The 57671-nt window shown below is 43.7% G+C and carries 47 protein-coding genes and 2 pseudogenes (1 of these 49 running past the window's edge); 31 read left to right on the top strand and 18 right to left on the bottom strand.

The genetic code is table 11. The features are described from left to right. The 5 genes from D469_RS0106905 to D469_RS0106885 all read left to right on the top strand — a co-directional run. A protein-coding gene (locus D469_RS0106905; protein WP_018922654.1) for a DUF2178 domain-containing protein crosses the window boundary here: on the top strand, nucleotides 1–276 show its 3' portion. It extends 33 nt beyond the left edge of the window; the window shows 276 of its 309 coding nt (coding positions 34–309); the start codon falls outside the window, past its left edge; its stop codon occupies nucleotides 274–276. A 9-nt stretch (nucleotides 277–285) separates the two neighbouring features. Beyond that, nucleotides 286–495 (top strand): helix-turn-helix transcriptional regulator, encoded by a 210-nt coding sequence (locus tag D469_RS0106900; protein ID WP_156816926.1) that lies wholly within the window; start codon nucleotides 286–288, stop codon nucleotides 493–495. Nucleotides 496–780: 285 nt separating this feature from the next. Continuing rightward, complete coding sequence (locus D469_RS22000) at nucleotides 781–1314, top strand: hypothetical protein (protein WP_018922652.1); 534 nt, start codon at nucleotides 781–783, stop codon at nucleotides 1312–1314. A 755-nt stretch (nucleotides 1315–2069) separates the two neighbouring features. After that, nucleotides 2070–2270 (top strand): hypothetical protein, encoded by a 201-nt coding sequence (locus D469_RS0106890; RefSeq protein WP_018922651.1) that lies wholly within the window; start codon nucleotides 2070–2072, stop codon nucleotides 2268–2270. A gap of 359 nt (nucleotides 2271–2629) precedes the next feature. Beyond that, nucleotides 2630–3076, top strand: coding sequence for a CHRD domain-containing protein (locus D469_RS0106885; protein WP_018922650.1), 447 nt, complete (start codon nucleotides 2630–2632; stop codon nucleotides 3074–3076). Nucleotides 3077–3278: 202 nt separating this feature from the next. Here the strand turns inward: D469_RS0106885 and D469_RS0106880 are convergent, their stop codons facing one another. After that, a complete protein-coding gene (locus D469_RS0106880; RefSeq protein WP_018922649.1) occupies nucleotides 3279–4160 on the bottom strand; it encodes a pirin family protein in 882 nt (293 codons plus the stop codon). Nucleotides 4161–4553: 393 nt separating this feature from the next. Between D469_RS0106880 and D469_RS0106875 the strand changes: the two genes are divergently transcribed. Continuing rightward, complete coding sequence (locus D469_RS0106875; RefSeq protein ID WP_026286138.1) at nucleotides 4554–5564, top strand: ZinT family metal-binding protein; 1011 nt, start codon at nucleotides 4554–4556, stop codon at nucleotides 5562–5564. Between the two features lie 431 nt (nucleotides 5565–5995). On the opposite strand, the gene D469_RS19810 is transcribed toward D469_RS0106875, so the two are convergent. Then, the gene (locus tag D469_RS19810; protein WP_018922648.1) at nucleotides 5996–7534 is read right to left on the bottom strand and encodes a flotillin family protein; all 1539 of its coding nucleotides are present in this window, start codon (nucleotides 7532–7534) and stop codon (nucleotides 5996–5998) included. Nucleotides 7535–7917: 383 nt separating this feature from the next. Here D469_RS19810 and D469_RS0106865 point away from each other — a divergent pair, with 383 nt between their 5' ends. After that, nucleotides 7918–8538, top strand: a complete 621-nt coding sequence (locus tag D469_RS0106865) for a nucleotidyltransferase domain-containing protein (protein WP_040606651.1) — start codon at nucleotides 7918–7920, stop codon at nucleotides 8536–8538. A gap of 120 nt (nucleotides 8539–8658) precedes the next feature. Further along, entirely contained in the window at nucleotides 8659–9165 is a 507-nt protein-coding gene (locus tag D469_RS0106860) for an NUDIX hydrolase (protein WP_018922646.1), read from the top strand. A gap of 65 nt (nucleotides 9166–9230) precedes the next feature. Here the strand turns inward: D469_RS0106860 and D469_RS0106855 are convergent, their stop codons facing one another. From D469_RS0106855 to gnd, 7 genes are all read right to left on the bottom strand, one after another. Then, entirely contained in the window at nucleotides 9231–9437 is a 207-nt protein-coding gene (locus D469_RS0106855; protein ID WP_018922645.1) for a zinc ribbon domain-containing protein, read from the bottom strand. Nucleotides 9438–9881: 444 nt separating this feature from the next. Next, nucleotides 9882–12017 carry a catalase gene (locus D469_RS0106850; RefSeq protein WP_018922644.1) on the bottom strand — a complete coding sequence of 712 codons (2136 nt, stop codon included), beginning with the start codon at nucleotides 12015–12017 and terminating at the stop codon, nucleotides 9882–9884. 381 nt (nucleotides 12018–12398) lie between these two features. Then, complete coding sequence (locus D469_RS0106845; RefSeq protein WP_018922643.1) at nucleotides 12399–14219, bottom strand: UbiD family decarboxylase; 1821 nt, start codon at nucleotides 14217–14219, stop codon at nucleotides 12399–12401. A gap of 303 nt (nucleotides 14220–14522) precedes the next feature. After that, complete coding sequence (locus D469_RS0106840; RefSeq protein WP_018922642.1) at nucleotides 14523–16004, bottom strand: tripartite tricarboxylate transporter permease; 1482 nt, start codon at nucleotides 16002–16004, stop codon at nucleotides 14523–14525. Between the two features lie 75 nt (nucleotides 16005–16079). Then, nucleotides 16080–17144 (bottom strand): Bug family tripartite tricarboxylate transporter substrate binding protein, encoded by a 1065-nt coding sequence (locus D469_RS0106835; RefSeq protein ID WP_018922641.1) that lies wholly within the window; start codon nucleotides 17142–17144, stop codon nucleotides 16080–16082. A 172-nt stretch (nucleotides 17145–17316) separates the two neighbouring features. Next, nucleotides 17317–17811: a tripartite tricarboxylate transporter TctB family protein gene (locus D469_RS0106830; RefSeq protein ID WP_018922640.1), complete on the bottom strand. Its 495-nt coding sequence runs from the start codon at nucleotides 17809–17811 to the stop codon at nucleotides 17317–17319. A gap of 91 nt (nucleotides 17812–17902) precedes the next feature. Next, nucleotides 17903–18799, bottom strand: a complete 897-nt coding sequence (gene gnd / locus D469_RS0106825; RefSeq protein ID WP_018922639.1) for a phosphogluconate dehydrogenase (NAD(+)-dependent, decarboxylating) — start codon at nucleotides 18797–18799, stop codon at nucleotides 17903–17905. A gap of 259 nt (nucleotides 18800–19058) precedes the next feature. On the opposite strand from gnd, the gene D469_RS0106820 reads away from it, so the two are divergent. From D469_RS0106820 to D469_RS19805, 5 genes are all read left to right on the top strand, one after another. After that, on the top strand, nucleotides 19059–19919 hold the full coding sequence (locus D469_RS0106820) for a MurR/RpiR family transcriptional regulator (protein WP_018922638.1): 861 nt from the start codon (nucleotides 19059–19061) through the stop codon (nucleotides 19917–19919). A 33-nt stretch (nucleotides 19920–19952) separates the two neighbouring features. Beyond that, nucleotides 19953–21464 (top strand): gluconokinase, encoded by a 1512-nt coding sequence (locus D469_RS0106815; protein WP_018922637.1) that lies wholly within the window; start codon nucleotides 19953–19955, stop codon nucleotides 21462–21464. A 631-nt stretch (nucleotides 21465–22095) separates the two neighbouring features. Further along, nucleotides 22096–23058, top strand: a complete 963-nt coding sequence (locus tag D469_RS22430; protein WP_026286136.1) for an Rpn family recombination-promoting nuclease/putative transposase — start codon at nucleotides 22096–22098, stop codon at nucleotides 23056–23058. A gap of 537 nt (nucleotides 23059–23595) precedes the next feature. Beyond that, nucleotides 23596–24072 carry an NUDIX hydrolase gene (locus tag D469_RS0106795; RefSeq protein WP_018922633.1) on the top strand — a complete coding sequence of 159 codons (477 nt, stop codon included), beginning with the start codon at nucleotides 23596–23598 and terminating at the stop codon, nucleotides 24070–24072. Between the two features lie 52 nt (nucleotides 24073–24124). Further along, nucleotides 24125–24508, top strand: coding sequence for a DinB family protein (locus tag D469_RS19805; RefSeq protein WP_018922632.1), 384 nt, complete (start codon nucleotides 24125–24127; stop codon nucleotides 24506–24508). Nucleotides 24509–24637: 129 nt separating this feature from the next. Here the strand turns inward: D469_RS19805 and D469_RS19800 are convergent. Further along, nucleotides 24638–25517 (bottom strand): annotated as a pseudogene (locus D469_RS19800) (AraC family transcriptional regulator). 658 nt (nucleotides 25518–26175) lie between these two features. On the opposite strand from D469_RS19800, the gene D469_RS0106775 reads away from it, so the two are divergent. From D469_RS0106775 to D469_RS0106740, 6 genes and pseudogenes are all read left to right on the top strand, one after another. Continuing rightward, nucleotides 26176–28083 carry a BglG family transcription antiterminator gene (locus D469_RS0106775; protein ID WP_018922628.1) on the top strand — a complete coding sequence of 636 codons (1908 nt, stop codon included), beginning with the start codon at nucleotides 26176–26178 and terminating at the stop codon, nucleotides 28081–28083. Between the two features lie 584 nt (nucleotides 28084–28667). Next, complete coding sequence (locus D469_RS21515) at nucleotides 28668–29294, top strand: peroxiredoxin (protein ID WP_083910744.1); 627 nt, start codon at nucleotides 28668–28670, stop codon at nucleotides 29292–29294. 121 nt (nucleotides 29295–29415) lie between these two features. Continuing rightward, nucleotides 29416–29832: a VOC family protein gene (locus D469_RS0106760; RefSeq protein WP_026286134.1), complete on the top strand. Its 417-nt coding sequence runs from the start codon at nucleotides 29416–29418 to the stop codon at nucleotides 29830–29832. 954 nt (nucleotides 29833–30786) lie between these two features. After that, entirely contained in the window at nucleotides 30787–32784 is a 1998-nt protein-coding gene (locus D469_RS0106755) for a methyl-accepting chemotaxis protein (RefSeq protein WP_018922624.1), read from the top strand. Nucleotides 32785–34292: 1508 nt separating this feature from the next. Then, nucleotides 34293–36173, top strand: a pseudogene (locus tag D469_RS0106750) (fructose-specific PTS transporter subunit EIIC). Nucleotides 36174–36372: 199 nt separating this feature from the next. Continuing rightward, nucleotides 36373–37359, top strand: coding sequence for an acrylyl-CoA reductase family protein (locus D469_RS0106740; protein ID WP_018922621.1), 987 nt, complete (start codon nucleotides 36373–36375; stop codon nucleotides 37357–37359). Nucleotides 37360–37469: 110 nt separating this feature from the next. On the opposite strand, the gene D469_RS0106735 is transcribed toward D469_RS0106740, so the two are convergent. Beyond that, nucleotides 37470–38318, bottom strand: a complete 849-nt coding sequence (locus D469_RS0106735; RefSeq protein ID WP_018922620.1) for an STAS domain-containing protein — start codon at nucleotides 38316–38318, stop codon at nucleotides 37470–37472. Nucleotides 38319–38676: 358 nt separating this feature from the next. On the opposite strand from D469_RS0106735, the gene pepF reads away from it, so the two are divergent. Next, nucleotides 38677–40485 carry an oligoendopeptidase F gene (gene pepF, locus D469_RS0106730; RefSeq protein ID WP_018922619.1) on the top strand — a complete coding sequence of 603 codons (1809 nt, stop codon included), beginning with the start codon at nucleotides 38677–38679 and terminating at the stop codon, nucleotides 40483–40485. Between the two features lie 195 nt (nucleotides 40486–40680). On the opposite strand, the gene D469_RS21995 is transcribed toward pepF, so the two are convergent. Beyond that, complete coding sequence (locus tag D469_RS21995) at nucleotides 40681–40833, bottom strand: hypothetical protein (RefSeq protein WP_018922618.1); 153 nt, start codon at nucleotides 40831–40833, stop codon at nucleotides 40681–40683. A 79-nt stretch (nucleotides 40834–40912) separates the two neighbouring features. On the opposite strand from D469_RS21995, the gene D469_RS0106720 reads away from it, so the two are divergent. The 5 genes from D469_RS0106720 (at nucleotide 40913) to D469_RS0106700 (ending at nucleotide 45732) form a co-directional block, all read left to right on the top strand. After that, nucleotides 40913–41278: a SpoIIAA family protein gene (locus D469_RS0106720; RefSeq protein ID WP_018922617.1), complete on the top strand. Its 366-nt coding sequence runs from the start codon at nucleotides 40913–40915 to the stop codon at nucleotides 41276–41278. Between the two features lie 380 nt (nucleotides 41279–41658). Beyond that, nucleotides 41659–42051, top strand: a complete 393-nt coding sequence (locus D469_RS0106715; protein ID WP_018922616.1) for a VOC family protein — start codon at nucleotides 41659–41661, stop codon at nucleotides 42049–42051. 168 nt (nucleotides 42052–42219) lie between these two features. Then, nucleotides 42220–43959, top strand: coding sequence for a nitrilase-related carbon-nitrogen hydrolase (locus D469_RS0106710; RefSeq protein WP_018922615.1), 1740 nt, complete (start codon nucleotides 42220–42222; stop codon nucleotides 43957–43959). A gap of 118 nt (nucleotides 43960–44077) precedes the next feature. Continuing rightward, entirely contained in the window at nucleotides 44078–44416 is a 339-nt protein-coding gene (locus tag D469_RS0106705) for an avidin-fold protein (RefSeq protein WP_018922614.1), read from the top strand. A 32-nt stretch (nucleotides 44417–44448) separates the two neighbouring features. Continuing rightward, nucleotides 44449–45732, top strand: a complete 1284-nt coding sequence (locus tag D469_RS0106700; RefSeq protein WP_018922613.1) for a phosphotransferase — start codon at nucleotides 44449–44451, stop codon at nucleotides 45730–45732. A 607-nt stretch (nucleotides 45733–46339) separates the two neighbouring features. Here the strand turns inward: D469_RS0106700 and D469_RS0106690 are convergent. Together D469_RS0106690 and D469_RS0106685 are read right to left on the bottom strand one after the other, a co-directional pair. Beyond that, nucleotides 46340–46831, bottom strand: a complete 492-nt coding sequence (locus D469_RS0106690) for a spore coat protein (protein WP_026286133.1) — start codon at nucleotides 46829–46831, stop codon at nucleotides 46340–46342. A 191-nt stretch (nucleotides 46832–47022) separates the two neighbouring features. After that, a complete protein-coding gene (locus D469_RS0106685; protein WP_018922610.1) occupies nucleotides 47023–47520 on the bottom strand; it encodes a hypothetical protein in 498 nt (165 codons plus the stop codon). Between the two features lie 567 nt (nucleotides 47521–48087). On the opposite strand from D469_RS0106685, the gene D469_RS0106680 reads away from it, so the two are divergent. Together D469_RS0106680 and D469_RS0106675 are read left to right on the top strand one after the other, a co-directional pair. Beyond that, entirely contained in the window at nucleotides 48088–48600 is a 513-nt protein-coding gene (locus tag D469_RS0106680) for a DUF3231 family protein (protein ID WP_018922609.1), read from the top strand. A 224-nt stretch (nucleotides 48601–48824) separates the two neighbouring features. Further along, entirely contained in the window at nucleotides 48825–49328 is a 504-nt protein-coding gene (locus D469_RS0106675; RefSeq protein ID WP_018922608.1) for a ferritin, read from the top strand. 269 nt (nucleotides 49329–49597) lie between these two features. Here the strand turns inward: D469_RS0106675 and D469_RS0106670 are convergent, their stop codons facing one another. Then, complete coding sequence (locus D469_RS0106670) at nucleotides 49598–50791, bottom strand: CynX/NimT family MFS transporter (RefSeq protein ID WP_018922607.1); 1194 nt, start codon at nucleotides 50789–50791, stop codon at nucleotides 49598–49600. 301 nt (nucleotides 50792–51092) lie between these two features. Between D469_RS0106670 and D469_RS0106665 the strand changes: the two genes are divergently transcribed. The 4 genes from D469_RS0106665 to D469_RS0106650 are packed head-to-tail and all read left to right on the top strand — an operon-like array spanning nucleotide 51093 to nucleotide 56246. Next, complete coding sequence (locus D469_RS0106665; protein WP_018922606.1) at nucleotides 51093–52541, top strand: PTS mannitol transporter subunit IIBC; 1449 nt, start codon at nucleotides 51093–51095, stop codon at nucleotides 52539–52541. A 23-nt stretch (nucleotides 52542–52564) separates the two neighbouring features. Then, complete coding sequence (locus D469_RS0106660) at nucleotides 52565–54640, top strand: BglG family transcription antiterminator (RefSeq protein ID WP_018922605.1); 2076 nt, start codon at nucleotides 52565–52567, stop codon at nucleotides 54638–54640. An 11-nt stretch (nucleotides 54641–54651) separates the two neighbouring features. Further along, nucleotides 54652–55089, top strand: a complete 438-nt coding sequence (locus D469_RS0106655; protein ID WP_018922604.1) for a PTS mannitol transporter subunit IIA — start codon at nucleotides 54652–54654, stop codon at nucleotides 55087–55089. Then, on the top strand, nucleotides 55089–56246 hold the full coding sequence (locus D469_RS0106650) for a mannitol-1-phosphate 5-dehydrogenase (protein ID WP_018922603.1): 1158 nt from the start codon (nucleotides 55089–55091) through the stop codon (nucleotides 56244–56246). The genes D469_RS0106655 and D469_RS0106650 overlap by 1 nt, the downstream gene beginning before the upstream one ends. 66 nt (nucleotides 56247–56312) lie before the next feature. Here D469_RS0106650 and D469_RS0106645 read toward each other — a convergent pair whose 3' ends face one another. The 3 genes from D469_RS0106645 to D469_RS0106630 all read right to left on the bottom strand — a co-directional run. Next, a complete protein-coding gene (locus D469_RS0106645) occupies nucleotides 56313–56684 on the bottom strand; it encodes a hypothetical protein (RefSeq protein WP_018922602.1) in 372 nt (123 codons plus the stop codon). 12 nt (nucleotides 56685–56696) lie between these two features. After that, nucleotides 56697–56906 (bottom strand): helix-turn-helix transcriptional regulator, encoded by a 210-nt coding sequence (locus tag D469_RS0106640; protein ID WP_018922601.1) that lies wholly within the window; start codon nucleotides 56904–56906, stop codon nucleotides 56697–56699. Between the two features lie 515 nt (nucleotides 56907–57421). Further along, nucleotides 57422–57671: IS3 family transposase (locus tag D469_RS0106630; protein WP_018922599.1), on the bottom strand; the 250-nt coding region annotated here is incomplete at its 5' end.

The raw sequence follows: 57671 nt of genomic DNA, 5'->3' as shown, positions 1-57671 counted from the left end.
AACAGCTATTTGGTTTTTATTTCGTTAGTGGCAGGAGTGTATTGGGCGTATTTTATTGGAAAACACCGGGACGAGAGAGGATATCAGATCATTGGTAAGGCATCCATTTTTTCTTTTATTATAGTGATAGGTTTTGTTAGTTTTTCTATGCTTTTTAATTTAAGCGGGCAAATCCCGAATGAGGCCCTCACCGAATACTTAATATTTACATACACAATGGCTATGATTGTGTTCGCTTTGTGTTTATTTATCTATAACCACAAATCTATTAGCTAAGGACGTGCCATGATGAATAATGAAGTAAAAGTATTTCGCGCTAAACGGGATATGTCCCAGGATGAATTGTCCAAGTTGATCGGTGTTTCCAGGCAGACGATTATTGCCATTGAAAAGAAAAAGTACAATCCCTCCTTAAAGCTGGCCTATAAAATCGCGAAAGTATTTGCAGTCAATGTCGAAGAGGTATTTCCAAATGAGGTTTCACTTCAGGATTAATGGAGGCCAATAGGCTGGTTGTGCAGAAGGGGAGAGTCAGTAAACTGCCGGCGCTTGTTCCACTTCCCACATGTATTTGTTGGTTCTTTAATAACAATTCTAAAAATGATACCATTTATTTCAATATAATCAGGAGTGGAGCTAATCCATCAACCTGGAATCTAGAGGGCTAAGCTATGTCTTATTGGATGATAAAGAAGGAGGGGCCAACATGCGAAAAGTAGTTCTTCTCGTTCAGCTCTCACCTTAGCAGCTTGTGGGCAGGAAGGCAGTCAGGCAGAGACAGTGGCTGAGAAACAATTAATGCCAACTGAAACGGAGATTGAAGAGATCAAATATGTGCATGCGCAAAAAGTGGATGCTGCAGGTAAATCTTCTGATGAAGTACAGGAGGAAATCACCGATCAGGAGCCAATCGAACAACTCGTACATATAGTAGCCGATTTGCAAGTTAAAGAAATCAGCCATGAAGAAGTGATGGAACAGCGTAATGATCAAGAGCAGTATATGATTAGTTTTTTTGAGCAAACAGAAGAAGAGGTACTAGCTGAATCAGGAGGAGTCCCTGCCTCTTATAATGTTAGTGTAGTAGACGAGGGGTCATTTATCTTTCTTACCGATGATGAGAGTAATTATGTGGCTGAACCTGAGGAGGAAAAGAGAGCAGACGTATTAAGCCTGTTCGGTTATGATTCGTTAGATAGTCTTATTTGGTTCTTCTGGTATTATAAGAACCGCTTTCTTTCTTCTAGGGAAGGTAGCATACAACGCTCTTTTGTGCCGAACAATTTATATCTATTTTTAGCGATGAGACCATAAAAGAAGTCCCTAAAAGGTTTTGGGACAACGAATAGGAGGTAAGGTAATTTCCATGCTCCTTTTAAGTTTTTACAAACGCGAAGGGCTGCTGTGGGTTTAAAATATCACTTTTTAGCTTCTGTAAGTACAAAACAATTTATTTCTTTTGGAGCGTTATATAAATCCAATAATTCTTTTCCACTAACACTTATAGAACCCTTTTGGGTCTCTTTGGATGATGAATTGAACGCTTTGGGCGCAAAAAATAAACTCTCCATCGTATAAAACAACTCGTTTCATACTAGCCCTCGCCTTACTCTTAAAACATTTTATTATTACTATAGTGAAATTATAACAGAGCTTAAAAAACAACCAAGTATTCAAAAGCTGCAAAGTGAGATGAACCACTCATACTAGTCATGCATTCTTCATCGTGTGAAACGAAAGTTAGTACGAATGAAATAGTAATAGCAAAAAGCTGGGCTTATGCCTAGCTCTTTTTAGTAGGTTATTCTAAAAGGTAGTTGCAGGACCCTTTTCTCATTTATTCAGGCAGAGGTGGGAAAGCAAGTTCAACTTCACTACGTGTGAGTGCGCCGTATCGTATTACCGCAGAAAATTGTAGAAAGTAATAATCTCAAAGGTTTGTGGAAAGACATCCATCCATCCATTCATTCATTCATTTCTTTACAGCTCCCCCTCCCTTTGTTTTAAATTTCAAATATGTGGAATAAAATGTAAAGTTAGCGCATACAATAAAAGGGGGAGGTGACGGCATGCTTCTAAATGGTTTATGGGTGCTCGCTTTGGCGGTTTTTTTGTGGGGGGTACGCACGATAGATAACAAGCTGCAAGCAAAATACCGGCCGCCGCATGAGCTTTCCGTAGGGGAAAAAGCGTTAGAGATTCAATTAAATGAACAGCGGGCAGAACAAAAGCCAGGGGTTTCACAAAGTGTTGGCAACTTAGGCTTATAAGAGAAGGGTCCATAGAAGGCAGTTGACTATTCGTGTATACAACAAAAAAGAAAACCAAGTTCTCATGGAGTGGGGGATAGCTTTGCTATTTTTCGCTCTATTTTTTGTTGACGAAGGGAAATAAAAATAAAAAATAAAATTAGTTCATGGTTTCGGTCTTATAGTTGTCCGTCTTTTCTAAGATTACAAAGCCTGCGAAAAAAGCAATGAATAAGCATGCTGCTAGGTTTCTATCCGTTATGCGTCTCTATGTTTTCTATTCATTTTTTAAGCTCATGATATTTTAGATTTCTTAACCTATACAAGCCATACCTTCCTTACATAGAGTGTAGTAATCTCCTGTAAAGGAGGTGATTACTATGAGCCATTTGTTTAAGGCAAAATTAGTCGGTGAGGAGGAAGTTCCTCCGGTAAAGACAGATGCGGTTGGGTTTGCCACCTTTGAAGTGAATAAAGCGAGAACAAAGATAAGGTTTGACCTAGAGGTGCTAAACATTGAGAATTTTGTCCAAGCACACATTCATTATGGTCCGCGTGGTGTTAACGGACCTGTGCTTGCCTTCCTATTTGGTGCCGATTTAGACACACTTGAAGACCAACATGGTATTACTACGAGAAAAGGTATGATTAGAGGCATCATTACAGACGATGATATTGTAAAAAATGACGTTGGAATCAGGACAGTGGCCGATTTAGTGAAATATATGGAACAAGAGTTAACCTATGCGAATGCTCACACAGAACAGAATCCATTTCCAGGTGAAATTAGAGGTCAAATTATCCCCGTACGCTCACCCTTCTGGTAATTAGATAAGTAAAGAGGATGACGAAGGGGACGGGATCGCCCCGTCTTCGATGTCGTCCTCTTTATCAATAAGTTGGGTTGGGATTTTGTGGCACGAGGGTAGAATGATCTCGGCGATAGGAACATTTTAACGTGTTACTTTAAAAGGCGGCTTTGCTTCAATGTAAGTAGAAGCCGAGGAGCTTAGCTTAAGTTTTCCTCGTTTAGATGGCAGGGGGACCGAATTTACCGTTGCGAAAGTCAAGGAATGCTTGTTTAATCTCTTCCATGCTGTTCATTACAAACGGGCCGTGGGGTACAATTTCTTCTCTGATCGGGGTGCCGGAATAAACAAGCACTTTGGAGCGACGATGATTAGAAGTGATAACAAGCTCACTTGTGTTCGTTTTATCGCCTTCTTCTTCAAAAGTTAAAGTGCCTACCCCGTGTTTTTTCAAGTTAACTGGATGCTCGCCAACATCGATATCACCTGAAAGTACATAACAGAAGGCATTGTGGGACTCAGGAATCTCCAGGGTGTATGTTGCGCCTTCGGTTAACGCTATTTCTGACATTGTGATGGGGACGGCGGATTGCAAAGGACCTGTTACTCCAGCAATATCTCCGGAAAACACTTTAATAGAGCCACCGTCAAAAGAAACAACAGGCGCGTCTTCTGAATAGACATTTTGATAGCTGGTTTTTGAATCTTTTAGTTGCCTGGGTAAGTTAAGCCAGAGCTGGAGTGTGTGGGCAACGTCGTCTTCTACGCCTTCCTCGGCATGACGAGCGGACCAGCCTGCGTTCATGTACTGCATGTCTCCAGGTTCTAAAATATCACGGCCTCCACCATTATCAATATGCTCTAGCCGGCCGTCTATTACATACGTAATCGTTTGAAAGCCACGGTGCGGGTGATCTGAAAAGGCCCCGCGTTTAAACCAGTCTTCAGCCATTAAGATAAACGGGTCAAAATCTTTCCATCTTTCCACCGGCAGCACCCAGCCTTTTTGGATAAACGGAAAGCCAGCTTCTTCATAGCTTACATACCAATGGTCTTTTACTTGGCGTTTGAGGGTACGAGGGCTGCTGTTTTCATTGGACATAGGATCGCTCCTTTAATTAAGAGGGTTATATAAGGTTGTTGTAGCAACTATTTGATGGTAAGTGTTCATATCTTTATTTGAACATAGGAGAAAAGGAATGGCAAACGTTCTGCTTTTGTAAAAAGACTAATTCTTTCTTTAAGCAGCCTCGCCCAAGCAAATAGCAACATAAAATGCATCTTCATCACCAGAATTGATGTTAGCCAACAGAATGGGCCCAATTTTTATAGACACCAATATTTAAAGTTACAGCCGTGAGCATACTTCAATAAACGACTTTGCCCATATTTAATGACTACCTGCAATTTATTGTTAAATGTTGACTTTACAAATGAATATATATAAAATACAGGTTAAATCGTAATCATTACTATTTGAAGAGGGGGAGTTATAATGAGTCATGTATTGGCTAAATGGGGTAGTATCATTGCTCTAAGTGTTGGGGTGACAGCATGTCAAACTTCTGATTCAGAGGTAGAGCCAGAAGAATCGCAAGAGAAAACTGTGGAGAGTACCGAGATTGAAGGTGAGCAGGGAGAAGAATTGATTAGCGAGTTGGATGTTCCGGAAAAGGTGGCTGTTCAGAGGTTAGCTACCGAAGAGACCATTAACATAGAAGCTATACATACTGAAGAAACAGACTATGACAAATGGCGCTGGTACATCAGGGATGATGAAGAAGGCGAGTGGGAGCCAGTGCCTGATCAAGAGGATCGTACATTTACAGGAGAAGCCACAGATGATGGGAAAGAACTTAAAGTGGTTTTGTTTGATGATGATGATGAAGCATACGCCCAATCAGGGGTTTTAGACATTGTAATAGAGGATCACAACCATGCACATAGCCATGCCCATGATGAAGAGAGTCAACGAATTTACGACGGCTATTTTGAAGACCATGAAGTAGAAGACCGTGAACTAAGCGATTGGGAAGGAGATTGGCAATCGGTCTATCCATATTTAAAAGAGGGGAGTTTGGATCCGGTTTTTGAGCACAAGGCAGAAGAGGAAGGAGATATGACAGAAGAGGAGTATAAAGAGTACTATAACGAAGGATATGAGACAGAAGTTGACCGAATCGTAATCGAAGATAATACGGTAACGTTCTTTGAAAATGGTGTGGAATATACAGGTGATTATGAATATGATGGATATGAAATCTTAACGTATGAAGCTGGCAACAGAGGCGTCAGATACGTGTTTGCATTGACTGGTAAAGATGATGACATGCCTGATTATATTCAGTTCAGTGACCATAACATTTTCTCAACGGATAGTCACCATTTTCACTTGTATTGGGGTGATGACCGTGAAGAATTGTTGGATGAAGTAACCAATTGGCCGACTTATTATCCATCCAACATGGATAGAGATGAAATCGTTCATGAAATGATTGTCCATTAGTTAAAAATTTTGTCTCGGTTTTAATTCTCTCTTGAACGGTGAGTCCAAAATATGATTTAAAGAAGATGATAATCGCATATTTTTATGTAGGTAACCCACCAGTATTAAAAGAAATAGCTAAAAGAAAATGAAGTGGATGGAAGATTGTTTAAATTACTATATGGCGAATATCCCTTGGTATTTGCGTAGTTGAGATTTAAACCCTTCCAGTTACAGACCTACAATTATATGAAGAAAAGAAAACGGGCTACTCATTGTTCCAGGCTATCCATTTTATAAACGCTTTGAAGAAATTAATGAGTAATACAATTTGAAAGCTTCTCCTCTGAAATCATCAAACGGGGCGTAGATCAATTGAGAAAAACCCGCTCGGATCACTTGATGCTCCGAGCGGGTTTGTTTGTTGACTTAACGCCTTCTTTAACTTTAGGTTATTTGTCATCTTCTGTAGTATGGTCGGAAATTTCTTGTGCTTCGCCATCCTCTGTCTGCGCCGCTTCATTGGGGGCTTGGTCTTGTTGGCTATCCTGGGCAGCATGGTGGGTGTATTTGTCATATACCTTTTGCGCTGCGTCTTCCACATTTTCTTTGCCGTTTGCAAGAGATTGAAGCATGTCGCCTAAGTCAACGCCGGCTATTTCTTTAAGCGGTTCTTGCAGGTCAAGCATCGTGTTGGTGACACTTTTGCCGAAGGAAGAGACGCCTTGGCCGTTGCCGCTGTCAATGATTTTCACGGACTCAATGTTGTTAAGCGGCTGAGCGATTTTCTCCGCGAATTCCGGAAGAATCTCGATCAGTTTTTCCTTGATGATGATTTCGCCGTGACGTTCCATTGCTTCAGCCAGGAGTTCTCTGGCATGTGCTTCAGCTTTACCGCGCTCAGCAATAACGTGAGCTTCGGCTTCCCCGTCAATACGCGCCTTTTCAGCATTGGCTTCCGCCTGTTTCGTTGTTTCGTAGTGTTCGGCATCGGCCTTTGTTTTCCGTACTTTGGATTCTTCTTCTTCCAGACGAACTGCTTGCTCTCGTTCTAAGTGTTGGAGGCGAAGGTCTTCTTCACGTTTTTGTCTCTCAAGCGCAAGCTCTTGTTCTGCGACATCTTTAGCCAGTCTTGCTTTTTCTAAATCATAGGCCTGTTCCGAAGCAGCTCGTGCCTGCTCGGTTTCGCGTTTATTTTCCGCTTCGCGTATGTCTTTGTTCTTTCTTGATTCTGAAACCGCAATTTCTCGTTCGTATTCCTCTTCTTTTGCTTCCTGGTCGTTTTTAGCTTTGTTGATGCGTGTTTCCCGCTGGCTTTCCGCTTCAGAGATTTCTGCTTCTTTTCTTACTTTGGCAATTTGCGGACGGCCCAAGTTTTCTAAGTATCCATTTTCTTCATCCGCATCGCGCAGGTCGGTTAAACCTAACGATGTAATCCTAAAGCCCATTTCGTCTAATTGTCTCTGCGCTACTTGCGTCACCTGAGCATTGAAATCTTCTCTGTCAGCATTAATACCTTCCACCGTCATTTTTGAAAGAATGGCGCGGAGATTACTTTCGAGCACCTCTGTGATTTCTTTTTCAATAGTGTCCTGGTCTTTTCCCAAAAACTGCTCGGCATAATTTGCAATTCCTTCCAATCCATCTGACACTTTAACCATTGCCACCGCATCAGCCATGATCGGTACACCACCATGCGTATAAATGCGTGGGGTAGTTAATGGTAATTGAAACGATGTTAAATCAACCGGGGTGGACGTCTGGAACCGACGCAAGCGATAACCGCCGCCGCGAATAATTTTCATAGATCGTCCTTCCTGGTCGGAAAAAACGTTTGTATCATCGCCTAATTTGGGCCCGGTGATAATCAAGGCCTCATTCGAACGGGCCGTACGGTATCTAAATTTCATAAAGATGTAGTACCCGACCCCGCCTAACGCTGCCAAAACCAATACGATAAATAGAAAAATAAACAACAAACCTAATTCCATAATAACCTCCAATAAATGAATAAGGATAAAAGCCGCTTCCGGTTATCTTTATGTCACACCTCCCAAGCTTAAGTACTAGGAACAAGCAGTACCTGGAAAAGTTCGAATATATGGAATATATCAAATGGGATTTTCATCCGTCAATATAAGAGTTACATAATTTGACTTCAACTTAAAATGCAGGTCACGAACTGAACATGAGACGCTCTAGAAAAAATGGAGTAGGAGTTTAAGTATAATGAAAGAAGAGTAGCAAAGCGATTGGTTGAAGGCACAAAAGGATTGAGTATAGGTGATTATTTTGAAATAATTAGTAATTATAGTTGATAATGTGACCTCTACGAAGTCCATAGGTTGGTTACAAAATGGGGAAGGGGAAGCGGATGAGAACAGACATACATAATTGGAAACCAGTAAATGTAGGAGAAATACAGCATATATTTAGCAATCTACCAGTTATGTGGTGGGTTGGTGGAGGGTGGGCGCTAGATTTACACATAGGTAGACAAACGAGGGCACATCATGACACAGATGTAGTTGTTAAGCGTAGCGATCTTTATAAGACTTTATCTGTTTTAAACAAGAATTGGACTATCTACATCGCTGAACATGGAGTGCTTAAGAGGTGGGAAGGCGGGGCAGATATAGCTTCAGTTAATAACATTTGGGTGGCAAAGACTGAAAACTCCGCCTGGGCTTTTCAGGTTATGGTCATAGATCATGAAGAAAAGGAGTGGTTCTATAGAAGAGAGCCATCTATAAGAAGGCCTATTGCCGAAATAAGTGAATGTACAAACGAAGGGCCCCCTTATTTGAAGCCTGAAATTCAGCTACTATACAAGGGAGGATCTTCCAACCTTCGAGCTAAAGATCATGGGGATTTCCATACGATCCTACCTTATTTAAAGACGGAAGAAAAAACATGGCTTGGTTTAGCCTTATCTCGACAATTTCCGGAGGGTCATAGGTGGATTCATAATCTACTAGGAATTTTTCCAGTGTGATCAGTAGTGAAACATCACGTATTCGCCCTAGTGTTTTATGGATTAGAAGAGGGTGAATATCGAATATTCCTTGTTATAAAAGAGAAGTTACGTATATAAAAAAAGGTGGAGAGTGTATATATGAAACGGCAAGGTTGTACTGATATGCAGAAACAAGAAGGTGTCAAGGATCGCCCTTTTTTTCATTTAAATGAAAACGAAGCGGTGGTCGTGTTGGCGAAGGACAAGAACTGTTATATTCTCATTAATCAGTATCGTAAACCGGTAGATTCTCATGTCGTTCAGCTGCCTGGTGGAGGGGTGGAGAAGGGTGAATCACTAGAAGAGGCAGCTAAACGGGAATTTTTAGAAGAGACAGGGTATGAATGCAAGGAACTAACTTATCTAGGCAACATGCTGCCGGCCTCCTGGAGAACGAATGAAATCACCCATGTATGTTATACAGAAAAAGTTGAAAAAAGAAGTCATCAACAACTTGAGAGTCACGAAACCATAGAAGTTCATCGGGTGAGTGTGGAGGAGACTGTTACTAACATACAACGAAACGTGTGGACCGACTCCGAGCTTTGTTTTGCTCTGCTTCAAGCTCATGTTAAAGGTTATGTTTCGTTAGGTAGTGAAACATAGCTAAAGTAGGTCTCTTTTTCAGTTATATAAGAACTGCCGTTACTCATCTTTAATATGTAGCTCGTTTATCCCCCGAAGAAAAAGTCAATAACGTTGGAAGCGGTAGTAGTCTCTCTATTATAAAACTCGGAATAGCCACAGTTTTTGCAAAATACGACAATGAATCGATTGTGCTGCACATCAAACATTTTTGATAGCCCTGTGCCTGTGGTGGCGATTTCTTTCGTTTCTGCTTCTGTCCCTCCGCATTTTATACATCCTCTCTTTTCCATGTTTATTTCCTCCTCTATCTAGGTATCTGATATTAACTATGTAACATTCCATATTTTACTATGAAACTATCTATGTGGGTCAATAGCTTTGCGTAGTCTTTTTCTGATCGAAGTTTAAATTGGTGGTTATGACTAATGAAGGAAGCAAAGGTTTAAAGGCAGATGAATGGGTCGAAGTCCTCGCAAAGTACTAGTTAAGCCGGCCAAGAGCTTCGCTTACGGAAAGGGGGGGGGGAGGAGAAGGCCGCCAATCCACGGCCAAGATGCACAGTATGCCGGTTTGTGAATACCATTATCTATGATACCGGATATTACTTCAGGCGAACCGGTAGTGCTTATAGGAGAGGGCTGCCCCCCCCAAAAAAAGACTAGCAGAACCGACTTTTCTGCTAGTCAGATTACATATGTTTTAACCGTTGGGATTTTCGAGAGTGTATTCTCTCTTTATCCACTTCGTTTACCGTCTTGATTTTCCCGGACCCAGTGACGGTGTTCGCTGAGAGCCCCGATAAATTCCTGGGTGAAAGCAGTGAAGGTGTCAGGTTTGCGAACTGTGATAACTCCGAGATCGGTGTAGACTTTACCTTGTTCCTCAGTGCCGGCTGTAGTAACGCCTTGAATGTCCGAAGAAGCGAGCAGGTCAATACCTTCATTGGTAGCCCCAATTGTTTTCGCATGGATAAAGGAATCATTCACGAAATTTTTAGCGTCCGTATGGGTGGTCAACAAGGAAACGCTATCCTTGCCCCCGGCCACGTAAAGGCCGTCATACATGATGGCGCCGCTCGTCGCGTAGCTTTTATTCGCTTCCAATTGATCGCCTTCCTCACTAGTCAGCATCCCCAATTTTTCGCTGATTATATCCGCATGTATCCCGGCGCTTTGCAGGGCGGCTTGCATTTCCAGCACTTCTTTATATTTAAAGCCGTTCTCAAGAAGAATAGCCACTTTGCGTGTTTTCGGCGTTTTTATCGTATTGGCCTGGCTTACAGCCGGTGAAGAACCGGTCACGCCGCTGTTTTCTGGCGGTGCAGGCGGGGTGGCACCGATCCCTGAGGCAATCTGGGTGGCCAAATCATGATTAACGTTGTTAAACATATCGACAACTTGTTGCTTGAGCTTTTTGTCTTTCACGCTGCCCACTTCGAAATGGAATGCTTTAATAATATGTTTTTGCTCCGGTATGGACAAACTGTTCCAGAAAAGCGTCGCCTGGCTGAAGTGATCGTTGAAGCTGGCGCTGCGCTTGCGAATTTTTTGCCCTTCCACTTTTTCGGCGTGATGGACGTAGCCGCCTTCTTCGCTTGAAGCAGGGGCTGGATTGTTTTGGCGCAGCGAATTGGGTGAATAGCTGACATTTCCTTTATCAATGGTCATGCGGTGAAAGCCATCGCGTTGATTGTTGTGAACAGAAGCTGTCGGTCGGTTAATCGGGATTTCGTGGAAGTTCGGCCCGTTTAAGCGCAAAAGCTGCGTGTCATGGTAGGAAAAAAGCCGGCCCTGGAGCAGCGGGTCGTTGCTGAAATCAATACCTGGCACGACATGACCGGTGTGGAAAGCCACCTGCTCCGTTTCGGCAAAGAAATTGTCCTGATTGCGGTTCAAGGTCATTTTACCGATTTTTTTAACAGGAACTACTTCTTCAGGCCAGAACTTCGTTGGGTCCAATATGTCGAAGTCAAAATTAAATTCCTCTTCTTCCTCCAAGACTTGAACGCCAAGCTCGAATTCCGGATATTCGCCCATATATATGGCTTCCCACAAGTCCTTTCGGTGGAAATCCGGGTCTTTACCTGCCAACTTTTGCGCTTCATCCCAAACCAGGGAGTGTACCCCCAAGAGCGGCTTCCAGTGGAATTTAACAAAACGGGCTTTGCCCTGGTCATTCACGAACCTGAAGGTGTTCACCCCAAACCCTTCCATCATGCGAAAACTCCGCGGGATCGCCCGGTCGGACAATAGCCACATGATCATATGCGCGGTTTCGGTGTTATTGACAACAAAATCCCAAAACGTGTCGTGAGCGGCCGAAGCCTGCGGGATCTCGTTGTTCGGCTCTGGCTTTAACGCGTGAACGACATCCGGGAACTTAATCGCATCCTGGATAAAGAAAATGGGGATGTTATTGGCCACCAAATCATAATTTCCGTCCTCGGTATAGAACTTGGTCGCAAAGCCCCGTACGTCACGCACCGTATCGGCAGAGCCGCGGGACCCCACCACCGTCGAAAAACGCACAAATACAGGGGTTTTAACCGTCGGGTCCTGCAGAAATTTAGCGCTCGTTAATTCTGTCAGCGGCTCATAGACTTGAAAGTAACCGTGCGCTCCAAAACCCCGAGCGTGAACGACACGCTCTGGAATGCGCTCATGGTCGAAGTGCGTCATTTTCTCGCGGAAATGAAAATCTTCCATCAACGTAGGGCCGCGGTCGCCGGCTTTAAGCGAATCATCGGTGTCAGAAACCCTGACGCCTTGATTCGTCGTTAATTTTGTGTCTTTGTGGTCGGAGCGGTACTGTTCCAACTGTTCATCTTTCTCATTTTCGAGGTTTCTGTCTTGGCTCTGCTCTCTGTCCATCGTATTATCCTCCTCTGAATCGAATCACCTTGGCGGGGAAATGTTTTATAATGAGGTCCGCCACATGGAAAAAAATAACTTCACTAATCCATTCTTCCTTTAATTGGAGGTTTTATTCTTGTGAAGGAAAACAGAGGTCCTATGTAGTAATAAACATAAAAAAACAATAGCAAACCCTCCCCCGATAATGATTTATAGAGAGGGGAGGGTTTAGTTCAAAGTGCCTTAAGCTGAGCCTTCACTACGGACACTGGTTCTGTTAGTTTGGTAAAACGGATAACATGCAATAGTCTGTTCTCTGTTTAGAAGGTAGCTCACGAGATGACAATGAAAATGAAGTCAAGAGATCGTCAGCTTTCGTATGAGGTCAATCGCTTACTTTCATATCCTCAAGTTTCCTTCTTCGTCAAAAAACCGTTCGATTTTCTTTTCCACATCCGCATCCGGCATGAGCGGCGGGGCGTGATGAGGCTTAATGCGGGCATCAATAATCATGTTGTCGCAACCCCAGTGCTTGAATTCGGTAAAGCTGTCGACACCGTGAATGTCATGGGACGGGTTGCTGCGGGTAAACGTCGCCCAGAAAAAGTTTTGCATCGATTCGCTCACAAACGAGCTGTCGTCACAGACAATAATCATCGGGCAGCTGTCGATCTCGCCTTGCTGCTCAATTTGGGTCGCAAGCTTGTTCATTTCCGCGACCGCGCTGTCGTAATCTTTGAACTCAGGTGCTTCAATGGCGACTATGCCTGGCATGACGAGAGCAGGGTTTTTGAAGGCGCTTAATCCTTCCAGCTCTGCTGGTACTTCGTGGCATAATTCTCGCTTCTTGTCACCATACGCGGCCACAACCACTTTGCTGCCGCGGTTCAACCCTTCGCCGGAATAATCTAGCGTATCAATCGTCGTTTTGGTTTGAAAATGCAGATCACGGTGCAAATCGATTCGCTCTAAAATGTGCGTTAAAAAGTCGACTTCCTGGTGGGTATCAAGTTCTTTCTCAGGGTCGGCTGAAATAAACAAATATTTGGCCAGGCTCAATTGGCCAAATCCTAAAATACGGTTGGCGATCGTTAACAGCTCGGTCGGCTGCTGCACATCTTCAAACGGGAGGTAACGCTCGCTGCCCACCGCAAACAAAAGAGGATGAACGCCGGCCGGGTCGACGGCATGGACTTCTTTAACCCCCGGAAGCTCTTGTTCGACCGAGCTTCCTGTGATTTCATGAATGATTTCCCCGAAAGAAGTGTCTTCCTGGGGCGGGCGTCCCACGACGGTAAACGGCAGGATCGCATTTTCCTTGGCATAGACTTTATGAATCTTCATCACGGGAAACTCGTGCGTTAAGCTGTAATAGCCGAGATGGTCCCCGAATGGGCCTTCCGGCTTGGTGTCGCCGGGATAAATGTCACCAGTAATGACAAAGTCGGCATCATGGCTGATGCAGTAGCCGTCTTCATAGCTGTAGCGGAAGCGATTGCCGGCGAGCATGCCTGCGAAAGTCATTTCGCTCAACCCTTCTGGCAGCGGCATCACCGCAGAAAGCGTATGGGCAGGTGGGCCGCCGACAAAGATGCTTACTTTAAGGGGTTCCCCTATTTCGGTCGCTTTTGTCTGGTGCACGCCAATTCCGCGATGGATTTGATAGTGGAGGCCGACTTCTTTGTCTAACTCATACTCATTGCCGTTCAATTGAATCCGGTACATGCCGACGTTTGAGTTCATGATCCCGGGTTTCTCCGGGTCTTCGGAATACACTTGCGGCAGGGTAATAAAAGCGCCCCCGTCATTTGGCCAGTGGTGAATAAAGGGCAGGTCGGAGACGTTTACTTCTTCAAACGAAGAAGGGACGCCTTTTTTCTTGGTTGGCAAAGCTTTCATGCCAGCGAAGCCGTTGCCGACATTATTAAACGGCTGCTTTAACGCTTTTATCGGATCATTGCGCAGTTCAATCACATTCTGCACGCGGTCCCACGTATTGCGAAAAATGAACTTGCTGCGCTCAACGGTGCCGAAAAGGTTCGATACTGCGCGGTAGCTTGTGCCTTTCACATTTTCAAACAACAGGGCAGGGCCTTCTTGTTCATACACTCGCAAATGAATAGCCGCCATTTCAAGGTAAGGATCCACTTCTTCGCTGATGCGGACGAGATGTCCGTGTTTTTCCAGGTCATTTACGCATTCTTCCATGTTCCGATACATCGTGTTATGCTCCTATCTATGCAAAATTTCAGCTATCTATATAAAGGGTGAGCTTAGCCGTTTTTATCTATATTCTATTTTAATTGAAGTGAGTAAAGAAAAAAATGCAGGAATTGTGACTTTTGCAAAGAGGAGGAAGACAGGGCTGTGTGTACGAGCATCCTCTTTAAAAAACCCTCCGCCAAAATGGGGAGGGTCATCACTATATAGGTGGGGGAGTCAAAGTTTAAACTAAATTGCTCATTGATTCTTAAGGGCCGCCCATGGGTGCTGCGAAGGCTGCAGGATTCAGACGTGTCTCGTTTAACCTGTGCGTCGACGCAGTCTTACGACAACGATAAGCATAAGAATTAAAAGAATTAACAAGATAATTGCAAGCGGGTTCGTCAGCATGTACTGAAGAAGCGGTACTTGCTGCGCTTCTGCGATTGTCATCGAGCGAACGAGGTTCGTTTCGATAAGCGGGCCAAGAACAAGGCCGATAATGATCGGTGCAAGTGGTACATCAATCTTTTTAAAGACTGCCCCGATAATACCGAGTACAATGGCTACCATCACATCGAACATACTGTTACGCAAGCTGTATGCGCCAAAGAGGGCAAACACGAGAACGACGGGAACGATGTACATGATATTAATTTTCAAAACGTATGAGAAGTACTTAATCCCGACCGCTCCGATAATAGCCATCGCTACAACGGTTAACAGCATCCCGAACAAGAACGTGTATGCTACGTCAGGACGAGTGGCAAACAAGTCTGGACCGAGAATGATGCCATGGATGATTAAGGCTCCGGCGATAATTGCGGTTGTCGGGCTTCCTGGAACACCGAGTGCGAGAAGCGGTACCATCGAGCTTCCTACCGTGGCATTGTTGGCTGCTTCACTTGCCATGATGCCTTCTGGGTTTCCTTTTTCAAATTTCTCCGGTTCTTTCGAGGTGCGTTTCGCTTCCCCGTAAGACATAAACACGGCAAGCGTTGTTCCTACACCGGGCAGAAGGCCGATACAAGTCCCAATAACACCTGATTTAAAAACGAGAAACTTACGCTTTAAAATTTGGCTGACAACGGTCATGCGCTTAATGCTTTGATCTTCATATTGAACGGTTTCGGTTGCTTTTTTGCCGATATTAAGGAACATTTCGGCTAAACAGAAGAGACCAAGCACGACAGGTACCACTTCGATACCTTCGCGTAATTCCGGAATGTTCATTGTAAAACGTTCAGTTCCAGTAACTTGGCTGATTCCTATCATTCCTATAAATAGACCAAACAGGGCAGCAAACATAGATTTGTAAATATTACTTCCTGTTAAAGCCCCGATAACAACAAGTCCACTTAAGGAAATAAAGAACATCTCTGCCGGCCCGAACTCCAGGGCAAGGCTCGCAAGCGGAGGCGTGAACAAGATAAGGATAACAACCCCGATAAACCCGCCAAACATACTGGAGAAAATAGAATAGTAGAGCGCTTCTTTTGCTCTTCCTTGCTTCGTTAATGGATAACCTTCCATTGCTGCTGGTGCAGCAACCACGTCTCCTGGCACATTTAATAGAATGGCTGTAATCGAACCCCCGTACATGCCACCCATATAAATTCCGCCCAAGAGAAGAATCCCATGCTGCGGTTCAAGCGCGAATGTAAGAGGTAATAAAAGCGAGATACCGATTGCACCATTTAAGCCGGGAATGGCCCCTACGAAAATACCGATCAGAACTCCGGCAAAAACGATTAAAAATACATCAAATGATAATATGTCGAGAAAGATTTGCAGCGCGTCCATGGACAAAGCCCCCTAATGCGAGGTTGAAAGAAAGCACGCAGGCTTTCTTTCAACGGTTATGATGTGTCGTGTTGATTAAAAGTCCTCTTCGTTTTCTTCGATAAGTGGTTGAATTGTTTCATTGTTATTTTCTAGTTCTTCATCCACTTCATCGTTATCCAAGTAGCGGTATGGCAGGTTCGCATCTTCAAATGCTTGCTGGAATTCTTCAGATTCGCCGAGGTTGTCAAGTGCTTCAGAAAGGGCTTCCTCTGCTTCTTCCGGAATTCCTTCAGGTGCTACGAGTACACGGGATACGGAAAGTGACAAGTCATAGCCTTGCTCTTCAAAGGTTGGGACATCATCAAACATGTCGATGCGCTCATCCGCAGCGTAACCTAGTGGAGCACCATCTTGACCGCTGATTTCATCATAAGAAGTGATGGAAGTAGAAGCTACGTCAACGTGTCCACCTAGAAGGGCATTGGTTAATTCGCCACCACCGTCAAAGTTAACTGGTGTCATTTGCACATCGGCCAGGTCGTTAAAGGCAAGCACTTTTAGAAGACCCAACGCTCCAGATTCACCGACAGTTACTTCGCCAGGGTTTTCTTCGGCATATTCTACAAGCTCATCAATGTCTTCAAACTGGCTGTCTGGGCCCACGAAAAGAGCGTGTGGTACTTCGTCAAATGCACCCAAGTATTCAAAGCTATCAAACTCAAAATCAGTATCTACTGTGTTTTCAAGAACAACATTATCTGGGTAACCGAATACACCTAAAGTGTGGCCGTCTGGTTCACTGTTTGCCATGTCAGTAATTCCAACTTCTCCGCCAGCACCTTCTTGATTGATGACGTTTACAGTTACGCCCAACTCATCGCCAAGATGGTCTGAAACGATACGTGCTACCGTGTCTCCACCGCCGCCGGCGCTATAAGGAACAATGATTTCCAGGTCTTCTTCAGGGAAATCTCCGGCAGCTGCTTCATCATCATCATCATCATCATCTTCATCATCATCATCTGTCTCTACTTCATCCGCTGCACCGTTATCGTCACCGTTTGTATCTTCTGGTGCTTCTTCTCCATTATCACCACAAGCTGCCACTACCGCTGCTGAAAGCGCCAATACGATTCCTGTACGTGTAAATTTTTTCATTTTAATATTTCACTCCTTCTAAATAGTAACTTAAGAAAATTTATAAACCGTTTTTCGCTATTTCTAATGTAAGAGTTTCTTCTCGTTGCAGGCTAAGATCCCCCCTTGGTTCAAATCAACATGTTTTCTTTTCAGTAAATAAGGGGAAGCGTTTACATTTATGCGCTGAAATTTATCCTAACTGGACGATGGTTCCATCAGGTGTTGGCAGGCCAATTAAAATAGAGAATAGAACATACATGAATGCGACGGAAGTTACCGCAAATACAAGTCCTTTCATCATCTTTCCTGACGGCGGGAAACGATGCTCCATCCGATAATTGTGATAAAAAAAGATGATAAGGATTAAGAAAAAGGACGCGATGTAAAATCCAAACCATGTGAGCATAAAGTAGGTGAAGATTAAAATACCCGCTGGGATCAAAATCTGAAAGATAAAGATGTTCATGGTGAATGGCTTTACCTCTCCGCCGTCTTTTTCTTCGATTTTTGGTTTGTTCAAGGCTTTGCGAATAAGCGGGTCAACGATCATTAAGATACCGAGAATGCCCATTCCTACGAGTACAATGTTTGGTAGAAGTGCTGCATCTGAATCGAGTTCCGCTGTTTGCGTGAACAAAAGCCCCGAAAAAACGATCAGGATGACCCCTAACACATAGTTTGACAACGTTTCTGCACCTCCTGAGCCTTGAGCTTCTTCTAGGATTTAAAATCTAATAGTTGGTTGAGGAATCTCAAGACTTCATTTCACCAATTTGCTATTTTTTAACTACTTCGTGGCCGCCAAATTCGTTGCGTAGGGCTGCTACTACTTTTCCAGTAAAGGTATCGTCTTCTTGAGAGCGGAAGCGCATCATTAAAGACAGGGCAATAACAGGAGCAGGTGTCTCAAGATCTAACGCCGTTTCGACTGTCCATTTACCTTCTCCCGATGAATTCATGACACCGCGAATTTCGTCTAGGTTAGCGTCTTTTGAAAAGGCATTTTGTACAAGCTCCATAAGCCAGGACCGAATGACAGAGCCGTTATTCCACATGCGGGCCACTTCTTCATAGTTATAGTCGAAGTCACTTTTGTCTAAGAGGTCAAACCCTTCAGCGATAGAGTGCATCATGCCGTATTCGATTCCGTTGTGTACCATTTTAAGGAAGTGACCGCTTCCAACTTTGCCAGCATGAAGGTAACCGTTTTCAATTGAGATATCATAGAACATTTGCTCAATCGGTTCTACCACTTCGCGGTCGCCGCCAATCATAATACATGCTCCGTGGCGGGCACCATCAACTCCGCCGCTTGTTCCAGCATCAATGAAATGAATACCTTGCTCGGAAAGGTCTTGGGCACGGGCTAGTGACTCTTTATAGTTCGAGTTGCCGCCATCAATAATGACATCGCCGCCATCTAAATGCTTTTTCAGTTCTTCAATGACTTGGCTTGTCACTTCGCCTGCTGGTACCATCAGCCAGATTGTCCGAGGTGCTTCAAGCTTTTCAGCAACTTCTTGAATTGAATGTGCCGGAACTGCACCGGAACGTTGAATCTGGTTAACAGCATCCGTATCGACATCATTGGCTACAACGTTATGTTTGTGATCTAGAAGATTTAGTGCAAGGTTATAACCCATCTTGCCTAAACCAATCAGTCCGATGTCCATTGTTCCACTCCTTTGTTGTGTGACTAAGTTATGAATATTTCGTTGTTAATTCACATTATAAAATAATTTTTTTCATTTTCAAGAGGTTTTTTTGAAAAAATATTTTTTTCTTAATCGTTTTCTTTTATACTTCTTTTAGAAAGATATTTTCATGGATTTATTTTTTTAGCAGATATGAAACCGATTTAATTGTACAATGTATAAGAGAACACAGTAGTTGGCCCTATGGCGAATTACGCATCATGAAAGGAGTTTTACAGTGGCCGCCAATGAAACGACACACTGCAAACACCGCATACGCGCAATGTATCCTGACTTTCGAGAAAAAGAAAAAAAGATAGCAGACTATATATTGGAACACCCGGAAGAGATTGTACATTCCACCATCACAGAAGTTGCTGAAAGGCTCCAAGTAGCAGATGCCACTGTATTTCGCTTTTGCAAACGAATCGGTTTTAAAGGTTATCAAGCTTTAAAAATCGCCTTAGCTTCTGAAAATGTTAATGAGGAAATGATGGACATTCATGAAACGATCCAAGAGGGAGACGATGAAAGGGCAGTAGTAGAGCAGGTATTTCGCTCTAACATTCGGTCACTTGAAGAAACCTTGTCCGTTTTGGATAATGAAAATTTTCATCAAGCGGTTAATATCATGTTGAACGCCAATAAGGTGGAGTTTTACGGTAACGGGGGTTCAGGAATTATCGCCCATGATGCGCACCATAAATTCATGCGCACGGGCCTTTCTACCTCTTCTTACAACGATTCGCACTTTCAAGTGATGGCCGCATCCCAATTAACCCCTGAGGATGTCGTTGTCTTGATTTCTCATTCCGGCGCCAACCGGGATAGTTTACAAGCCTTAGATGTGGCACAAGAACACGGAGCGACAACAATTGGCATTACGACACTCGCCAAGTCTCCGCTCAGCCAGCAAGTTGATGTTCCTCTATATACAGTCTCTAAAGAAACGGAATACCGTTCAGAGGCGCTGGCCTCACGGCTGGCGCAGCTCAGTATTATTGACGCGCTTTATGTAGCCGTTAGCATTGGACGGAAAGAGTTGATGCAGCAATCACTTGCTAAAATGCGCCAGGCCATTTCAAAAAAACGATTGTAAATAGTGATGAGCAGTAAAGGAGGCAGGTTAAGCATGAATAAAAGTTATGTAGCGGGACTGGATGTAGGAACAACAAGCGCAAAAGTTGTGATTTTTGATAAAGAAGGGAATGTGCAGGCAGAAGCGGAAACGGGCTACCCGGTAGACCATCCCGAGAGCGGCTGGGCTGAACAAAATCCCCATCATATTGAAGAAGCAGCTGTTAAGTCAATGCGTAACGCTCTTACTTCAGGCGACATAAAAGGAGAAGAGTTGACGGCGGTCGGCCTATCTTCTGCCATGCATACGTTAATTTGTGCGGATAAAAAAGGAGAGGCACTCTCGCCCTCGGTAATTTTTTCAGACGGGCGCAGTTTTTCCCAAGTGGAACAGTTGAAATTAAGCGGGGCAGGCGATGCCATCTATCAAACAACGGGCACGCCGGTTCACCCGATGACCCCGTTTGCGAAACTTTTATGGATGAAAGAGACGGGCTACGCACCATATCTAAAGGCCGAACGATTTCTTTCGATTAAAGACTGGCTGACACTGCGCTGGTTCGGTCGTGCGGCAATTGATTACGGGGTGGCATCGGCTTCCGGTCTGTTTGATATGAAGGAATTTAGGTGGGACCCGGAAGCACTGCGGCTTACCGGCGTGCAGGCAGAGCAACTATCTGAGCCGGTTGCTCCAACGTACTTATTCCAGGGATTAGACGATGAAGTCGCTGCTAAAATGGGCGTTCCGGCTGACCTCCCCTTTGCTGCCGGCGGGGCGGACGGCGCGCTTGCTAACATTGGAATCGGCGCCTTTGAGCCGGGCGAACGTGCACTCACGATTGGTACGAGCGGAGCGATTAGGGAAGTGGTAGCTTCACCGCAGACAAGTGCAGCACAAGCCACTTTTTGTTATGCCGTTACAAAAGATAAGTGGCTGGTAGGCGGCGGCACTAACAATGGCGGCAATGTCCTGGATTGGCTGCAGGAAGCCGTTGGTGCCCGAAATGGATGGGACGACCCGCACCGTGCTTTATTAGAGTTAGCTGAAGCAAGCAGCGCGGGTGCAAACGGCCTGCTTTGCCTGCCGCTGTTAAACGGAGAACGAGCCCCGTATTGGGACGTACGCGCGCGAGGGAGCTATATCGGCTTATCAAGCAAACACGGCAAGGCGGAACTTATACGAGCAGCACTAGAAGGAGTTATTTACAGTTTGGCTCACGTGAATGAAGCGCTCTCAGCAAACGAGGCGTCGTCCGGCGGTATTTTTGCAAGCGGTGGCTTCGCCCGTTCTCCGTTCTGGCTGCAGCTCGTTGCTGATATTTTTGAGGATACCGTCCATGTTCCCGCCTCCCATCAAAGCTCAGCCTGGGGAGCTGCCTGGTTTGCACTTATGGCAGTAGGAGAACATGACACCCTCGCTGATATTAGAGCTCATATTCCAATGACAGCGAGCATTGAGCCGCAGGAAGAAGGGCGCGCCTCCTACCGAGCCGCGTATACAACGTACCGGAAATTGTATAAGACGATGCAACCGCTCATGCATGAACTCGCGGCTCAGCAAAAGTGACACGGGTGATAGTTGGGAAATTGTATACCTAAAAGGCACAGCTGCGATTGGATCGCAGCTGTTTCTTATGTACCGGGTCTGACATTACCTCTAAAAGCTGATTCTTCAAGATAAGGTTCATCTAAATAATTGGATTAAAAACTTACACACTTTATTTGCCAAACCTTGGCTGCTTCTAGGGGGCAGACTGCCTTCGCACTGTAAGCAGGCGACGCCGCTCTCGACAGGGGGGAGACGCCACACTCGGGTAGAGTGACACGGCACTCGAACAATGTCACATCGCCCTCCGTCCGCATTACTGCGCAAGCGGAGGGGAGGATTGTGCACCCAGACCCCTCACTCCCTCACCACGTAATGTGGCAATCTCCCATGCAAAAATCTTACCCCTGGTCATGGTCAAACTAGCGCCCAGTTTTTTCACACCGTAAGAATGTATAAATAGTTGAAGGGAACGGTATAAGGCAACTAATGCCCGGCCTGCACAGTAGGCTTGGTTTTGCCACATTTTCTTTAAAATCATCTTCCTCGACCCTTCCACCAAATTCCGCTATACTATGAATAACCGCGCGCCTCCCCGGCACCTATACCCTAAAGGAGGTCGACCCCTACGCCACATTCCCCGAACGATCCTATTCCGCATGACCAACTCTTCAAACAACTCCTTACCACCTATTTCACTGAATTTCTCGATGCGTTTTTCCCCGCCGCCCTCAAACATATCGACACTACTCACCTCACCTTCCTGGAACAAGAAATTTTCACTGACATCGTGAACCAGGACAAACGGGTTGTAGACCTGCTCGTCAAAACGAAAATCAAAGGCGAAGACGGCCTCATTATCGTCCATGTGGAAGCGCAGTCCGCGCCACAAGCCAACTTCTATCAGCGCATGTTTCACTATTTCAGCCGCCTCTATGAAAAATATCAGCGCCGCATCTTGCCGATCGCCATCTTCAGCAACCAATCCACCCACAGCGGACCTGAATCTCTACAGATTACCTTCCCATTTTTCCACGTGCTCTCCTTTCACTTTTTCAACCTCGAACTCGCCAACCACAACTGGCGGGAGTTTATTAAAAAAGATAATCCCGCAGCCGCCGCATTACTCTCACAAATGGGGTATAATGAAAAAGAAAAAGTAGAAGTGAAACTCGAATGTTTACGCATGATCGCCCGCCTCGAAATCGATCCAGCCCGCGCCGACTTTCTCGCCAATCTGTTTGAATCGTACCTGACGTTAAACGCAGAGGAAGAAGCTACCCTGCAGCAGGAAATTCAAAAACTCCCAAAAAAGGAGGAAACTCACGTCATGAAAATTGAAACCTACCGGACCAGGCAGTGGAAAATGGAAGGCAAAGAAGAAGGCAGAAGAGAAGGAGAAGAGAAAGGTAAAATGGAAGGAAAACACGAAGAAAAAGCAGCCATGCTGATCAGCTTTTTGCAAGCCCGTTTCCCGGATGAAGTGACGGAAAAAGCAGTGACTGGTATTCAAGTGTGCGAGGAAGTAGACACGTTAGAAAAGATTCAATCCCGCTTATTTAAAGCAGATACGTGGGAAGAAGTTGAAACGGCATTACAAGCTTTGGAAGACTAACGCACAGCCAGCTGGTCCATCGTTATACAAGTTAGGCTGGGGAGCGCGCGGTTTCCCCTCTTAAATATTTCCGAAGTCTCCAAAAAAGGCAAACGTGAAGGGAAAGCAGCCATGCTGATTAGTTTTTTCAAGCCCGTATCCGGAGGAAATGACGGAAAAAGCAATGCCCAGGGATCAAGCATGTGCTCACGTAGAGACGTTAGTGAAGATCCATGCCTGACTATTTAAAACGGACACGTAGCAAGAGGTTAAAACGGTGCGGACACTGGTTTCGTTATATTAACGAAAAGGGCTGTTTGTCTGGTATTACGGATATGGCTTCTGCTCTTTCCTTCAAAATCGTCTTCTTGTTGTCTATTTCCTGCAAATTACGGAACTGACGTCCGGGGAATTTTGAAAAATCAATAAATTAACAAAATAAAAGATTAGATGTTCATAAGCAGTAGAAAAAAGATATTAAATACGAAGAAAAAGAAGGGATTAGGAAAAATATGTGGAAATGTTTTAAGTCGCTAACTAAAAAGGGGGAGGTTGCGAATGGATCTTGTTTTTAACACTGCTGCTGGCGTTTTTAATTATCGAGTGGCTGGTATTTGGATAGAAAATGAACATGTGCTTTTACATAAGAATATAGACGATGAGCACTGGGCACTGCCCGGGGGACGAGCTGAGCTAATGGAACCGTCAGAAACCACTGTGCAAAGAGAATTTCAAGAAGAGCTCGGGGTCGAGGTGCGCGCGGATAGACTCCTTTGGACGATGGAACACTTCTTTACATATAAAGAAAAAGATTTTCACGAGTTTGGTATGTATTATTTAGTAACAGCAGCTGAACATGGACTAGCTAGAAAAGACAGCTTTTGGGGAGTAGAAGGAGAACCATTGCTGTATAAATGGTTTCCGCTTTCAACTTTGGAGGAGCTAACTTTGTACCCTACTTTTTTAAAAAAAGGACTCGTAAACCTTCCTCAGCAGAATGAACATGTTGTGGTAAAGAAAAACATGATCTACTAAGTAGATGCGCATATGGAGATTACGCTTTACGATTACAAAGGAGTGACTCGGGATGATCGTTTTGTTCCAATACAATTGGCAAGTGAGAGAAGAGTGGTTTGATTGTTGCAAGCAACTTTCCGAAGAAGAACTCCTGCGCCCAAGAGAAGGAGGGGTAGGGAGTATTCTGGCCACACTCCTCCATATCGTCGATGTTGAGCAATCGTGGATTAGAGGTCTCGAAGGCAAGCCAGATATCGAATATCAGATTGAATCGTACCCCACTCTACAAGCTGTGCGAAATGCATCGAACGACTGCCGCGCGGAGGTGGAACAGTTTGTAAAAGCCTGGCGTGATGAGTTCGAAATGAAGCCGTTCGATGACTATACTTATGGGGAAGTTATGCGGCACGTGATCGCTCACGAAATCCATCATATTGGGCAGCTTTCCATTTGAGCAAGGGAGCTCGACCTAATCCCCGTGTCGGCTAATGTGATCGGAAGAAAGCTCATGGTTTAATTATAGGTGCATCTCGTTCTTAAAAATAGCGTGATGGCGAAAGAAAGAGCCGTGTCCCGGCTCTTTTTACGGGTGACGTTTTTTAACTGGCATCCAAATCTCGCTTTTCACTTCAGGCTTGTCGAGATCGCTGTTTTCAATCCAGAGAATTTCCGGGCCGTCTACTGCTTCGTAAACTGAGGTGGGAAACCATTCTGAATAAATACGTCCCCATGTGTCTTGCAGTGCTTCTGGAAAGGGGCCTTCGCTTTCAAAGACGGCCCATTCGCCTGCCCTAACTTCCACAATAGAAAACTCTTCATGTTCAGTTTGTAAGGTTGTCGCCACCCCAATTAAATGATCCAATTCGCCTTTTTCCTCCATGCGGCCTTCCGAAAAATTAAACGAAGCGTTGATCATTCCTCGCGGTTCAACGTTTGAAAGCTGCTCTAACTGCTCGTATTGTTCAGTTGTCATACGTTGCTGCATGTTAACGATTTCAGGATTTTCGCCGTGAAAAATAACCGGGACTCTTTTTTTTAACACCTACCAGTCGAAAAGCCTCTTTATTTTCGATGCGATAATTCATTTCTCTTCCCCCTTGGATTGACAATTGAAAGGTCATACGTGGAAATGCTTTGAGCGAATGGCCGATTTTTGCCTCGGAAGGATTTACCCCGTGCAGCTTGTAGAACGCTTTTGTGAAGGAGTCAGGTGATTAATAACCATACTTCACAGCAATATCAATTACTTTCCTGTTCGAATCTCTTAATTCAAAAGCAGCCAGGCTTAGGCGTCTGCGTCGAATATATTCTGTTAATGTAATGCCGGCCAAAAACGAAAACATTTTTCGGAAATGAAACTCTGAACAATGCGCAATGCGTGCAAACTCTGAATAATTGATATCGCATTCAAGGTGGTCTTCAATATAATTAATCGCTTCATTCATATGTTTAAGCATATCCATCAACATAACCTCTCTTTCTCCAGTAGAATAGCAAGCTTTTATAACCTTCATCCGATATTTTTTGTCTAATTGGGACGGGGGGGGTTCACAAGCAGACATCTTCATTATGAGGTAAGGAGTTGTTCTAAACATGCCAACTTGTCAAAATTGTAGAATGAGATGGACATGGAAACAATCAATAAAATAATTATTAACGTAAGACCCAGGCATGACCTGCCCTTATTGCGCGAAGAGACAATATGTAACCGTCGCATCCAGGCGGCTAAGTAGTTTCACTACATTTTCACTTCCATTGGTGTGTTGTTGCCAGTCTTTTTTTCGGTCCCTCTATTCCTGCATTTGTTGTTAATTCCAACTGTAGTTTTACTTCCTTTGGGATTTACCCTTTTATCACCGAGTTTTCCAATCAAAAAGATCCCCTTTGGTAAGGATGTAATTACCGTAGAGTAAATACGACTCGCAAGTAAGAGAGCCTTAACAGGAACAGGAATTGACCATACGCTTTAAGAAAATGTAAAATTTACTTCATGTACAATAGCTGAGGAGGGTCTCTGTACGTAAGGACTGATCTTGTACAGAAATACGAATTCGCCCACTTCTTCTCCTATAGCCCATATGTACCTCGTTTATAAAGACATCATCTCAGGAGTTTTCTACAATGAATAATCGTCATAAAGCCCTTTTGCTATTTTTAATAAACAATGAGACCAACACGTACACCGTCCAGGAAATTGCCAAGCAGCTGAAGGTATCGGAAAAAACGATTCGGACGGATTTAAAAGTCATTGACGAGTGGTTGAAGGCGCATACGGAGGCGCGAGTGATTCGAAAACGAAGCATTGGAGTTTATATTGATATAACAGAGGCAGAAAAAAATGAAGTGATGAGAAAGATAAAAGATATATATACAGACAATGAAGCAATAGATGAACAAATTCGTTTATTTGAGATAATGCTCTTGCTGTTGAATCAGCATAAGAGGGTGACAATAAAGGAACTTGCTGAACAATATTATGTAAGTAAAGCTACGATTAACAAGGATATAGACTCCATTCGCCAGTTGCTAAAAGGGTCAGGCCTTTCGCTAAAAACGAAACAAAGAATCGGCATATATGTAGAAGGAGATGAACTTCAAAAACGAGACGTGATCTTACAATGTTTGGAACTCATTAATGATGAAGAAAAAACGCATATCCATAAAAGCATAGAGTTGTTTGAGCCTTGGAAGCAACAGATCGTGGAAAGCTTTGTCACAACATTAAACTATGAACTTCCTTTTTCACTAACTAAAGAGGCAAGACAAAATTTAATTATGCATATATTAATTGCGGTGCACCGCAGTAAAACAAAAAATCCAGTGGTTTTTTCAACGGAACAATTATCTTCCTTAAAAAAGAAAGAGGAATTCACATTATTAACAAGGAAAATTAACGATCTCGAAGATAAGTTTACGTTGAAGTTTCCGGAGGAAGAAATTGCTTATTTAGTATTAAGAATAGTGGCCAGCAAATTTACTCTTGCAGAACAGGCCCAAGAATTGCATGTAGATGATACGTTGCGTCGTTTCACACATAAGCTTGTTGAAAAAGTATCTAACGAAACAGGTACAAATTTTAACGTGGATAAAGGATTGCTGCAAGATCTCTTGTTACACCTGCATTCCACTTCTCATCGATTACAATTTAACTTGCGGATAGCCAACCCGATGCTTGACGATATAAAAAAGATGTACCCTTATATGTTTGAAGTTATTTTGAATGCAGCAAGTGAGCTTTCCAGGTTCCATTCATTTTCCATCCCAGAAGATGAGATTGCTTATCTTACTATACATTTTCAATCTGCGCTAGAGAAGACGAAGAAACAACCTCTCATAAAAACTGTGATTGTTTGTTCAATGGGGATTGGCATGTCGAGGTTATTACAAACGAAAATAAAACAAAGATACGAAGAATTAGATATTGTAGCATGTATTTCAGAAGAGCGATTTTATCAAAACGATTTTCCTGACGCAGACTTTATTATTACTACTGTCTCTTTAGATACCTCATTGCCAATTGTTGAAACGTCACCGCTTTTATTTGAACTTGACCAGCAAAGTATCAGTCGAGCGATTCAAACGTTCAGTAAGAAAAAATCATTTCCAGAATTAAAAAGCTATTTGGACTCCTCTTTGCTATTTTTGAATATCCAACGTGAAAGTCTAACTGAAGTGTTAACATTTTTAACCAATGAACTGGAAAACCGGGGCCATGTTAAAGATAAATACTTATCTACTGTAATAGCAAGAGAAGAAAGATCGGCTACAAACATAGGCGGGGGCATAGCTATACCACATGGTAACCCTGAATTTGTAGTACAACCTGCAATAGCAGCTGCAACGTTAAAGAAACCTATAAACTGGGGAACGGAAGAAGTGTCATTAGTGTTGTTACTTGCTAATAGCTTTCAATCGCCTGAATCCACAAAGAAACTATTTAAAGACCTCTCAGACTTGTCACACCACTATGATATTGTAAGCAAGTTGGTGAGCCAAACAGATAAAGATATGTTTTTTTCAAATTTATGAAGTCAGCCTTACTGGTTGGCTTTTTCAATTACCTAAATAAGAGACTAAATCATATGCGATTTGGTCTGCTGATTAGTATGCTATTTCAAATGTTTCTCTACCAAAACGGAACTAGTTCGTTTTGGTTTGGTTTTTTTAGATTGCTAAAAGCATGGCGACGCCTTACTAAAGTGGTAAGAGCCTCGTTTGGGATATGGCCACTCAACTGAAACAGCAACGAAAAGCTTGCGAAAGAAAATATATCCATTTAACCTCGAAATTGATGCCATATATTATTAGATAATACTAAGGGAGCGTCAACGCAACCCCATCTGCCAATTAAGATTACTTTATTTTCCTCTTCTGTATTATTTTTTAATTCTATTATCGGCAGATCGTTTTATCAACTCCTATTTTTAAGACGTTGTTTTCCTTTAACTTTATGTATTCTACAAACCACCCTTATTACCCTTCCCTATAAATTTCTGAGAAGCGATTCCTGAACTACTTAGTAACATCTAACTTCGATACCACATAGGCTAACTTCGTAACCAAAAGTCAGGCTTCTTGCTCATCTCGCGAAAAATGACGAGAGGAGGATACAAATGAAACCTCATGAAACAAAAACTCAATTGCATGTCAACCATATCGACCCATGCCCACTCCCGTTTTGTGCAACCCGAGACGACCTAGCGCCCCTTTTTACGGCCGATGTTTTTTTCAGGGGGGAAATTCACACAATAAATTTAGAAGATTTCAAGGAGAAATGGAAGATTCTCTTTTTCTATGCAAGTGACTTTACCTTCGTATGACCAACCGAATTGGCAGCAGTTGCTGCTATCTATCCTCCGTTAAAGCAATTGAATGCTGAAGTACTTGGTATTAGTACAGATAGTGTGTATTCCCATAAAGTTTTTAAGGAGATCTCACCATCAGCACGGAAGGTTCAATACCCGCTTGTAAGTGACCGAAATCATAGAATCAGCCGTGCATACAGAGTGTTAGATGAAGATGCAGGTGCATCATTTCGCGCTACGGTTATTGTCAGTCCTGAAGGAACGATTGCAGCAAAAGTCATCTACCCGCGAGAGGTTGGTCGAAATTCATATGAACTGCTGCGCATGTTACAAGGGATCCAATACGGAAGAGAAACGAATCAAGGTGTACCCGCAAACTGGGTGCCAGGCATGCCTGGGATCGCACGCCGCACCGAAGATATCGGGAGGATATAGATTTAATAGGTTTATTGAAACAAAGCAATGTAGCAAAGTCGTTGCCTATAATGTAAGCCCAATGATAACCGTTTCTATCATTGGAGACTCCCCCATATCATCAGTTGCTTAAGAACAAAAACTGACAAAAGACATTGTAAAGTCACACAAGTTCTTCAAGCAATTGGGGTTTGACACTTCAATTAGGGGGACAGAATCCAATCCAGATATTATTTTTTTTAGGGATGAAGGCACAAGAATTGCGCTCTATCCTTTAGAGGAATTAGCTAAGGATGTTAATGAACATAACCCTCCTGAGATTGTACGGGGCTTTTTGGGAATAACTCTTGCTTATAATGCAAAATCCAGTGAAGAAGTTGATACAATCTTAAAGAAAGCAGAGTTAGCAGGTACTACAATTCAAAAAGAGCCTCAAAAAACTGATTGGGGTGGATACGGCGGTTATTTTACAGACCTTGACGGCTATTATTGGGAAATTGCCTACGGTGATATTTGGGAATTTGATGATTCTAATATACTAATTATTGAAGATGAATAGGTAGATTTTGAGAAGGTCTGTACTTAAACAAACGGGTTGCGTTAGTTGAATAAGACAATAAAATCAAACGGAACTTCCATTTTATGGAATTTACTTTTTCTATACATATCAACATTGAACTTTAACAGAGCCTTCATATAATAGTCGCTAGTGTTTTATTTGTTATTCTCAAATTAAGAAAAATGAAATCAGTGACTCCCAACAAAAGTATTGCAGATGAAGATGAGTTGAAGTAATAACATAACAAAAAAGTCTTCATCTGGTAATTGAAGAGGCTGGGACAAAAACCTATATATAGTGAATGGTCTTCACTGTTTTGGTGAGGACCTTTTCTGGATGTGCCCGGCATGAGCACACGCTTTAGGTCCCAGTCCTCCGAAAGATGGAGGTCGTAATAGCCGTTAGCCAAATGGGTGTCCATCGTAAGGTGGAACCTGAAGGAAAGCTATGCCTCGACGCATCAGAATCTCATCATGCTGTCTTATTAGGTATAAGAGCAGGGCTACATCGGATAACGAAGTAGAACAAATTCTTGAAGCTATTAACAATAGTCTAAGACCGACGATTTATATGAGTTAGTCATACATATAAGTGTGCAGAAAATAGATCTTTTATCGAACCGTCAGCTGCGTCCTTGGGTTGAGTTGATTTTATCAACAGCAGAACTTCAGGAACTGTTATCTATAATTTGCAGCAAGCTTCACTATTCATGTTCGAAGGTGATACCGTATCAAACAATTGTTGGGCGGCACCATCAATTCATATTGTGTCAATCCAACCTGTTGGGTGCTGTGTATCTTAATGAATCCAAATATTGATAAGATAATTATAATGCACTAAAGAAATTCAGGAATACTTCGTTTTTGTATAGCATTATAACCATGTCTTTAGTATTATAAATGATATATTAAATCTTGCATGTTCCTCACTTATTTTCTGAAAGGAGCCAATACGTTGTCATCACTTAAAACGAAATTAATTGTACTTATCAGCGGTCTGATGACGGTTGCTATTGTTTCTTTTTCTATTTTTATGTACTGGCAGACAAGTTCCGAAATTACGCAGGCTACAGAACGTGAAGCCTCCACTGTGACGACAGAAGTAGATCGATTTTTAGGTGAGTATTTACGAGAATATGAGTCCACCCTTGATCGTTACACTAATGACGAAAGAGTGCTTGATTTTGTGGAAGGTAATCAAACTACAAGTGAGTGGGAACCGGTCGAAGATGATTTTTCTTATTATGTGGAACAAGATGACCAGGCAGACGTTGTTTACATAGGTACACCGGATGGAGAAATGTATACTTCTCCAGAGATCGATCTGCCAGAGGATTTTGATGCGACAGAACGACCTTGGTATGAAGAGGCGATCGAGAGTCCGGATGATGTAGCCTGGACGGAGCCTTATGAAGACGCAGCATCTGGAAATATGACCATTACAGGAGCAAAAGCAATTGGAGATGACGGAGTAATTGGTGTTGATATCTTCTTGGATGAATTGTCCGAAATGATGACAAGTATAGACATTAGTTACGATGGGTACGTCAGTCTTGTTCATGATTCCGGGCTACTGGTGACGCATCCTGATAATGACTGGCAGGGAGCTGATGCAAGTGAAGAAGCATTTATTGCCCCGATAATGGCGGATGAGAGCGGGCAGGGCAGTGCCTCAGTCACATTTAATGGACAAGCACAAACATTATATTACGAAGATGTGAGTGGCATGGATTGGACAGTATATGCGATGTATCCAGATTCAGAAGTAATGGCACCAGCTAATGACCTACGTAATTTATTTATAATCATATCCATCATTGGCATTGGTCTGTCGATTGTGGCTGCTTATTATTTCGGCAGAAGAATCACACGTCCTGTTTTATCGTTAAAAATGGACATGGAACGCGTAGTTGAAGGTGATTTGACCGTACATTCGACTATTGATAGTAAGGATGAAGTTGGTAAATTGGCTAAAGGTTTTAATCATATGGTACACACCTTAGAAGGCCTGGTCACTTCATTGAAGAATTCAGCTGATAAATCGAATGAAGAAGCTTCTGAGCTAAGCGCAACCGTAGAACAATCAACAGCTTCGAGTGAAGATATTTCAATTGCTGCAAATGAAGTAGCAAAACAAGCAACAAAACAAGCAGAAGAAGTACAAACAGCTAAAGCAGCGATTGATGAGTTATCTGAGAAAATAACGACGACGAATGATAACACCGATGAAATGAAAGGGCGCATGCTGGTTGTAAATCGTGAAAGTACAACTGGAAGTGAACAGGTTGAAAAAATGCGTGAAAAGACGAATGAGAGTAATGATGTAATTTACGGAATGGGAACTCAGATAGAAAGTTTCTTAAATGAAACAAAAGAAATAGTAACGATTGTCCACATGATTCAAGGTATTGCGGAACAAACCAACTTACTTGCGTTAAATGCAAGTATAGAAGCTGCACGTGCAGGTGAACACGGAAAAGGGTTCTCTGTTGTAGCTGAAGAAGTACGAAAACTAGCTGAACAGTCGACTTCTGCCACTGGAACTATTCAAGAAACAGTTGAAAGAATTCAGTCTGGAGGGCAGTATGTTCAGCAGGAGTTAGAGCGAACCACTACTCTTGCGAAAGAACAACATCAAGTAGTGGAAGATACAGGGCATGTTTTCGCTGAAATTTCAAATGGAGTAGGGGCGCTGCAAACTATGGTAGACCAAGTAGATGATCAATTAAACAGCATGGCTGAAACTCGAAATGTAACGGTAGAACGAATGAACACGATCGCGGGAAGCAGCAATGAAACAGCAGCAGCGGCCGAGGAAATATCCGCGTCCACAGAGGAGCTGACAAATGCCTTGCAAGCACTGAGTAAAGCATCAGAGCGCTTAAATGATACAAGCAGCGAAGTTCAAAGCAAAATAACAGAAATGGATGGTCAAGCAGCAAGTGGTTTATAAGGCCGAAGCGGGGAACTGTTTCATTTTCGTCCCTCTTCTATAGTAAGAAAAGCAGTGGCACAACGCCTCTGCTTTTTCCCCTCAAAGATGATACGTATTGTCTCATCTATATATAAATTTATATGTCATATCCACCAGGAGTACTTTTAAACTCTTCTAATACTTGGTCACTATAATCACCGACAGGGAAAACTGTTCTAGGCATCACATGTTGTTGGTTCGCTGAAACAAGAACTTGTATATTAACTATCTCTTCCTCGTCAAACTCAAATGGTACAGTGTAAACCCCTTACCAACATGTTCTCCTTCTATAAATTCTGCTCCCTCTCGATTATCATACGGCAATAGTTAAAACTGTACCTTAGTAGCATTTTTTATAGGTTCCTCATCTTGATGGACAAGCGTAGTAAGAATGGGCTCCTCTTCTTCCTCTACATCTTCTGGAAGATAAAAATCACCATCAACCTGCTGCCCCTCTGCTTATGACTTTGAGTCAATATCCGTATTTGCTTGACAGCCTGCCAGTAGTAAAAAAGTAGTGAATAAATATGCTTTTCGTTAATAAGTCATACGATTAACTCTTTCATCTGTACCATGATTCTAGAGCTTTTATTTTAGAAAATACAAATCGATCTAATACATAAACGACAATAATAGATAGACCGACTAAAGGCATGATGATACCTAACCCAATCATAATGACAAGAAGTAGCAACCATGATGGTCAGCTTTTTACAAGCCCGCTTCCCAGAGGAAGTGACGAAAAAGTCAGTTGCTAGTATTATGCGTATGCTCACGTGGAGATGTTAGAGAAGGTACAAGCCTGACAATTATAACGAACACGAAGCAAGGAGTTAAACCGGTGCGGACTAACGGAACGGATGATCGGAAAATCCTTATAAGTGAGAAATCAGCAAGGTAAATAAAGGTCCGTAAGAAGCAGAAAGTCACAAAATTAAAGAAACTATTTAAAGACCTCTCAGACTTGTCACACCACTATGATATTGTAAGCAAGTTGGTGAGCCAAACAGATAAAGATATGTTTTTTTCAATTTTATGAAGTCAGCCTTACTGGTTGGCTTTTTCTTATGAAAAAACGGGAGATAAAGGAATCAATTTCATAATGACGTTTTATGAGCAATAATACGAATGATGTCTATTTATTTTTTATTTACTATACGGAATGTAAAAAGTGACTGAAACGTAAGACGGCGACTCCCAGAGGATAAAGCGCAGTCTGAAGATCCACTTTTTCGAGGGTTTTGCCATCGAAAAAGTTAGCTGAAGACAAGCCCTCGGGAAAGCGCCCGTCTGAAGTGAAGGTCACATTCATTAGTCGGATTTGAACATCTTATTTTGAATGATGAAATTGATTCAAAGACGTAAAAATTTCAGCCAAAACATAAAAGGTGTATTTTTTACCGGAAGTTCCGGTAGTAAATTTGTCCTTTTTTGATAGCGGTTTCATTATAAAATTAATTTACAACATGATTAAAGGAGGTCACGTCATGAAAAAGGTATTAGCCATAACCGCTTGTCCAAATGGTATCGCCCATACCTACATGGCAGCAGAAAATTTGCAGAAAGCTGCCGAAGAAGCGGGTATTGAGATTAAAGTGGAGACGCAAGGGTCGATAGGGGTAGAAAATGAATTTACCCAAAAAGAGATTGAAGAAGCAGATGGAATTATTATTGCTGCTGATAAAAGCGTGGATAAGTCACGTTTTAACAATTTATTACTGGTGGAAACAGGTGTTCAGGAAGGTATTCATAAAGCAGACGAACTTATTAATCAGATCATTAATGAAGAAGCGGACGTTTATCAAACGAATACTGGAGAGACCAAAGAACACAAAGAAAAAATGAAAGATAAAGAAACACAAAACCCATTCTACAGACATTTAATGAACGGTGTCTCTTATATGATTCCGTTTGTTGTAGTAGGTGGACTGTTAATCGCCTTATCATTATCATTAGGTGGAACGGCGACAGAAGAAGGGATTCAAGTGGCAGATGATACGGTTTGGGCCACACTTCTCGCGGTCGGCGAAGCTTCATTTGGCTTCATGGTACCGATACTAGCTGGTTTTATCGCAATGAGTATTGCTGACCGACCTGGACTTGCTCCTGGTATGATTGGTGGATATATTGCTGCGAATGGAGGCTTTTATGGCAGCCCTGAAGCGGAAGCAGGATTTTTAGGGGGTATTGCTGCAGGTTTTCTTGCTGGTTATATCGCAAAATGGATCAAGAGTTGGAAAGTTCCGAGTGTTGTACAACCTGTCATGCCGATTTTGGTCATCCCGTTGCTTGCATCCATTATAGTAGCGCTTATTTTTATCTTTGTAATCGGTTCTCCCATTGCCTTCATCTTTTCAGGGTTAACTGAATGGTTAGCAGGGATGGAAGGAGCTAGCTCTATCGTTCTAGCTATTATTCTTGGAGCAATGATTGCCTTTGACATGGGCGGTCCGGTTAACAAAGTTGCTTTCTTCTTTGGTGCTGCAATGGTAGCGGAAGGAAATATTGAGATTATGGGGCCAATTGCAGTAGCCATCTGTATCCCACCTCTCGGAATGGGCCTAGCTACGCTGTTGAATAAGAGAAAATATGAGAAACCCGAACAAGAAGGTGGTAAAGCAGCGTTGGCAATGGGACTGGTTGGTATTACTGAAGGTGCTATTCCATTTGCCGCAAAAGATCCGTTGCGAGTGATTCCATCTTTAATGACTGGTGCTATAGTAGGTTCAGTGATTGCCATGATGTTTAGTGTGGGTAATAATGTGCCGCACGGAGGTCCAGTCGTTGCTGCATTTGGAGCTATTAATGGAGTCATTATGTACTTTGTCGCCATCATTATTGGGACGATTGTGACAGCTCTGATGGTTAATTTACTCAAAAAAGATATCACAACTGGTTAGGAGGCTGTGTAAATGAAACTAACAGAATTAATGACGACAGAATTGGTAGAGACAGAGCTTAAAGGAACGACAAGAGATGAGATTATTGAAGAATTAATTCATAAGTTGGATAATGAAGGATCAATAAAATCCAAACGAAAATTCAAAAAAGCAATACTTGCTAGAGAAAAAGAAGGATCCACGGGAATTGGCTATGAGATAGCTATTCCTCATGGTAAGTCAAAAGCCGTGACTGAACCACGAGTGATTTTTGGGAAGAAGGCATCCGGTGTAGACTGGAACAGTGCAGATGGGACATTGGCTAAACTCATATTCATGATTGCCGTTCCCCAAGAGAATCAAGGCGATGATCATTTAAAGATCCTGCAAATTCTATCAAGAAAGTTAATGAATGAGGAGTTTAGAGAGCAACTGCTGCAAGTAGAAAGTAATGAAGAAGCTTATAATCTCTTAGAAGAAATAGAGTAGATAAAGCAGCTATAAAAAGGAGAGGGGGGGTGTTCCCCCTCTTTTTTCATCGTAAGAATGTATAAATAGGCTTGATTTTGCCAAGTTTCTTTAGCTTGGTGTATCTAAAACAGCAACCAGGCAACTTATTAGACCTTTGCCTGGTTTTCTCGTTACTATGGAAGTGAATCATAGTAGAAGCAGGAGGTTGATGAAGCCAATGGATACGTTTAACGCCATGGTACTATCTAAAGAAAACAATGAACCGAAGTTAGAAGTGAAACAGCTAACCCAGAATGATCTTCCGGAAGGCGAAGTTACGATTCGCGTCGCTTACTCCAGTGTGAACTATAAAGATGGAGCAGTAGCTGTGCAGCAGCAATTCGTTGAGTCATATCCACTAATACCAGGGATTGATTTAGCTGGTACGGTGATCGACTCTAGTGATGATCGCTACCAAGCAGGGGATGAAGTGATTGTTACGAGTTATCAGTTAGGAACTGGGCATTCAGGTGGTTTTAGTGAAGTGGCCCGCGTGCCTGCGGAATGGGTCGTGCCACTGCCGGAGGGCTTGTCGCTCAGAGAAGCGATGGTGCTGGGGACAGCAGGGTTCACGGCTGCATTGTCTGTACAGCGGTTGGAAGACAATGATTTGGAGCCCGGGCAAGGACCTGTTTTAGTCGCGGGGGCCACTGGCGGTGTAGGCAGCTTAGCGGTAGATATGTTAGCGAAGCGAGGCTATGAGGTAGTAGCCAGCACGGGCAAAGCAAATGAAGAGGCGTATTTAAAAGCAATTGGTGCCAAGGAGATTGTTCACCGTGACACCATTGTCGATACAGAAGAGACTCCACTGCTTGCAGAAAAATGGGCCGGGGCCGTCGACCCTGTCGGTGGTGAAACGCTTCAGTACATTTTCAAAACGTTAAAATTTGGCGGGTCTGTCGCCACAAGCGGCTTGGCAGGCGGCGTTGGTGTAAGCACGACAGTGATCCCTGCAATTGCCAGAGGGATCAACTGGCTTGGCATTAACTCTGTCGACTACCCGATGAATAAACGGTTAAACGTTTGGGAGCGTCTCAGTGATGAGTTGAAACCAACAAACTTAGATGAGGAACTGGTTAATGAAATTAGCTTAGAAGAGCTTCCGCAGGTTTTAGAGGACATTTTAGAAGGCAAGGTACGGGGAAGAACTATTGTTAAATTGTAAGTTCGTATGCTCGTTTCTATCAGCAACTTGATTTGTAAAACCCCGCTCACCTTATTCAGGCGAGCGGGGTTTGCAAATGAAAAGCTACAATTTAAAGCAGCGTGTTTCCTTTAATGAAAGGGGCGTTTATCTGACTCAGTGGTCATAAGATAATCTTGCAAAGCTTGCTGCAGGCTAGTTTTTGTCTCAGCTTCTTCTTCAAACCGTAACCCTAACCTGGTGATTTCTAGAACAATCTCTGGACGCAGACCGGTGATCACGCAGTCACAGCCCATTAGCTTTATTTCGTGGATGATCTGTCTCATATAATTTATGGCGTCATCATGCATAATGGCAATCCCCGAGAAGTCCAAGATTAACGTTTTAATTCGAAGGTTTTTAATTTCGACTAAAATCTTTTCCTCGATAGTTTGGGCTCTTGTTATATCAATTTCTCGAATTAACGGCACTACTCCTACATTTTGAGAAATTGGAATAAGGGGAACAGATAATTCTTCCACCAATTTTTTTTGAGATTCAATCAGCTTGTCTTTATAGTCGGAATAGGTTAGGAAAAATCCGTTAAGGAACTGGTCAATTTGGTCGTTCACTTGTTCTTCGAGAGCAAAGAACGCGTCAGTCCTTCCATCAGCGTGCCGTTCTTTCTCAAATTGATGTAAGTATCTCCATAATGTTCGCCGGATTGCTTGGACCCATTCGAGCTTGAATGACAAGGTAAGGTCTTGCGAAGCCCAGGAAATCCCTTCTTTTTTAGCGAACTCCTCAACTGAGTCTTCTTTTCCACTCAGCGCATACATAACCAGGGTATGAGCGTTGTTTAACAGGTCAATGTTCCCCACTAATAAAATTTCTTCAATTTTATCGCGAACATTTACAGCTTCGTCCAAAAGTGATTCTTGAAATTCTTCTTTATGCGAATGAAAATAATCTAAATAATCTTGTTCTAAACTTAGTCCCATGCTTTTTCACTCCTATTTCTATGCCAATAGGTGTTGGATTTTACCTTCGTAAAAGCAATGCAGCGCTATAAGGTGCCTACGTTTTTGTGGAAAGGCAGGTACTTTCTCTTGGTTAGAGAGAAGAAACATCTTTCAGCTTTTAATAAAGTAATTCGATGTCTAGTTTACCATGTTTCAAGCCGTTTGACGAAGTTTTAGCCCGCGATGGTATTGTTAATTTATGTAAACCTATCAGGGGCAGATTAATCATCAGAAAATTGAACCATTTATTTCATCTTGCCTGAATGTAAGGTATAATAGATTCATATTTCGAAAGGCGAAACATTAAAAACCTTAATCAGATGAAAGGAGAATGAAGATGGGAGCAGTTACGAATGAAACGCTAAGCCGGGCAGAAGTACCGGTTGAAGAGACCTGGAATCTGCAAGATTTATTTGACACGGAAGAGAGTTGGGAAGCTGAGTTAGAGAAGCTTGGTAAAGAGGTGGAGACCGTCACGAAATACAAAGGACGGGTTGGTGAAAGCGCAAATACGCTGGCAGACTGTTTAGTAGCGAGTGACAAGCTGCGGGAGCGGATGATGCGGGTGATGATGTATGCTCATCTCTGCCAGTCAGGGGACGGCACGAATCCTGTCCATCAAGCAAATGCAGCTCGTGTCGGTGGTGTGGTTTCTGAAATCAGTGCCCAGACATCGTTTATTCAATCTGAAATCCTTGAATTGGATCTTGAGACGATTGAAACGTACATACAGCAAGAACCGATTCTAGCAGAATTCCGTAAAGTTTTGCTGGATTTATTAGAAAAGAAGCCTTATCAACTAGCGCCTGAAACAGAAGAAGTACTGGCCGCCTTTGGAGAAGTTCAAAATGCTCCATTTATGATTTATGAACGCAGCAAAACGTCAGATATGGTCTTTCCCTCGTTTACAACTTCAGATGGGAAAGAACATCCATTAACGTTTAACACCTTTTCCAATTACGAAGCGTCAGCGGACACGGAACTGCGCCGCAAAGCATATGAGACGTTTTCCAACACATTAAATCAATATAAACATACGTATGCAGCCACATATGCGACTGAGGTCAAAAAGCAAGTCATCGAGTCACGCCTGCGCGGTTATGCTTCGGTTACCGACATGTTGCTGCACGAGCAGCAAGTCTCACTGGAAATGTATCATCGCCAGTTGGATACGATTCTGACTGAGTTGGCTCCTCATATGCGCCGGCTCGCCAAGCTGAAGCAACGCGTGCTTGGACTTGAAAAGATGTATTTTAGTGATTTGAAAGCACCGCTCGACCCGGATTTTGACCCGCAAGTAAGCTATGAAGAAGCTTCGCAGTATATACTGGATTCGTTGCAAGTGATGGGCTCAGAATATATGGAGATCATTGAGCAAGGTTTGACGAACCGCTGGGTCGACCGTGCCAACAATATTGGTAAGCGCTCTGGTGCGTTTTGTTCCAGCCCGTACGGGGTTCATCCGTATATTTTGATGACGTGGAATGGCTCCATGGCTGATACGTTTACTCTCGCACATGAACTAGGGCACGCGGCCCACTTTAGCCTGGCGGGGCGCAATCAACGCTTAGCAAACGTGCGGCCATCTCGATACTTTATTGAAGCCCCGTCGACGATGAACGAAATGCTGTTAAGCCGTCACATTCTTTCACAGACGAATGATGACCGCATGCACCGTTGGGTCATTTTGCAGTCGTTGGGTACGTATTATCACAATTTTGTAACTCACATTCTTGAAGGCGAATTGCAGCGCCGAGTATACGCGTTGGCAGACCAGGATACTCCGATCACGGCTGACATTCTTTGCGAGCAAAAACGAGAATTGTTGGCTGAATTCTGGGGGGACGCCGTCGAAATCGATGAGAATGCCGGCTTAACCTGGATGCGCCAGCCTCACTATTACATGGGGCTTTATCCATATACGTACTCTGCCGGACTGACTGCTTCCACGGCTGCTTCCAAACGTATTCAAGAAGAAGGCCAGCCGGCTGTTGACCGCTGGATTTCTTCGTTAAAAGCTGGAGGCACAAAAAAGCCGCTCGAATTGATGCAAGAAGGCGGCGTAGACATGACCACCGCCGAACCAATCCAAGAAGCAGTGGCCTATGTCGGCGCACTCGTTGATGAACTGGAGAAGCGGTTTTAGCTTAACATGCGGCAAGGTAGCCTGAGAACGACAACCACATCATAAACGGAAGCGGTCCATAAAGCGCGAGGCTATTGGGCACGTAACGATTTGTTAAGGAGGAGCCGGCCGAATGAGGTCGGCTTCTTTTTGCACCGTAAGAGAAGGAAACGGTATACGTTCAATGAAGGCTCAGCCTTAGCTGTATGCTTGGCTTTAAACTAGTAGCGGGTGAGGAAAACGTCCAGCTTTTGTGTCGAAACGTCCAAGAATGTTGTCGAGTCGTATGAGAATCTTGTCGAAACGTCCATATTTCATCGCAAAGCGTCCAAGTTCTTCTGCAACACGTTCATTTGCAACGATTTCCATAGGCAACTCCATAAAATATGATTAATGTGGTTTCATCTCGGAAATGGAAGAGTAAACGATTAAACATGAGGTGATAAAAGTGAACAAGAAGTTAGATTGGAGCCAGGGAAATATATTGGCGTATGAATTTAAGGAGAAAGTTGAAGAGGAAGAATACAAAAACATTGTAAATGAAGTAGAAAATACACTCGACCACTTTGAAACGATTCGAATTTTCGTAAGGATGCCTAATATGGTCAGTGCTGAATTTACGACTCTTGATGACCGGCTGAAATTTTTAAAAGACAATGATATGGAGCGAATTGAAAGGTATGCGATTGTAGGTGATCAAAAGACTCTAATGGCTTTAACAAAAGGAGCGGACATTATGACTGGCGCCAATCTTCGGTTCTTTGAATTTGATGAAGAAGCAAAAGCTAAAGAATGGGTGTTGGAACAAGGTTAATCAAATGAGGCGAATATGTTTGGCAATCGTGGATTAATAAGAACCAGCAAAAAAGATCAGCTCTTGCAGAAAAGTAGCTGATCTTTTTCACACACTGTGAGAATGTATAAATTGTTGAGAGAAACGATATACGTGCACCATAGGCTCAGCCTACCCCGTCGCCGCAGGCTTGGCTTTGCCAAAGTTTCTTTATTAGTACGATGTTTGAAGCGAGCACTACATCTTCCGGCTACCTTCCTATAAAGGTACACTACACGAATGTCTGTTAAAATTAGAGTGATACGGGTGATGAGATGCCACTTCGTAGAAAAATCTAGTTACGATACTATGGATTACTATAGGAGGTAGAGAACTTCCGTAACATGAACAGGAGGGTACATATGATTAACTATGAAGGACTTCACCACGTTAGTCTGCCTGTGACTGATTTGGAGAAGGCAAAAGCTTTTTATAAAGACGTATTATGTTTGCAAGAGATTAAGCGGCCGGACTTCGATTTTTCGGGAGCTTGGTTTCAGGTCGGAAATCAACACATTCATTTAATCGTTTTTCCTGCGTCCGAGGTGTTGAAAAAGAAGCATGAGCTGAACTCAAAAGAAGCTCATTTTGCGTTGCGAGTGACTAATTATTTTGAAGCAAGAGACTGGCTGAAAAAGCATAATGTGACGTTCACAGAAAATCAAACGAGCAGAAGTGGATTTGCCCAGATCTTCTGCGCTGACCCTGATGGCCATTTGATCGAACTACATGTGGAGCAGAAAGTATTAAAGTAGTAATCTAAACTAAAAAGCGCTAATGGTCGCACTTACCTTAGATAACTGCGATAAAGTAAGCCCTTTACTTTGCTCTTATTCTTTTGTCTAGACGGTGCAGCTAAAAATAAATTAAAGTAGGAATGGGAAAACTAGAAGTTCGACTGATTGCAGAAAGGGTGAGCCCAAATGATAAAGTCAAGGGAGCCGTTCAAAGTAGCGGCGGTTCAATTTAACCCTAGGTTGAACCGGCGGAATTCAAATATTCGGGAGCTGGCTAAAGTGGTGCGTGAAGCTGCTGAAAACGGCGCAAAATTAATCGTAACGCCAGAAATGGCTACTACCGGCTATCATTATCTTGACCGGTCAGCCGTAGCGCCGTATGTAGATACAATTCCAGGTATAACGACGGCCCAGTTCACGCAAATTGCCAAAGAATATGGTACGTATATTGTCATCGGTCTGGCTGAACACGATTTAACGAGCGGGTTATTTTACAACTCTGCAGCGTTGGTGGGGCCTGAAGGCTATATCGGCAAATACCGCAAAATTCATCAGTGGGTCGTGGAGAACTATTGGTCCTGCTGGGGGGATATGGGTTGCCCGGTGTTTGAAACGGAACTCGGGCGGATTGCCATGATTATTTGCCAGGATTCCACGTATTTCGAATCAGCCCGGCTGGCGGCTGTTAATGGCGCAGACATTTTGTGTTTTCCAACTAATTCCTCGGGTGCTTCGATTTCACTTCTTCAGCATTGGGCCGAAATGAACGGTCTGTATGTGGTGAGTGCGAACCGTTCCAATACAGAGGAAGACTTTCATATGATTGGGTTAAGCGCGGTATGGTCACCGTCCGGAAAAAAGTTGGCCGAAGCTCCGTATTCTGCGTTTGAAGATGAGACCAAGGAAGAGGCTAGAATTATTTATGGAGATGTTGACCCGGACCATTATGACAACATGGCCAAAGAGCGGATGCTTGAGCGCCGCATGGAAAGCTACAAGGATTTAATGCTTTTCTTAGGACCGTGGGATTACGTGAAAAATACGGTCTCCCGGGACATTCATGCAGCGGCTCTGCAATATGAACCAGTCATAGGAGATAAGAAAGCGAACCTGGAAAAAGTGAAACAGCTCGTGTATGAAAAAGTGGATGCGGGCGTCAATTTACTCGTTTTGCCGGAATTATCGCTCGTTGGTCCGGTCAATGCCAAAAAGAAACAAGAAATCCTTCCTTTTGCCGAAACGGATGACGGACCGTCTGTTAGAGAAATGAAGCAGCTCGCTCTTGAGGCAGACGCGCATGTCGTATTTGGATTTGTGGAACAGGAAGAAAGACATTATTATAACACCGCTGTGCTGATCAGCCCGCAAGGTGAAGTGATCGGTAAGCACCGGAAAATTCATTTGAACGAATGGGACGAGTCCTGGGCTACACCGGGCACTCACATTGCCGTTACCCCGATTGATGGTTTTAGCCGGGTAGGCCTAATGATCGGCTATGACGCTACTTTTCCTGAAGTCGCTGGGGTTCTCGCTGTAAAACGAGCTGATCTTATCTGTATTCCGACGAGCTGGAATGGTGACTACGGCGTGGATATAGGCATCAATCAACGAATGTTCCCGACCCCTTATCCAGAAGGTTCCCTTACTACCTGGGATGCAGTCGCCAAAGCGGCTCAATCCTATACCATTGTCGCTAACTTTGTTGGAACTGAGTATGAATTCAAAGGACGAAGCGCGATTTATAACCTGGACCAAAACTATGTGAATGACCAGACTGTCATTGCGAATGACACAGGCGAAGAAGTGCTGATGAATAACTTTATGACGATGAAATCAGATTGGTGGCTCGATCAGGAGAAACTGATTTTAACAAGGCGCACAGAATCGTATAAACCGCTCGTTACTCAAGTGCCCCCATTTCTGTAAACCCGTGCTACGAGGGAAGGCACGGTAGATGATATGAAAGCGTAGTAAGAAGAAAACATCCTAACGGAAATGATGGGTAATGCCTGTCGTTTCCAATTTTGTAGGAGGGAGAGGCTTCATGATTAATTACGATGGCAGAACGTTTGTGTCCAAAACAAATACAGCAAACGGGGAAGTGTCAGGAGATACCACTTTTAACTATGAGCAGCAGGGACAGATTTTAACGGCTACATATGGCGGGGGAGAAATCGTGACAGGCCGGCTGATCGGGCTGGTAAACGAAGACGGGTCCTTGCATTTTCGCTATAATCACGTGAACCACGCCAATGAATTGCGAGGTGGTGAGTGTTATTCACAGCCCGAGGTCTTGGAGAATGGCAAGATTCGGCTCCATGAACAGTGGAAATGGATGGACGACGAACAAACAGAAGGTGAATCGGTAGTAGAAGAAGTGTAGCGGCTGTATTAAAGGAGGGGAGGCGACCTTTTATGGAGATAACGGTGGTGCTCTTTGATGAGAATGGAAAAAACGTATTCATTTGCGAACAAGCTGATGCTTACGTGCTGCCGAAGTTTGAGACAGCTCCATTTCACATTGCTGTTACTGAACCGCTTGTGGCGTATGTGAGCCGCAATTATAAGCTGGCGATTCACGTTTATTGTTGTTTCGAAAGCTCAGTAGCTACACGCATCTACAGCGGAGAAGTTCTTGAGAACGCAGGAGAGCCCCCTTATCAAGGTAAATGGCTCCCTTTGTCTCAGCTTGGCCGTTTATCACACGCAGACCAGCAAATGATTAACAGCTTTAAAGAAAAACAGGCCGCCCTCGGCTGTCCGCCCTGGTATCAACCAGGCTGGCGTAAAGAGGTTGAGACTTGGGTGGAGGAGCACGTGGCCCTGCCTCTTCTAACGAGCAATCAAGTTCGCAGCTGGGAGAAAGCGGCCTTATTGCAACTACATACGGAGCAGGAAACGTATTATGTCAAAGAAGTTCCATCTGTATTTGAACATGAAGTAACGCTCCAATCGTTTCTTACAGACTATTTTCCGAACTGTACGCCAGGCGTGGTAGCCTTCGAGCCGTCCCAGAATCGTTACCTTATGCGGGAAATGAAGGGGGAGCTGTTAGGGAGGACGCAGCAGCTTGGGCCTTGGGAAGAGGCTATCGATCGCATGGCAGACATACAAACAACAATGGCGGCACATATCAATCACCTTCTTCAACTCCATCTTCCGTATAGACCAATCGTTCAGACGCTCGAACAGAAAGCGGAAGAAACGATGACTGTCTTACATCAAGAGGAATGGCTTAACGATGAAGCGTATCAGCTCTTACGGCATAGCCTATCTGACATGTTAAGATTCACAGCTGAATTAGGTGATTCCCATGTCCCGATCACACTGGAGCACGGCGATTTGTTTGGTGGAAATATTATAGTAGAAAAGCAGGGCCCAATCATTTATGACTGGGCCGACAGCTCGTTAAGTCATCCATTTTTAAGTGTAGGAGTGCTGATGGAAGAAATGAAAGAATCCTTCTCGTTAAACGAGATGGAATGGCTGTTAGATAGATATCTGACTAGATGGAAACAGGTGGATACTCTCGAGAATTTAAGAGAAGAGTACAAGCTGGTTCAAACATTAGCTCCATTATTCTATCTAGTTGTCCATACAACCACCGTCTTTCCCGGCCTTACCGAAAAAATAGACAAGCAACAAATCATAACTGCTTACGTAGCCAAATGGAAGCAGGCCCTAGAAAGAGCTCATTAAGAAGTAGGGGGCGGCGAAAACATAGAAACAAAAAATTCAGTATGTTGTTGTCCGAACATCCTGATGTGTTCATACGCATACGTTTCTTCTCCGCGTTTTTCTCTTTTCTGATTTTCCCCCCTTGTAAAAGCAACCAATCTCACTAGGGAAGGGTGTGTGCTTAGTTGGACAAGTTTAAACAAAGGTATAAGGACTGGCTTCAGAAACAGATTGGCGCAGAGTCAAATAAAAGAAGGAGAGAGATACTCACAAACGGATGGGGCCACGGGACTGTAGAATTTTTGCGCGTTATCTGATATCCAGCCGATGGGCTATCTATACCCCCGAATGGGAAGCTCAAGATTTTAACACAAGGCTAAATCATGAGTTTTTATCCAATAAAGCAACCAATAACGGAACTCATGACCGCTAAAAAGCAAGTTGACGTAAGTGATGGAGCAGGTACGCTCCTAGAGTAGCCGAGCAAGCAAAAAGAATTGCCTTTCCTTAAGGGGAGCTAGCCCACTAGGTACACGGGGGTGAACTAGCTCTTTCTTCTACAACCTCACGTTGAGGTACTTCATTATTTCGTCCTCTGAGCTTATCTGTACATTTACCATCCTAGGACTCACATTGAGAGTGCGTAATAAGCATTTTCTAGATCAGTCTGCAGCAGCCTTTCGAGGTTATAAGCTGGATAATCGCTTCGTTCGTACATGAAATGAAACGTTTTGGCGTGTAATTCAATCGCGTTATTAAGCTGATTTTGTAACACTTCTCTTACCATAGGTGTAGCCGTTTCCGTAATAGCAATCGCATAATTCCTAACGCTCGTTTTGGCAAAGCCAAGTAAGTCCCCCGCGTAAAAACCAGTCATCACTTCCGCGGCAAGTGACGGGGATTTTTCTCCGCGCGGCGCATTAGGGAAAAATTCAATCAGTTCTTGTAAATTTTCTTCTACTGTAGCGATTGCTTCATTATAAAGTGTTTTTAAATCATTATTGGTGATGTGGGGGTACGTTTGCTTTAGTTTAACTAATCCTACACTTTGAAAGGCTACTAATTCATGAAGTTCTAACGTTTCATGCCAGGCCAAGTGTGCTTCATTCACTATAGACAACCTCCCTACATTTTAAGCATACAACGAATAAATATATTCGGAAATCGAATGTTCATGCGTAAAAGTGGAAGAAATAATTTGAGAAGTCATACCCGCTCTTGCCAGTCCCCCACATGAAAGAGCTGCCCCTTCAAGAGGGACAGCTCTACATATTAATTCATGCTAAAAAGAATTTGTTTAGAAGGAGAGCTCTACTGGTTCTGTTGATTTTGCTGGTTCTGCTGGTTTTGTTGTTGTTTTTGCTGAGCTTGCTGGCCTTGTTGGGCTTGTTGGGCTTGTTGCCCTTGTTGCCCTTGTTGTTGCATTTGTTGGTTCAACTGATCCTGTGATTGATGCATTTGGTCACTTACTTGATTTAGCACATCGAAGGATTGAAGAGATTGTTCAACGCCTTGAAGGGTTTGTGAAGCATCTTGGATGGATTGTTGCAGTTGTTGAATTGTTTGTTGTTCTTGTTGGTCTGCTTGGTTTGAGAATTGGTTTAACTGTTGAGCTAGGTCATTTGCTTTTTGCTGATTTTGCGCGCTGCTTCCACCTTGTCCCTGTTGTTGGGATTGCTTCATTTGGTTTATTTGGTTTTCAATATCTTTTAACTCTGTTTTTAAAGGTGATACTTCGGCAGCAACTTCCTCATCTACTTCGTGTGCAAGTTTACGCTCTTGTGCTTCAATTTTTCGTTTCTCGTCCATCCTAATTCCTCCTTGTAATTTGCATACTTTCCCTCGTTCATCAAGAGCTGGCCTTTTAGGGTAGAAAACCATCAGCCGGAATATCCGACACGTCTGTAGGCAGCGACTGATATTGACCGAACAGTGAGTGGTTGCGGCTCTGAAGTATGCTAGTCGCCCGCGTTTAAGAAGACATGGCGAACAAGAAGCCGGTGTCATTCTTATCCTTGTTGTGAAAGCAAGCATCTTCCAACTGTTTTTTCGAAACTGGCTTATGGGCAAGCGTCTTATAGTTGACCATCCGTTGTTCTGCGAACCACCAGCCAGTTACACACCTTGCCAACGTAAGATGACTTGAGGAAAGTAATTAGCGGGCTGGCCTCCTAATAAGCGGCCAACAAGCCTATAGTCTCTTCAATCGTCTAAAGAATATGTGTGAAGCTGGCTCATCGTTTTTCGAGTTGGCCATTTTCCTGAACTGGAAAATCATTATTGCTGCATACCAAGCTTTCGGCACATATAAGCAGAGTGAGTCGGGGATTCTACCACATGGGTCCAAACCAATTTTACAAATGGAGGCATATAATCATGGGAATTCTTGGTGGCGTACAAGTGAAACAACCCCTTCACTACGGTGAAGTTTTCGATCTTTGGACATTTTTAGCAGGGCTTAAAGGGAAAATTGCAGCAAACCAAACGATGATGAATCACTGCGGGGATGCAGATTTACATCAGTTCCTGAGCGGATTAATTGACCAAGACCGTAAAGAAGAGAAAGACATTGAAGAGATTTTAAAAGCGAATGGCGTAGTTATCCCGCCGGCACCACCGGAACGAGCTGAAGCACGCGTGGAAGACATTCCTGCTGGGGCTCGTATTACTGACCCGGAAATCTCTGCTGCGTTAAGTCGTGACATTGGTATGGCGCTCGTAAGCTGCAGCCGTGCGATGGCTACCTCTTTGCGCGAAGATATTGCAATGATGTTTGGGCAAATCCATATCAATAAAGCTCAAAAAGGTGCAGAGCTGCTTCGTATGAACAAAGAAAAGGGTTGGGTGGTTACACCTCCTATGCAAGCTCAGGAACAGCATGAAATGTAACAAGCATACGTAAAGCGGTTAAGCTGTAATTTTGGTTAGTGCAGTTGTGTAAAAAATAAGGGCAGAAAGGCCTCTCCTTGAGGTCTTGTCTGCCTTCTCATGAAATATCCAACATGGACCTTTTATAATTTTGTGTAAAAATCCCTCTTCGTATCATTCTGATTTGCCGATATCTTTAGTATACTTAAATCAGAGTTCAGCTCAATAAAGGGGGCAGGTATATTATGATGAGTGAAAAGCTGGAACAACAATTAATGGAACAAATGAATTATGAATTTTATTCCGCCCACGCTTACTTAGCAACAGCAGCTTACTGTTCACACCAAGACCTTGATGGGTTTTCTAACTTTTTTCATGTGCAGGCAGAAGAGGAGCGCTTTCATGCGATGAAGTTTTATCACTTTTTAAATGATATGGGGGCTCGTCTGCATGTCACAGGTTTTGAAACCCCCGAAAATTCCTTTTCTTCGATCCTGGACTGTTTTAAAAAATCGTTAGCTCACGAAAAAGAAGTAACTAAGCGGATTTATAAGCTTGCCGATTTGGCGTTAGATGAGCGAGAACATGCGACGATGACGTTTTTGAATTGGTTTATTGATGAGCAGGTTGAAGAAGAAGCATTATTTGATGGGTATATTAAAAAATTAGAACGTGTCCACCTAGATGGAGATGCGATCTTCCTGCTAGATGAAGAGTTGTCCAAGCGCTCGTTCACCCCGCCGGAATAAAGATGTTTTCTGTTTTTATACGACTTCGTTAAATGTTGCTATTGATTGTCAGGAAGCAGCTTGCCTCGGGCATTGCTTCCTTCCTTGTGAAAACCATGCTGTGGGATTTTCAGCTCTATTATGTTAATAACCCCGATCCTTCTTTTTGGATCGGGGTTTCTGTGTGGAGGAAATATCTGAAGTGAAGCAAGTTCACGTTAACAGACGCTTAAACGCTGCAGACATTTCCAGAAATGAAAACAGGCAGTTCCTGTTAGTTAAAAATTGGATCAGGACTCAAATATATATCGGTTTTGCCCGGCTTTAAGTCCGAAGGCAAGCACGAGAAAGCTGACGACAAGTATCGTATAAAGAAACGGCTGCCAGGTGGAAAACGTGTCATACATCACACCCATGAGAACAGGTCCGCTGGCTGCAAGCAAGTAACCGACAGATTGAGCCATGCCGGATAAGCGTGCTGCTTCCTGCGGTTCTTTAGCGCGGAGGCCAAGCAGTGTCAGGGCGAGGCTGATAGCAGCTCCCTGGCCAATGCCAAGACATAAGGCACTAATAATGATTACCGGCAGGTTCGGCAAGAAAAGAAGGCCGCTCATGCTTATCACATACAGGCTGCAAATGCCGACCACTATCGGTTGTTGATTGCGAAGGCGGGTGGCAAGCAAAGGTACCGCGAAGCTGAACGGAATGCCAATAAGCTGAAGGAGAAAAAGCGTCCAACCGGCAAAGGCTAAACTTACTCCGAGAGATTGAAGAACGTCAGGAAGCCACGCGATCATGTTGTAAAAGACAAAAGACTGCAGGCCCATGAATAACGTCACGTACCAAGCAAGGCTAGATTTCCAGATTGGCATATGATTATGGTCTACTGAAGCTGCCACGGCGGACGATGTACGAGCGGACACGCTCCCTTTTAACTGCGGAGCCCAGAAGACTAAGGCAAGTCCCCCTAAGAGCCCCCAGATGGCAAGTGTCATCTCCCAACCGAGCCCGGCTGTTTCAGCAAGCGGGATACTTAGGCCAGAGCCGATGCTTGCAAACAGCCCCATCCCGGCTGTGTAGATGCTTGTCATAATCCCCACTTTTTGGGGAAAGTTAAATTTGATAATACCAGGGAGCAGGACATTACAGACTGCTATACCGATTCCGATAAGTGCTGTACCAACCAAGATGGCTGTAATCAAGCCGGTCGTTCGCAGAAATATCCCTGTCACAAGGGTGGCTAGCGCAGCAAAAACAGCCAAGTTATTGCCAAAGCGAAGGCCAAGTTTGGGGGCAATCAGTGAGAAAGCCGCAAAGGAAAGGAGCGGAATCGTCGTAAGCGAGCCAGCCAGGCTGTTTGACATGCCGGTGTCTTCACGAATCAATGGGACGAGCGGGCCGACGGCAGTAATAGCAGGACGCAGGTTAAAGGAGATAAACAGAATGCCAAGCACAAAAAGAATAGTAGCCGTTCGGTTCGTCATATATATCTTCTCGTTTCTCATAAAAAGTGATCAATACTACTAGCGTTACATACTATCTTCAGCACGTCAAAATAAATGAGTATAGATGGTTTACTGTAAGCTTTACAGTTATCCGGCATAAAGTGATAGGCCAATAGCTTCACCAATCGCCGGTTTTTTTGAAAGCTCTACAAACGTAGGTCTTTTCTATTTTAATTTTGTCATGCCGAGTTGTGACGAAATTATGATTAGATTCAATTGCGATAGCGGTGATAGCGCTTTACCATGAAAGTACACCATATCTAAAAAGGAGGAAGAAACTATGAGTACTGAACAAGTCTCAGAAGAGCAGCAAGGAGGCTTTAAGACAAAAGTACAAAAGTTCGGCGGGTACTTGAGCGGTATGATCATGCCAAATATCGGCGCATTTATTGCTTGGGGTTTTATAACGGCTTTATTTATAGAAGATGGCTGGTTGCCGCATGAAGGATTTGCTGAACTAGTTGATCCGATGATTATGTACTTGCTACCGCTCTTAATTGCATTTACGGGCGGCCGGATGGTACATGGCCTGCGCGGGGGTGTCGTCGGGGCTACCGCGGCAATGGGTGTCATTGTCGGGGCTGAAATTCCGATGTTCTTAGGCGCGATGATTATGGGGCCGCTTGGCGGTTTCGCGATTAAATTGGTGGACAGGTTCTTTGAAGGCAAAGTTCCTTCCGGATTTGAAATGCTGATTAACAACTTTTCCGCAGGTATCGTCGGGCTTATTCTTGCATTGGTAGGTAACGCCGGCGTCGGCCCGGTAGTCTCCGGCCTGACGAACACGCTTGCCCTTGGGGTGCAGCAAATTGTTAACCTGGGCCTGCTTCCTTTAACGAGCATTATTATTGAACCGGCGAAAGTGTTGTTCTTAAACAATGCGATTAACCACGGGATTTTGAGTCCGCTCGGAGCTTCAGAAGCCTCTGAGACTGGAAGTTCCATCTTGTTCATGCTTGAAACGAATCCAGGACCGGGTCTTGGCGTTTTACTTGCCTTTTTAGTCTTCGGTTCTAAAATGGCAAAAGGTTCAGCGGCCGGAGCTTCTGTCATTCACTTTTTCGGTGGGATTCATGAAATTTACTTCCCTTACATTCTCATGAAGCCGCTTCTTATTTTGGCTGTAATTGGCGGGGGCATGAGTGGTATCTTTACCTTTGTATTGTTTGACGCAGGACTGGTCGCGGTGCCTTCCCCTGGAAGTATTATCGCCTACTCCCTCATGACGCCGCAGGGTAATCATCTAGGCGTTTTTGCAGGTATCTTTGTAGCCACGGCTGTTTCTTTCTTGATTTCAGCTGTTATCATGAAAACGACGGGCACAAATGAAGAAAACTTGGATGAAGCAACCGAGAAAATGGAAACGATGAAAGGGAAGAAGAGCAGCGTTTCCGAGCATTTGACTTCAAATGAAACAGAAGAAACAGCCACGGCTTCTTATGAAAATGTCAACAAAATTGTCTTCGCTTGTGATGCCGGCATGGGCTCAAGTGCAATGGGAGCATCAATCTTAAAGAAAAAGGTGAAAGAAGCAGGGCTTGAGATTGAAGTGACAAATACGTCAGTGACCCAAATTCCAGATGACACAGACCTTGTTGTCACGCACAAAGATTTGACCGAGCGTGCTCGAAGCAAACAGCCAGATAAGCACCATGTTTCTGTTGAAAACTTTATGAACGCTCAGAAATATGATGAACTGGTAGAAGAGTTGAAAGAGCAGCAACAATAATGAAAGGAAGCTAGGTGATAAACATGTATTTGTCAGCAAGGGAACGACATATTTTGTCGTCCCTTCTAGCTTCTTCTGAAGGAATCACTGTAAAGCAACTAGCTGATGATCTGCACGTGAGCCAGCGCACGATTCACCGGGATTTACCAGGTGTAGAGCAGGTGTTATCGTCCTTTCAGCTGCAGCTTGCAAAAGAAACAGGAAAAGGCATGCTTTTAGAAGGCGCGGGCCCTCAGATCGAGCAGCTTAAGCAGGAATTACAACAGCACGAACCGGTGGAGTATTCCCCTGAAGAACGCCAACATTTACTGAGCTCGATTTTGTTGCAGTCAAAGGAGCCGGTAAAACTTTATACATTGGCGAAAGAACTAGGGGTTACAATTGCTACAGCGAGCAATGATTTAAATAAGTTGAAGGATTGGCTTTACCCGCATCAGCTTGAACTTGTACGCAGGCGGGGTTACGGCGTTTATGTTGAAGGTGAAGAATCCTTGAAGCGAAGGGCGCTTCGTAATTTGCTGACGGAATATGCGTCCGAAGAGGAGCTATTTTCTTTTCTTGATGATTCGTTTCAAAAGGAGCATATTGAGCGCCAGGCTTCAAAAAAGCTGTTAAACGTTATTGATGCAGGTGTGCTCCATGAGGTACTGCTTGCGTTACGAGATTTGCACCAGGCGTATAGTGAGCCGATCGCGGACACTTCGTATCTTGGTCTAGTCATACATTTAGGTTTGGCAACTGAGCGGATATGCCAGGGCGAAGAAATTGTAATGGATGAGGCAACGCTTGAAGAGTTGAAGCAGCAGCCGGAATATGACTGGGCAAAAACTGTCTTGAAGAAATTAGAAGAACGACTTGAACTGACCATTCCAACTTCTGAAATCGGCTATGTGACGATGCACCTCTTAGGAGCCAAGCAAATCGCACCCCAAGTTTATGTCCAAGAAGAACAAGCCTTGGAATTAACCAGGAAAATAACGAAACTCATTCAGCTTGTTGAACAGGAATGGGAGCTACCGTTAGCAAATGATATTGCGCTTAGGGACGGGCTCATTACGCACTTAAAGCCAGCTCTTTACCGGATTCGCCAGCAAATGAAAATTCATAACCCATTGCTCAGCCATATCCAAACAGATTATCCAGCCCTGTTTTCCAGTCTAAAGACAAAAGCAGCCCAGGTGTTTCCTGACCCTATGCCAGATGAAGAAGTAGGCTTTCTGGTGATGCACTTCTGGTCAGCAATGGAGAGGATGCGTAATGAAAAGAAACTACGCGCCATTGTTGTCTGCTCCAGTGGACTAGGGACGTCGAAGATGCTTGCGGCCCGGCTGAAGAAAGAAATACCTGAAATTGAGGAAGTAACACATGCGTCCGCCCTTGATGTTCAAGCTATTGCTAAAGAAAGAAGGGATCTGCTCATCTCTACGATTCCGCTGCGTGATCGAGATGATTATGTTCTCGTCACTCCGTTCTTATCAGGAAAAGAAATAACTGCCATCCGGCAAACGATCCAGCAAAGCCAGTGGCTTGGAGACAATGAATTGGAAAAGGAACCAACCCAGATCAATGAATCAACTGCTTCGTTTCGGGGAATAGAACAACTAAGTTCGCTGATCCAATCCATTCTTGAACATTTCCAGGTAAGCAGCTGGAACGAACAGACCGATGCAGAAACGGTACTTTCCCAGATTTGCACACAGCAAGAGAAGAACGGGTGGCTTGTAAACGGGGAACAGGTCAAAGACCAATTACTCGAACGGCAGCATTTAGGAGGACTGGCAATCCCAGAAACTGAACTCGCTTTGTTCCATACACGCAGCGACGATGTACAGGTGCCAAGTTTTACAATTCATGAACTGAAAAGTCCAATTCGTGTGCGTGCGATGGATAATAGCGAGACTTCTGTGCGGCGGCTGTTATTAATGCTCGCTCCAGCCACCTGGCATGAAGAGGGGCTGGGGGTTATGAGTTATATCAGCACGCTGATTATCGAAAGTGATGAGCACATTGCCCGGTTTGAACAAGGCGGTCAAGCTGAGCTGTATCAATTGTTAGAAAAGCGCTTAAAAGATTATTTAATAGAAAAAATACATGAGTAGGAGTGGAAAAAATGGCATCTACTGTTTTAACTAAAGAGAATATACAACTAGGATTGGAAACCATGCCAAAAGAAGAAGCAATTCAAAAAGCGGGAGAAATTCTTCAGTCGCAAGGTTATGTCAACGAAGCTTATGTTAAAGAGATGATGGCCCGGGAAGAACTCACTTCAACTTATATGGGTAATTATTTAGCGATTCCTCACGGTACAGAAGATGCAAAAAAAGAGATTAAAGAAACTGGGATTTCGATTTTGCTATTTGATGAACCGATTGATTGGGACGGCGAAGAGGTACGGCTTGTCATCGGCATTGCCGGCAAAGGAGATGAGCACCTTGAGATTTTATCTAATATCGCAATTACCTGCTCCGATGAAAGTAAACTAGAAGATATATTGAATGCTAATAGTGCGGATGAATTATTGAATCACTTTACAGAGGTGACAGGCTAATGCAGGCTCTACACTTTGGAGCGGGCAACATCGGCCGGGGCTTTGTCGGGGAAATCCTGCACAGGGCCGGATTTCATATTTGCTTTGCCGATGTAAATGAAGAGATTATTTCTGCATTAAATGAGCAAGGCACATATGAGGTCATTTATGCAGAAGAAGACGATCCCACGGTCCCAATACAGGGAATCTCCGCGCTCAACAGCGCATCCGAAAGCGAGGAGATTGTCCGGCAAATTGTCGATGCCGACCTGATTACGACCGCAGTCGGCCCGGCTGTTTTGGAAAAAATCGCGCCGCTTTTGGCCAAAGGCTTAAGCAAGCGGGCAGCTGCCGGCAAGGAGCCGGTGGACGTGATTGCTTGTGAAAACATGATCGGTGGAAGCGAGCTACTAAAAGGCCATGTGCTGGCAAATGTAGCTCAGGCTGAAGAGGCTGAGGTGAAAACGGTAGCCGGGTTCCCAAATGCGGCGGTGGACCGGATCGTCCCCAACCAAGACGGAGCTGAACAGTTGTTAAATGTAAAAGTGGAGCCATTTTTCGAATGGGTCATTGAAACCCCGGCCATGAAAAATAGAGAAACATCGACGTCGCTTCCAGGTGTTACGTACGTATCAGACTTAAATCCATATGTTGAGCGCAAATTATTTACCGTAAATACAGGCCATGCGGCGCTTGCCTATTTAGGCGCGTATCACAACGTTGATGCAGTCCCAGATGCAATACGCCATGATGCTGTTACACCTGTATTGCAAGGAGTTTTGCAGGAAACTGGCGAATTGCTTGAGCGTAAATACGGGTTCAGTCGCGAAGACATGCAAGCCTATCACGCTAAAATTCTTGAACGTTTTAAAAATCCGTATTTAGCAGATGATGTACGAAGAGTCGGAAGGCAGCCACTGCGTAAGCTTGCTGCCGATGATCGCTTGGTTAATCCTTTTCTACAGTTACGCGAAAAAGGAGTAGATGCTCCTAACTTATTAACTACCATCGCTTCAGCTTTCTTGTTTGATGTAGAAGCTGATGAAGAAAGCCAAGCATTAAAGCAGCGCTTGCAGACAGAGTCGACGGAAAAAGTAGTGGCTGAAGTGATTGGCAGCGAAGACGAGGAAGTCATTAATATAATTACAGAGAAAATAAAAGCGTTAGCGGATTCGTGAGGCTAACAAAATAGTAGAGAGCATACGACAAGGAGCTGACCATTATGGCCAGCTCCTTTCTATCGATTAATAACGTTTCGAAACAACAACAAACGAGAGAAATACTGTGCTGATGGTTAGGGCAATAAGAATTTGCAAAAGCTCACGGGCGGTAATAAAGAATAAATCGAATTGTAATACCGTCCAGAAAAAGAAGAAGTAAATGATTAAAGCAAAATAAGAAAAAAACATTCCCCTCTCACGAATGGCTTTCATCCGTTCATCTTTTTGGCGAAACTGGGGGTACAAATAATACAGAGAAAAACACATAATGGCAAAACTGATTAATGGAAAAATAATAAAGTTCGGCGCCACGCCTACCATAATGCTGGATACAAGAAAAAAGCCAATAATAAGTACAAAAAAGATCCCAATAATTAAAAATGTATTTCGTTGCATAAGTAACTCCTTTTATGATTTAATATCCTTCTCTTCCAATTGGAAAAGCTGTTCCACTTCTGTTTCAAAAATGCGGGCAAGATGGAGGGCCAAGGGAAGCGACGGATTGTATTTACCTTTTTCAATCGAAATGATCGTTTGCCGCGACACCCCTAGGCGCCGCGCTAAGTCGTGCTGCGACATTCCTTGCTGCCTGCGGTATGTAGGAAGGTGATTATTCACTGTAGAAAAGCCTCCTTTGCTCCACGGCTTAGTGTAAAATACAAGAAACGTAACGTCAATCTTGCTTTACAGGACAAAGGGCGAATGGACATTCAATTTCTTACCGCAGGGAAGTACCCTACGCACGAGAGAGGGAGCCACTTTGATAGAGGGGACGCACTTCTGGGAAGGAAAGCCGGATTCAAGGGGGCGTTGCCGCACAGATGGGAATCGACGTTGCACTGGGAGAAGGTGACGCCGCACTGATTGGGAGTGACACGGCACTAACGGGAAGTCACGCCACAAGGGATGCTTGTGACTCCACAACCAACCAGGGCCACGCCACAACCGTGGCACGTGATGCCACAACCAACCAGGGCCACGCCACAACCGAAGGGCATGACTCCACAACCAACAGGAGACACGCCACAACCGAAGAACATGGCACCACAACCAATCCACGCGACGCCACACTTATGAGCAGCACCTTCGGCCCACACCGTATCGGTGGTATGTCAACACCAAACTGGACACATTTATAAAGTTGCTTTTTTAAATTCCATGGGAGACTGATAACCTAATGAGCTGTGTAAACGAATGTGATTAAACCAATGAACATAATCAAACAATTGGAGGTCAAGTTCTTGTTGGTTAGGGAACGTTTGATTATGTACGAATTCTGTTTTAATGGTTTTAAATGTAGCTTCAGCTACAGCATTGTCATAGGGAGTTCCTTTATGACTTAAAGAACGTTCTATACCGAAGGTGTGTAATGTGTCTTCAATT

It is taken from the genome of Salsuginibacillus kocurii DSM 18087, assembly GCF_000377705.1.
GTDB lineage: Bacteria > Bacillota > Bacilli > Bacillales > Marinococcaceae > Salsuginibacillus > Salsuginibacillus kocurii.
The sequence above is the reverse complement of the archived record's forward strand: the minus strand, read 5'-3'. Positions and strand labels throughout refer to the sequence as shown.

Coding starts and splice junctions, on each gene's coding strand:
- D469_RS0106880 (WP_018922649.1), bottom strand. CDS start 4,160: ATGTCCAATGAAAACAGCAGCCCTCGTACCCTCAAACGCCAAGTAAAA.
- D469_RS19810 (WP_018922648.1), bottom strand. CDS start 7,534: ATGGAATTAGGTTTGTTGTTTATTTTTCTATTTATCGTATTGGTTTTG.
- D469_RS0106775 (WP_018922628.1), top strand. CDS start 26,176: ATGAATAATCGTCATAAAGCCCTTTTGCTATTTTTAATAAACAATGAG.
- D469_RS0106815 (WP_018922637.1), top strand. CDS start 19,953: ATGAATAAAAGTTATGTAGCGGGACTGGATGTAGGAACAACAAGCGCA.
- D469_RS0106900 (WP_156816926.1), top strand. CDS start 286: ATGATGAATAATGAAGTAAAAGTATTTCGCGCTAAACGGGATATGTCC.
- D469_RS0106850 (WP_018922644.1), bottom strand. CDS start 12,017: ATGGACAGAGAGCAGAGCCAAGACAGAAACCTCGAAAATGAGAAAGAT.
- D469_RS0106875 (WP_026286138.1), top strand. CDS start 4,554: ATGAGTCATGTATTGGCTAAATGGGGTAGTATCATTGCTCTAAGTGTT.
- D469_RS0106865 (WP_040606651.1), top strand. CDS start 7,918: ATGAGAACAGACATACATAATTGGAAACCAGTAAATGTAGGAGAAATA.
- pepF (WP_018922619.1), top strand. CDS start 38,677: ATGGGAGCAGTTACGAATGAAACGCTAAGCCGGGCAGAAGTACCGGTT.
- D469_RS0106650 (WP_018922603.1), top strand. CDS start 55,089: ATGCAGGCTCTACACTTTGGAGCGGGCAACATCGGCCGGGGCTTTGTC.
- D469_RS0106735 (WP_018922620.1), bottom strand. CDS start 38,318: ATGGGACTAAGTTTAGAACAAGATTATTTAGATTATTTTCATTCGCAT.
- D469_RS0106705 (WP_018922614.1), top strand. CDS start 44,078: ATGATTAATTACGATGGCAGAACGTTTGTGTCCAAAACAAATACAGCA.
- D469_RS0106680 (WP_018922609.1), top strand. CDS start 48,088: ATGGGAATTCTTGGTGGCGTACAAGTGAAACAACCCCTTCACTACGGT.
- D469_RS19805 (WP_018922632.1), top strand. CDS start 24,125: ATGATCGTTTTGTTCCAATACAATTGGCAAGTGAGAGAAGAGTGGTTT.
- D469_RS0106670 (WP_018922607.1), bottom strand. CDS start 50,791: ATGACGAACCGAACGGCTACTATTCTTTTTGTGCTTGGCATTCTGTTT.
- D469_RS0106660 (WP_018922605.1), top strand. CDS start 52,565: ATGTATTTGTCAGCAAGGGAACGACATATTTTGTCGTCCCTTCTAGCT.
- D469_RS0106885 (WP_018922650.1), top strand. CDS start 2,630: ATGAGCCATTTGTTTAAGGCAAAATTAGTCGGTGAGGAGGAAGTTCCT.
- D469_RS0106685 (WP_018922610.1), bottom strand. CDS start 47,520: ATGGACGAGAAACGAAAAATTGAAGCACAAGAGCGTAAACTTGCACAC.
- D469_RS0106665 (WP_018922606.1), top strand. CDS start 51,093: ATGAGTACTGAACAAGTCTCAGAAGAGCAGCAAGGAGGCTTTAAGACA.
- D469_RS0106845 (WP_018922643.1), bottom strand. CDS start 14,219: ATGTATCGGAACATGGAAGAATGCGTAAATGACCTGGAAAAACACGGA.
- D469_RS0106710 (WP_018922615.1), top strand. CDS start 42,220: ATGATAAAGTCAAGGGAGCCGTTCAAAGTAGCGGCGGTTCAATTTAAC.
- D469_RS0106855 (WP_018922645.1), bottom strand. CDS start 9,437: ATGGAAAAGAGAGGATGTATAAAATGCGGAGGGACAGAAGCAGAAACG.
- D469_RS0106840 (WP_018922642.1), bottom strand. CDS start 16,004: ATGGACGCGCTGCAAATCTTTCTCGACATATTATCATTTGATGTATTT.
- D469_RS0106655 (WP_018922604.1), top strand. CDS start 54,652: ATGGCATCTACTGTTTTAACTAAAGAGAATATACAACTAGGATTGGAA.
- D469_RS0106835 (WP_018922641.1), bottom strand. CDS start 17,144: ATGAAAAAATTTACACGTACAGGAATCGTATTGGCGCTTTCAGCAGCG.
- gnd (WP_018922639.1), bottom strand. CDS start 18,799: ATGGACATCGGACTGATTGGTTTAGGCAAGATGGGTTATAACCTTGCA.
- D469_RS0106700 (WP_018922613.1), top strand. CDS start 44,449: ATGGAGATAACGGTGGTGCTCTTTGATGAGAATGGAAAAAACGTATTC.
- D469_RS0106890 (WP_018922651.1), top strand. CDS start 2,070: ATGCTTCTAAATGGTTTATGGGTGCTCGCTTTGGCGGTTTTTTTGTGG.
- D469_RS0106740 (WP_018922621.1), top strand. CDS start 36,373: ATGGATACGTTTAACGCCATGGTACTATCTAAAGAAAACAATGAACCG.
- D469_RS0106675 (WP_018922608.1), top strand. CDS start 48,825: ATGATGAGTGAAAAGCTGGAACAACAATTAATGGAACAAATGAATTAT.
- D469_RS0106860 (WP_018922646.1), top strand. CDS start 8,659: ATGAAACGGCAAGGTTGTACTGATATGCAGAAACAAGAAGGTGTCAAG.
- D469_RS21995 (WP_018922618.1), bottom strand. CDS start 40,833: ATGGAAATCGTTGCAAATGAACGTGTTGCAGAAGAACTTGGACGCTTT.
- D469_RS0106715 (WP_018922616.1), top strand. CDS start 41,659: ATGATTAACTATGAAGGACTTCACCACGTTAGTCTGCCTGTGACTGAT.
- D469_RS0106645 (WP_018922602.1), bottom strand. CDS start 56,684: ATGCAACGAAATACATTTTTAATTATTGGGATCTTTTTTGTACTTATT.
- D469_RS0106795 (WP_018922633.1), top strand. CDS start 23,596: ATGGATCTTGTTTTTAACACTGCTGCTGGCGTTTTTAATTATCGAGTG.